Annotated in this window: 51 protein-coding genes and 1 pseudogene; 14 read left to right on the top strand and 38 right to left on the bottom strand. The window is 66.6% G+C overall.

Going from position 1 to position 52983, the window contains the following annotated elements:
• Positions 1–72 precede the first annotated feature (72 nt).
• From BTE28158_RS30035 to BTE28158_RS29980, 12 genes are all read right to left on the bottom strand, one after another.
• On the bottom strand, positions 73–483 hold the full coding sequence (locus BTE28158_RS30035; protein WP_151051680.1) for an ACT domain-containing protein: 411 nt from the start codon (positions 481–483) through the stop codon (positions 73–75).
• A 175-nt stretch (positions 484–658) separates the two neighbouring features.
• Positions 659–1171, bottom strand: a complete 513-nt coding sequence (locus BTE28158_RS30030; RefSeq protein ID WP_059599956.1) for an ureidoglycolate lyase — start codon at positions 1169–1171, stop codon at positions 659–661.
• Positions 1168–2181 (bottom strand): allantoicase, encoded by a 1014-nt coding sequence (gene alc / locus BTE28158_RS30025; protein ID WP_059599955.1) that lies wholly within the window; start codon positions 2179–2181, stop codon positions 1168–1170. The genes BTE28158_RS30030 and alc overlap by 4 nt, the downstream gene beginning before the upstream one ends.
• 61 nt (positions 2182–2242) lie before the next feature.
• Complete coding sequence (gene uraD, locus BTE28158_RS30020; protein WP_059599954.1) at positions 2243–2764, bottom strand: 2-oxo-4-hydroxy-4-carboxy-5-ureidoimidazoline decarboxylase; 522 nt, start codon at positions 2762–2764, stop codon at positions 2243–2245.
• A complete protein-coding gene (puuE, locus tag BTE28158_RS30015) occupies positions 2761–3714 on the bottom strand; it encodes an allantoinase PuuE (protein ID WP_059599953.1) in 954 nt (317 codons plus the stop codon). The genes uraD and puuE overlap by 4 nt, the downstream gene beginning before the upstream one ends.
• 150 nt (positions 3715–3864) lie before the next feature.
• Positions 3865–4701 carry an aspartate/glutamate racemase family protein gene (locus tag BTE28158_RS30010; protein WP_151051678.1) on the bottom strand — a complete coding sequence of 279 codons (837 nt, stop codon included), beginning with the start codon at positions 4699–4701 and terminating at the stop codon, positions 3865–3867.
• Between the two features lie 10 nt (positions 4702–4711).
• A complete protein-coding gene (locus BTE28158_RS30005) occupies positions 4712–6196 on the bottom strand; it encodes an NCS1 family nucleobase:cation symporter-1 (protein ID WP_151051676.1) in 1485 nt (494 codons plus the stop codon).
• Positions 6197–6345: 149 nt separating this feature from the next.
• Positions 6346–7050, bottom strand: a complete 705-nt coding sequence (locus BTE28158_RS30000; protein WP_151051674.1) for a GntR family transcriptional regulator — start codon at positions 7048–7050, stop codon at positions 6346–6348.
• A 307-nt stretch (positions 7051–7357) separates the two neighbouring features.
• The gene (gene ldcA / locus BTE28158_RS29995) at positions 7358–8296 is read right to left on the bottom strand and encodes a muramoyltetrapeptide carboxypeptidase (protein WP_151051672.1); all 939 of its coding nucleotides are present in this window, start codon (positions 8294–8296) and stop codon (positions 7358–7360) included.
• A gap of 105 nt (positions 8297–8401) precedes the next feature.
• Positions 8402–8983, bottom strand: coding sequence for a tRNA adenosine(34) deaminase TadA (tadA, locus tag BTE28158_RS29990; RefSeq protein WP_059599948.1), 582 nt, complete (start codon positions 8981–8983; stop codon positions 8402–8404).
• A complete protein-coding gene (locus tag BTE28158_RS29985; protein ID WP_044843744.1) occupies positions 8980–9381 on the bottom strand; it encodes a DnaJ family domain-containing protein in 402 nt (133 codons plus the stop codon). The genes tadA and BTE28158_RS29985 overlap by 4 nt, the downstream gene beginning before the upstream one ends.
• Positions 9382–9664: 283 nt before the next feature.
• Positions 9665–10882: an MFS transporter gene (locus tag BTE28158_RS29980; protein ID WP_174920250.1), complete on the bottom strand. Its 1218-nt coding sequence runs from the start codon at positions 10880–10882 to the stop codon at positions 9665–9667.
• Positions 10883–11188: 306 nt separating this feature from the next.
• Here BTE28158_RS29980 and BTE28158_RS29975 point away from each other — a divergent pair, with 306 nt between their 5' ends.
• The 6 genes and pseudogenes from BTE28158_RS29975 to BTE28158_RS29950 all read left to right on the top strand — a co-directional run bounded on the left by BTE28158_RS29975 (position 11189) and on the right by BTE28158_RS29950 (position 15514).
• On the top strand, positions 11189–11959 hold the full coding sequence (locus tag BTE28158_RS29975; RefSeq protein ID WP_151052440.1) for a GntR family transcriptional regulator: 771 nt from the start codon (positions 11189–11191) through the stop codon (positions 11957–11959).
• Positions 11956–13695, top strand: coding sequence for a fumarate reductase/succinate dehydrogenase flavoprotein subunit (locus BTE28158_RS29970; protein ID WP_151052438.1), 1740 nt, complete (start codon positions 11956–11958; stop codon positions 13693–13695). The genes BTE28158_RS29975 and BTE28158_RS29970 overlap by 4 nt, the downstream gene beginning before the upstream one ends.
• 17 nt (positions 13696–13712) lie before the next feature.
• Positions 13713–13958 carry a 4Fe-4S dicluster domain-containing protein gene (locus tag BTE28158_RS29965; RefSeq protein WP_006755644.1) on the top strand — a complete coding sequence of 82 codons (246 nt, stop codon included), beginning with the start codon at positions 13713–13715 and terminating at the stop codon, positions 13956–13958.
• A 10-nt stretch (positions 13959–13968) separates the two neighbouring features.
• Positions 13969–14127 (top strand): annotated as a pseudogene (locus BTE28158_RS29960) (ABC transporter ATP-binding protein); the annotation flags it as partial.
• A gap of 35 nt (positions 14128–14162) precedes the next feature.
• On the top strand, positions 14163–15158 hold the full coding sequence (locus tag BTE28158_RS29955; RefSeq protein ID WP_174920247.1) for a HEAT repeat domain-containing protein: 996 nt from the start codon (positions 14163–14165) through the stop codon (positions 15156–15158).
• Positions 15155–15514, top strand: a complete 360-nt coding sequence (locus tag BTE28158_RS29950) for a gamma-butyrobetaine hydroxylase-like domain-containing protein (RefSeq protein ID WP_151052139.1) — start codon at positions 15155–15157, stop codon at positions 15512–15514. The genes BTE28158_RS29955 and BTE28158_RS29950 overlap by 4 nt, the downstream gene beginning before the upstream one ends.
• Positions 15515–15706: 192 nt before the next feature.
• Here BTE28158_RS29950 and guaA read toward each other — a convergent pair whose 3' ends face one another.
• From guaA to BTE28158_RS29925, 5 genes are all read right to left on the bottom strand, one after another.
• Entirely contained in the window at positions 15707–17326 is a 1620-nt protein-coding gene (gene guaA, locus BTE28158_RS29945) for a glutamine-hydrolyzing GMP synthase (RefSeq protein ID WP_059599944.1), read from the bottom strand.
• Positions 17327–17433: 107 nt separating this feature from the next.
• Complete coding sequence (locus BTE28158_RS29940) at positions 17434–18033, bottom strand: hypothetical protein (protein WP_124902319.1); 600 nt, start codon at positions 18031–18033, stop codon at positions 17434–17436.
• A gap of 6 nt (positions 18034–18039) precedes the next feature.
• Positions 18040–19500 (bottom strand): IMP dehydrogenase, encoded by a 1461-nt coding sequence (gene guaB, locus BTE28158_RS29935; protein ID WP_011885118.1) that lies wholly within the window; start codon positions 19498–19500, stop codon positions 18040–18042.
• Between the two features lie 276 nt (positions 19501–19776).
• Entirely contained in the window at positions 19777–20604 is an 828-nt protein-coding gene (locus BTE28158_RS29930) for a DUF2182 domain-containing protein (RefSeq protein ID WP_151052141.1), read from the bottom strand.
• A gap of 30 nt (positions 20605–20634) precedes the next feature.
• Positions 20635–21399, bottom strand: a complete 765-nt coding sequence (locus BTE28158_RS29925; protein WP_124622471.1) for a DUF899 domain-containing protein — start codon at positions 21397–21399, stop codon at positions 20635–20637.
• Positions 21400–21512: 113 nt separating this feature from the next.
• On the opposite strand from BTE28158_RS29925, the gene BTE28158_RS29920 reads away from it, so the two are divergent.
• The 3 genes from BTE28158_RS29920 to BTE28158_RS29910 all read left to right on the top strand — a co-directional run bounded on the left by BTE28158_RS29920 (position 21513) and on the right by BTE28158_RS29910 (position 24612).
• Positions 21513–22733 carry a helix-turn-helix domain-containing protein gene (locus BTE28158_RS29920; RefSeq protein ID WP_174920245.1) on the top strand — a complete coding sequence of 407 codons (1221 nt, stop codon included), beginning with the start codon at positions 21513–21515 and terminating at the stop codon, positions 22731–22733.
• Between the two features lie 30 nt (positions 22734–22763).
• A complete protein-coding gene (locus BTE28158_RS29915) occupies positions 22764–23447 on the top strand; it encodes a Vgb family protein (RefSeq protein WP_151049425.1) in 684 nt (227 codons plus the stop codon).
• Positions 23448–23628: 181 nt separating this feature from the next.
• Positions 23629–24612, top strand: coding sequence for a DMT family transporter (locus tag BTE28158_RS29910; RefSeq protein WP_151049423.1), 984 nt, complete (start codon positions 23629–23631; stop codon positions 24610–24612).
• Positions 24613–24676: 64 nt separating this feature from the next.
• Here BTE28158_RS29910 and BTE28158_RS29905 read toward each other — a convergent pair whose 3' ends face one another.
• Complete coding sequence (locus BTE28158_RS29905) at positions 24677–25000, bottom strand: RnfH family protein (RefSeq protein WP_151049421.1); 324 nt, start codon at positions 24998–25000, stop codon at positions 24677–24679.
• A gap of 4 nt (positions 25001–25004) precedes the next feature.
• Positions 25005–25442, bottom strand: a complete 438-nt coding sequence (locus BTE28158_RS29900) for a type II toxin-antitoxin system RatA family toxin (RefSeq protein WP_059529356.1) — start codon at positions 25440–25442, stop codon at positions 25005–25007.
• A 97-nt stretch (positions 25443–25539) separates the two neighbouring features.
• Between BTE28158_RS29900 and smpB the strand changes: the two genes are divergently transcribed.
• Positions 25540–25986, top strand: coding sequence for an SsrA-binding protein SmpB (smpB, locus tag BTE28158_RS29895; protein WP_059464267.1), 447 nt, complete (start codon positions 25540–25542; stop codon positions 25984–25986).
• 225 nt (positions 25987–26211) lie between these two features.
• Here smpB and BTE28158_RS29890 read toward each other — a convergent pair whose 3' ends face one another.
• The 3 genes from BTE28158_RS29890 to ppsA all read right to left on the bottom strand — a co-directional run bounded on the left by BTE28158_RS29890 (position 26212) and on the right by ppsA (position 30221).
• On the bottom strand, positions 26212–27147 hold the full coding sequence (locus BTE28158_RS29890) for an SPFH domain-containing protein (RefSeq protein WP_151049419.1): 936 nt from the start codon (positions 27145–27147) through the stop codon (positions 26212–26214).
• Between the two features lie 33 nt (positions 27148–27180).
• Positions 27181–27615, bottom strand: coding sequence for an NfeD family protein (locus tag BTE28158_RS29885; RefSeq protein WP_124622465.1), 435 nt, complete (start codon positions 27613–27615; stop codon positions 27181–27183).
• A 206-nt stretch (positions 27616–27821) separates the two neighbouring features.
• Complete coding sequence (ppsA, locus tag BTE28158_RS29880; RefSeq protein ID WP_151049417.1) at positions 27822–30221, bottom strand: phosphoenolpyruvate synthase; 2400 nt, start codon at positions 30219–30221, stop codon at positions 27822–27824.
• Between the two features lie 376 nt (positions 30222–30597).
• On the opposite strand from ppsA, the gene ppsR reads away from it, so the two are divergent.
• Positions 30598–31413 carry a posphoenolpyruvate synthetase regulatory kinase/phosphorylase PpsR gene (ppsR, locus tag BTE28158_RS29875; RefSeq protein WP_059450011.1) on the top strand — a complete coding sequence of 272 codons (816 nt, stop codon included), beginning with the start codon at positions 30598–30600 and terminating at the stop codon, positions 31411–31413.
• A gap of 97 nt (positions 31414–31510) precedes the next feature.
• On the opposite strand, the gene BTE28158_RS29870 is transcribed toward ppsR, so the two are convergent.
• The 16 genes from BTE28158_RS29870 to rpsB all read right to left on the bottom strand — a co-directional run bounded on the left by BTE28158_RS29870 (position 31511) and on the right by rpsB (position 47146).
• The gene (locus BTE28158_RS29870; RefSeq protein ID WP_151049415.1) at positions 31511–32293 is read right to left on the bottom strand and encodes a TrmH family RNA methyltransferase; all 783 of its coding nucleotides are present in this window, start codon (positions 32291–32293) and stop codon (positions 31511–31513) included.
• Entirely contained in the window at positions 32290–32934 is a 645-nt protein-coding gene (gene rnhB, locus BTE28158_RS29865) for a ribonuclease HII (protein WP_059599932.1), read from the bottom strand. The genes BTE28158_RS29870 and rnhB overlap by 4 nt, the downstream gene beginning before the upstream one ends.
• The gene (lpxB, locus tag BTE28158_RS29860; protein ID WP_124622459.1) at positions 32931–34100 is read right to left on the bottom strand and encodes a lipid-A-disaccharide synthase; all 1170 of its coding nucleotides are present in this window, start codon (positions 34098–34100) and stop codon (positions 32931–32933) included. Before lpxB ends, rnhB begins: the two co-directional genes overlap by 4 nt.
• 3 nt (positions 34101–34103) lie before the next feature.
• Entirely contained in the window at positions 34104–34892 is a 789-nt protein-coding gene (gene lpxA, locus BTE28158_RS29855) for an acyl-ACP--UDP-N-acetylglucosamine O-acyltransferase (RefSeq protein ID WP_124622457.1), read from the bottom strand.
• 67 nt (positions 34893–34959) lie between these two features.
• Entirely contained in the window at positions 34960–35427 is a 468-nt protein-coding gene (gene fabZ / locus BTE28158_RS29850) for a 3-hydroxyacyl-ACP dehydratase FabZ (protein ID WP_006495559.1), read from the bottom strand.
• Positions 35428–35557: 130 nt separating this feature from the next.
• A complete protein-coding gene (lpxD, locus tag BTE28158_RS29845) occupies positions 35558–36637 on the bottom strand; it encodes a UDP-3-O-(3-hydroxymyristoyl)glucosamine N-acyltransferase (RefSeq protein WP_151049413.1) in 1080 nt (359 codons plus the stop codon).
• A gap of 16 nt (positions 36638–36653) precedes the next feature.
• Complete coding sequence (locus BTE28158_RS29840; protein WP_174920243.1) at positions 36654–37151, bottom strand: OmpH/Skp family outer membrane protein; 498 nt, start codon at positions 37149–37151, stop codon at positions 36654–36656.
• A gap of 64 nt (positions 37152–37215) precedes the next feature.
• On the bottom strand, positions 37216–39522 hold the full coding sequence (gene bamA / locus BTE28158_RS29835; RefSeq protein ID WP_059599928.1) for an outer membrane protein assembly factor BamA: 2307 nt from the start codon (positions 39520–39522) through the stop codon (positions 37216–37218).
• Between the two features lie 64 nt (positions 39523–39586).
• On the bottom strand, positions 39587–40960 hold the full coding sequence (rseP, locus tag BTE28158_RS29830) for an RIP metalloprotease RseP (RefSeq protein WP_151049411.1): 1374 nt from the start codon (positions 40958–40960) through the stop codon (positions 39587–39589).
• An 11-nt stretch (positions 40961–40971) separates the two neighbouring features.
• Positions 40972–42168 carry a 1-deoxy-D-xylulose-5-phosphate reductoisomerase gene (locus BTE28158_RS29825; RefSeq protein WP_059599926.1) on the bottom strand — a complete coding sequence of 399 codons (1197 nt, stop codon included), beginning with the start codon at positions 42166–42168 and terminating at the stop codon, positions 40972–40974.
• A gap of 15 nt (positions 42169–42183) precedes the next feature.
• Positions 42184–43005, bottom strand: coding sequence for a phosphatidate cytidylyltransferase (locus BTE28158_RS29820; protein ID WP_151049409.1), 822 nt, complete (start codon positions 43003–43005; stop codon positions 42184–42186).
• Positions 42999–43781 (bottom strand): polyprenyl diphosphate synthase, encoded by a 783-nt coding sequence (gene uppS, locus BTE28158_RS29815; protein ID WP_006758563.1) that lies wholly within the window; start codon positions 43779–43781, stop codon positions 42999–43001. The genes BTE28158_RS29820 and uppS overlap by 7 nt, the downstream gene beginning before the upstream one ends.
• A 48-nt stretch (positions 43782–43829) precedes the next feature.
• Positions 43830–44390, bottom strand: a complete 561-nt coding sequence (gene frr, locus BTE28158_RS29810; protein WP_006752152.1) for a ribosome recycling factor — start codon at positions 44388–44390, stop codon at positions 43830–43832.
• Between the two features lie 102 nt (positions 44391–44492).
• The gene (gene pyrH / locus BTE28158_RS29805; protein WP_011885142.1) at positions 44493–45206 is read right to left on the bottom strand and encodes a UMP kinase; all 714 of its coding nucleotides are present in this window, start codon (positions 45204–45206) and stop codon (positions 44493–44495) included.
• Between the two features lie 155 nt (positions 45207–45361).
• Complete coding sequence (gene tsf, locus BTE28158_RS29800; RefSeq protein ID WP_034188848.1) at positions 45362–46243, bottom strand: translation elongation factor Ts; 882 nt, start codon at positions 46241–46243, stop codon at positions 45362–45364.
• Positions 46244–46405: 162 nt separating this feature from the next.
• On the bottom strand, positions 46406–47146 hold the full coding sequence (gene rpsB / locus BTE28158_RS29795; protein WP_006483818.1) for a 30S ribosomal protein S2: 741 nt from the start codon (positions 47144–47146) through the stop codon (positions 46406–46408).
• A 390-nt stretch (positions 47147–47536) separates the two neighbouring features.
• Here rpsB and map point away from each other — a divergent pair, with 390 nt between their 5' ends.
• The 3 genes from map to BTE28158_RS29780 are packed head-to-tail and all read left to right on the top strand — an operon-like array spanning position 47537 to position 52882.
• Positions 47537–48352 (top strand): type I methionyl aminopeptidase, encoded by an 816-nt coding sequence (gene map / locus BTE28158_RS29790; RefSeq protein WP_124622445.1) that lies wholly within the window; start codon positions 47537–47539, stop codon positions 48350–48352.
• 59 nt (positions 48353–48411) lie between these two features.
• Positions 48412–50988: a [protein-PII] uridylyltransferase gene (locus BTE28158_RS29785; RefSeq protein WP_151049407.1), complete on the top strand. Its 2577-nt coding sequence runs from the start codon at positions 48412–48414 to the stop codon at positions 50986–50988.
• Positions 50989–51004: 16 nt separating this feature from the next.
• Positions 51005–52882, top strand: a complete 1878-nt coding sequence (locus tag BTE28158_RS29780; RefSeq protein ID WP_174920241.1) for a pseudouridine synthase — start codon at positions 51005–51007, stop codon at positions 52880–52882.
• Positions 52883–52983: the final 101 nt, after the last annotated feature.

Below are 52983 nucleotides of genomic sequence, written 5' to 3'. Positions count from 1 at the left end.
TGCTGACGTCTCCCGTTCCGTTGACGTCAACATGCTACGCGAACATAGACCAGTTAACAACGGAACGGGACACTAGCTCCGCATCGCGTCGCGCTGCAGCGCGACGAGCGCATCAAGCGCGCGCGGGCCGTCGTCGAACGGAACGAAGATGTGATCGTGATACGCAGCAGCCATCACGTTGCAGCTGATGCCTGCCGCGCCGAGGGCGCTCGCGAACGCGGCCGTCAGGCCGACCGCCGCGAGGTCCGAATGCACCGTCAGCGTGATCCACGCGGCGCGGAACAGCACGGGCCAGCCGCGACGTGCGGCCGTTGCCTCGTCGACGACGACCGTCATGCCTTCCGTTTCTCGGAACGTCGCAATCGCTTCGGATAACGATATGTCGGCATCGTCCGGCAGTGCGACGAAGGCGAACGCACCGCGATGCAGTTCCGGCCGCATCGTGCGCAACAGGATCGCGAGGTCGTTTTCAGGTTGGCTCATCGTGGTACGGCCCGGGAACCGGGCGTCGTGCGGTGGCGATGCGGGCACGATAGCACGCGATCGACGTCTTCGACGTAGCGGCGGCGTCATGCCGTGATGCGTGCGCCGAGACCATAAAAAAACCCGCGCAGGTCGCGCGGGTCTCTTCGATGAAACGGTACTGGCGAAACGCTGCTCAGGCCGTCAGCGCATCCAGTGCGTCCTCGGTGAGCCACAGCGATTCCGGCAGGTCCTGCTCGTTCAGGTTCAATCCGTCGCCGCCGCGATCGACGACGATGAAGTCGCTGACGCCGCCGAGCGCGATCAGCGGGTGATGCCACACGCCCTTCGCATAGTTCACCCCCTGCCACCCGCTCGTCACGAACGCGCGGATCTTCGACGGATCGAGATCGCCCGCCGGCGCGACGACGACGAGATACGGCTGGTCGTTCAGCGGCACGAACGCCTGGCTGCCGAGCGGATGGCGCTCGAGCATCTTCACCTCGAACGGCAGCGTGCGGGGCTGGCCGCGGAACAGGTTGACGAGCGTGCGTCCGTCTTCGTCGGTCACGTCGACCTTCGCGAGATCGTGAAAGCGGATCGTCGTGCCGAGGTTGATCGGAATCTGCTTCGCGCCTTCCGTTTCGATCACATCGCCGAACGGCGCGAACGCGTCCTTGGTCAGCGGTTCGATTACGAGTGTCTTCATTTGTCGAGCGTCCCCCACAGACGCAGGCGCGACACACCGCCGTCCGGAATGATGTTCAGGCGCACGTGGGTCACGGGGCCCAGCGATGCGATCTCGTGCTCGAAGTAATGCTGCTTGTCCATCTGCAGCTTCTGTTCGCCGAGCAGCACCGGCCAGAACATCGACTGCGTGATCAGCGAGCTGTCGGTGCCGCCCGACACGTACGCGGCCTGGATCGAGCAGCGGTCCGGGTAATTGCCCTTGAAGAACGCGGTATCGACTTCGATCTTGCGGATCACGCCCGGCTGCGCGAGCGCGATGATCGCCCAGTCGTTGCCCGGTTCGCGGCGGCGGCGGGTCTCCCAGCCATCGCCCATGTTCACGCCGCGGCCCGGCAGCAGCAGGTTCGACGCGACGCCGAAATGCTGGTTGTTCGCGGCTACCACGTAGCCGCCGTTTTCCATCGCCGCGAGGTCGAACTGCTCGGTCGCGCTCGCGCCGGCCCAGTCGAGCTGCGGCTGGCCATACACGCGCAGGCGCGCGATGCCGCCGTCCGGATAGATGTTCACGCGCAGGTGCGTGAACGCACGCGCGTCGCTCGCTTCGACATAGTGATGGCTGTTGCCCTGCAGCGTCGTCGACGGCACGATCTCTACCCATTCGGTCGCATGCGTCGGGGCGCCATCGGCCACGTATGCCGCCTCGATCGACGCGGCCGGCGGGAAGTTGCCGGTGAAGTGGCTCGTGTCGATGTCGAAGCCCTTGATCACGCCCGGCCGCGCGAGCTTGACGATGCACCAGTCATAGCCCGTCGTGCGCTTGCGGCGCGTCTCCCAGCCGTCCATCCACTTGCCGTGGTCGTCGTACTTGCCGGGGATGAACACCGCCGGCTCGGGGTTCAGCATCCGGTCCTTGGGCGCGAAGAAGTCGTCGCTGGCCTCGAGCGCCTGCGCACCGAGGCGCGGGTCGGCGAGGTTCACGTAGCGCCGCGTGAAGTCGGGGGCGTCGGGATCGAGAAGCGGAACAGCCATGATGTTTCCTTGTTTCAGTGATGCGATCGGCCGCCGCGACGCAGCAGGCCGTCGTGAGGTGTCAGGCGTCGATCAGGTCGTCGAGGCGAAAGCGCGCGATCCGGTAGATCTGGTCGAGGCTCGCGCGCAGTTCCTCGGTGCGCGAATGATTCACGCGCGACTCGAAGTTCGCGATGATGCCGTGCCGGTCGTAGCCGCGCACCGCGAGGATGAACGGAAAGCCAAACTTCTCGCGATACGTGCGGTTCAGCGTCAGCAGCTTGTCGAACTCTTCCTGCGTGCACTGGTCGAGGCCCGCGCCGCTCTGCTCGCGCGTCGACTCGGCCGTCAGCTCGCCGCGCACGGCGGCCTTGCCGGCGAGCTCCGGGTGAGCATTGATCAGCGCGAGCTGGCGCACTTCGCCGCCCGTCTCCACCGCGTTCGACATCGTTTCGTGCAGCGCATCGATGCTCGCGAACGGCCGCTCGCCCGCGGCGACCTCGGCCACCCACGGCGAATGTTCGAAGATCCCCGACAGCGCCGCGACGAATGCGCTCGGCGCCATCGTGTTCAGTTGCTCCAACGTGTAACGCATCGCCTTCATGCTTTCCCTTCGTTTCGATGATTGGGCTGATACGGATGATGTTCACGCCAATGACGCGCGATATCGACACGGCGCGTCACCCATACGCGATCGTGCTTCTCGATGTGATCCAGGAAACGCTGCAGCCCGCGGAAACGCCCCGGCCGGCCGAGCAGACGGCAGTGCATGCCGATCGACAGCATCTTCGGCGCTTCGTCGCCCTCCGCGTACAGCACGTCGAATGCGTCGCGCAGGTAGTCGAAGAAGTGGTCGCCGGTGTTGAAGCCCTGCGGCGTCGCGAAGCGCATGTCGTTCGTGTCGAGCGTGTACGGCACGATCAGTTGCGGCAACTTCCTGCCGCCCGACACGTCGACGTCCATCCAGAACGGCAGGTCGTCGCCGTAGTTGTCGGAGTCGTACAGGAAGCCGCCGTATTCCGCGACGAGACGATGCGTGTTCGGGCTGTCACGGCCGGTGTACCAGCCGAGCGGACGTTCGCCCGTCACGCGCTCGATCGCTTCCATCCCGAGGCGCATGTGCTCGGCTTCGAGTTCCGGCGTCATGCTCTGGTAGTGGATCCAGCGCCAGCCGTGGCACGCGATTTCATGACCCAGCTCGACGAATGCGCGCGCGAGTTCCGGATGACGCTCGATCGCCATGCCCACGCCGAACACCGTCAGCGGCAGCCCGCGCTTCTCGAATTCGCGCAGGATGCGCCACACGCCGGCACGCGAACCGTATTCGTAGATCGATTCCATGCTCATGTGGCGGTCCGGATACGCGGCCGCGCCGACGATTTCGGACAGGAACTGCTCGGAACCCGGATCGCCGTGCAGCACGCAGTTCTCGCCCCCCTCCTCGTAGTTCAGGACGAATTGCACGGCGACGCGGGCACGCCCGGGCCAGTTCGCCTGCACGGGATGGCGGCCGTAGCCGATCAGGTCGCGAGGATAGTTGGGATCGAGTGACATGGGTTCGAAGTGCGGCGAAAGCTTGCTGAAGTAATGGGTTCGCATCGACCCGCGCGGGTGCCGGAGGCCGGCCGCACGGGCCGATGCGATGACGGCCCAGTGTAGCGAAAAGGTTCATACGCGCCCATACAGCGGCGCAGATAGTGCATGTCAGACGGCGTGTATGTGCGGTTGCGGCAAATTCGGGACCGGTTCCGACGCGTCGCCCCCGCTTCGCGCCGTGGCGGCGGCCGGCGCGGGCGCGGGCGCGTCCTCCGGCGGGCTGAACCGCGCGAATTCGCCGTCGTAGCGCTTCGGCAGCGGCCGCGCATAGTCGCCGCGCTTCGCGGTCGCGAGGCGCAGCGCGACGAGCGCCTCGGCCCACTTGACGGCCGCCGTGACGCCTTCCACGACCGGCGCGCCGATCTGCTGCTCGATCTCGTGCGCGAATTCGGCCATCCCGGCGCAGCCGAGGACGATCGCGTCGGCGCCGTCCTCGTCGAGCGCACGCCGGCATTCGTCGACGATGATCCGCCGCGCCGCCGAACCGGGCCGGTCGAGCTCGAGCACCGCGACGTCGGTCGCCCGCACGTTGCGGCAGAACCGCTTCATCCCGTAGCGCTCGGCGAGATGCCACGCCATCCCGCAGGTACGCGCGAGGGTCGTGACGACCGAGAAGCCCGGCGCGAGCACGCTCGCCGCATGCATTGCCGCCTCGGCGATCCCGATGACCGGCCCGCGCGCGAGTTCGCGCGCCGCATACAGGCCCGGGTCGCCGAAACACGCGATCACGTACGCGTCGCAGCCATCGCGCTCGCCCTGCGCGATCTCGGCCAGAAGCCCGGGCGTCGCGAGCGCCTCGTCGTAATAGCCTTCGATCGACGGCGGCCCCATGGGCGGGCTCACCGCGACGATCTCGGTGCCTGCCGCCGCGATTTCACGCGCGCAGCGGCCCATCGCATCGGTCATCCGCTGCGTCGTGTTCGGATTGATCAGCTTGATCTTCATCGTGCGCTCCTCAGGCCTTCGTGCTCACGAGCAGCCGGTAGAACACGAAGCCGAGCCCCGCGCCGATGAACCACGAGAAGTTCGCAGCGGCCTGCCAGCCCGGCACCATCACGCAGATGACGGCGATCACCGCGGCCGGCAGCAGCGCCGCGATCGCGCGGCGGTTCACGCCGCCCGTGTACCAGTAGGTGCCGCGCTCCGACATCGTGTACAGGTCGTCGCGCACGAGCCGGCCGCGCTTGACGAGGTAGAAGTCGGCGATCAGCACGCCGTACAGCGGGCCGATGAACGCGCCGAGCACGTCGAGCGTGTAGTGGATCACGGCCGGATTGTTGAACAGGTTCCACGGCGTGATGAAGATCGACGCGACGGCCGCGAGCATTCCGCCCGCGCGCCAGCTGATCAGCCGCGGCGCGACGTTCGAGAAGTCGAATGCGGGCGACACGAAGTTCGCGACGATGTTGATGCCGATCGTCGCGATCGTGAAGGTCAGCGCGCCGAGGATCACGGCGGTCGGGTGGTCGATGCGGCCGACCGTCTCGACGGGATCGGTGATGAGTTCACCGAACACCGGAAGCGTCGCGGCGGTGGTGATCACCGTGACGAGTGAGAACGCGAGGAAGTTGACCGGCAGCCCCCAGAAGTTGCCGCGCTTCACGTCGCCGAACGAGCGGCAGTAGCGCGAGAAATCGCCGAAATTGAGCATCGGCCCGGAGAAGTACGACACGACGAGCGACACGGCCGTGATCATCACCGGAATCACTTCCGCGCCGTGATACTTCACGCCGCCGAGGTTGATGCCGATGTTGCGCCATCCCGCGCGCCACACCATGTAGCCGGCCAGGATGAACATCACGACGTAGACGGCCGGGCCCGCGAAGTCGATGAACTTCTTGATCGTCTCCATCCCGTTCCAGAACACGAGCGCCTGCAGCACCCACAGCAGCATGAAGCCGGCCCAGCCGACCGCCGACAGCCCGAGGAAGCCGTAGCGATGGACGTCCGCGTACGGCAGCCATTGCGGAAAGAACTTCAGCACGACGATCACGAGCGCGCTGGACGCGAGATAGGTCTGGATGCCATACCACGCGATCGCGATCAGCCCGCGGATCACGGCCGGCACGTTCGCGCCGAGCACGCCGAACGTCGCGCGGCACGCGACCGGATACGGTACGCCGATCTGCTGGCTCGGCCGCGCGATCAGGTTGCACAGCCGGTTCACGATCGTGATGCCGACGATCAACGCGATCAGCACCTGCCAGCTCGTCAACCCGAGCGCGAAGAGGCTGCCCGCGAACACGTAGCCGCCGACGCTATGCACGTCCGACATCCAGAATGCGAAGATGTTGTAAGCGCCCCATGTCTGATTCTTAAGGGGTGCCAAATCTTCGTTGTACAAACGTTGACTGTAACCGTCCGGCAACGTGGGGCCGCCGCCCTCGCCGCCTTCTTCCGCCGGATACGCACTGTCGTGCGCCACACTGAACTGAGCCATGACTTCTCCTTGACGCGGCCGAACAGCCGCTCCACCGTCATCGATATCGCTCCGGATCGTTGCCCGGAGTCGGACTGGCGGCCGGCGGCGCGAACCGCCGGCCTGCATTGCTCTTGTCGTGTGGCGCGCGGCCGGGTTCGCGTCGCCGCTCAGGCGCCGCCGAACACTTCGCGCAAATCGACCTGCCCTTGCGCGGGCCGGTCCAGCATCTTCAGTTCGACATGCTGCAGGTGGTGCGCCATCAGCGTCACCGCCCGCTTCGAATCGCCCGCTTCCAGTGCGGTCAGTATCTCGTCATGGTCGTCGCACGAGCACGGGCTGCGCCCGTGCGATTCATACAGCGCCGACATCAACGTCGAGCGTGCGACGAGCCCGTCGAGGCACTCGCAGAGCGTCGCATTGCCCGTCAGCGCCGCGAGCGCCGTGTGGAATTCGCCCGACAGGCGGATCCACGCCGCGAAGTCGTGCCGCTCGAACGCCTTGCGTTCCTTGTCGATCAGCGCGGCGACGCCCTTGAGCCGTTTCGCTCCCGGCCCCGTCGCGAGCCGCTCGACGACGGCCAGCTCGATGATCCTGCGCATCTCGAACACCTCGTGCACGTCCTGCAGCGTCGGACTCGCGACGAACGCCCCGCGGTTCGGCTCGAGATCGACCAGCTTGTCGGCCGCGAGCTGCGAGAGCGCCTGCCGGATCGTTCCGCGCTTCACGCCGAACACGTCGCAGAGCTGTGCCTCCGTCAGCTTCGCGCCGGGCGCGAGCCGATGCTCGAGGATCGCCGTGCGGATCCGCTCGGCGATCGCTTCGGGACCGGCAGCGCCGGACGGATGGGTATCGGGATCGTTCATGTTCTGCATCGTGTGATGGTCCTCATCCTAGGACGGACATAAAAATTGTCAACAATTCTTTTCCAGCGTTTCGCACAATCGGCGTGCACGGACGCGACCTCAATCGGTGCGGGATGCGCGAAATCCATGCATACCAAGCCTGAATGCCATGACAGAGGCCGTTCTTGTCGTATACCCTTCCCGAGATTTTGTTGACAATACTGGTGCAAGAACCGGCGACGACGCTGTCGAAGTCCGCCGGGATTTTTGACCGTTAGTTGCGCACTTACATAAAGAAAAAGGCGGGAAACCCGCCTTTTCATCGACCACGTCAGCGTCAGCCGAGGTGCGGATAGTCCGACAACGTGAGCCGGAACCCGTGCGCATTCGCGACCAGTTGCGCCTGCGCGCCGAACGGCAGCGTCAGCAGGTCGGGCACGTGGCCGAACTGCAGCCCGGTGACAACCGGAATGCCGACCACCTCGCGCACCTGGTCGATCATCGCCTGCATGTCGTAGCCGTTGTCGTATTCGAACGGCCGCGCGCCGGTGAACTGGCCGAGCACGAGCGCCTGCTGGCGCGCGAGCAGCCCCGACAGATGCAGTTGATAGATCATCCGCTCGATCCGGAACGGCTGTTCGTTGACATCCTCGACGAACAGGATGCCGCCCTCGATGTCGGGCATGTACGGCGTGCCGATGAGCGATGTGAGGATCGCCAGGTTGCCGCCCCACAGCGTGCCCGTCACGTTCACGGACTGCACCTGCGGCGCCTCGGCGATGATCGTCGTGCTCGGCTGCGTCAGCGTCTGCCAGAAGTGCTGCATCGTGAAGTCGCTCGGCGTTTCCGCGCCGAAGTCGGCCGACAGCATCGGACCGCCGAAAGACTTGATACGCGCCTTCGCGTACAGCGCGAGCTGGATCGCGGTGAAGTCGCTGTGGCCGACGAGCGCGATGGGTTGGTCGCGCAGGCGGCGCTCGAGCCCGCGATAGTCGAGCCCGTGCAGGATGCGTGCGGCGCCGTAGCCGCCGCGCACCGCGAGCGCGATGTCCGGCAGCGCGCGTTCCGGATCCGCGAGGCGGTTCAGGTCGCCGGCCCGCTCGCCGTCGGTGCCGCCGAATCGCTGGAAGCGGCGCTGCGTCGCCTCGATGTTCTCGATGCGATGTTGCGAGCCGCTCAGGCGCTCGAGCGCGCGGTTGATCGCATCGGGGTCGTGCGGATAGCCGGACGGCGCCAGCAGGCGGATGGTGTAGGACGCAGCGGGCTGGAGGGACATGGCGAAAGGTATCGAGGTCGTCAAACCTGCTTAGAGGGTCCGAACCGTCTCCGGTTCACGGAACCGTGCTGCCCGCCCTGCTCCGGGCGACGGGCGCGGCAAGGGTTACGGCGCGCCGGATTCGGCGTCGCGTGCGAGCCGTGCTTCACGCAGCGCGCGACGGCGCTCCGCGAAGAACGACTTCAGCGCGGCCCCGCACTCATCGGCGAGCACGCCGCCGGTTACGTCGGTATGGTGGTTGAGTTGCGGATTCGCGAACGCGTCGATCACGCTGCCGCACGCGCCCGTCTTCGGATCGGCGGCGCCGTAGACAACTCGCGCGATGCGTGCGTGCATGATCGCGCCCGCGCACATCAGGCACGGCTCGAGCGTCACATACAGCTCGCAGCCGGGCATCCGGTAATTCTGCAGATGCTGCGCGGCCATGCGCAGCGCGGCCATTTCCGCATGGGCCGATGGATCGTGCCCGCCGATCGGGTGGTTGAAGCCGCGTGCGATCACCTCGTCGCCGCGCACGAGCACCGCGCCGACCGGCACTTCGCCGGCCGCGCGCGCCTCTTCGGCGGCGGCCTGCGCGAGCCGCATGAAATGCAGGTCGCGCGCCGACACGGGTGTGGCCTCGGGAACGGGAGAATCGGGAGCAGCAACCGATCCGGCTGCCGCGTCGTGCAGCGCGTCGGCGCTCACATCGGCCCCGCTTCGGCGGGCGCGTCGTCGAGCCCGCGCTCGCACAGACGTTCCGCGATGCGCCGGCAATAATCGCGCGGCATCACCATCGGGCCGCCGCGCAGCGATTCAAGCGCCATGTCGAGGGCGAGGATCTTCGCCTGCAGCCGGCAGCGCGCGGCACGATCGCTGACCGCCTGCAGTTCGTCCTGCAGATTGCGCAGCGCGCGCAGTTGCTCGACGGCCGGCGGCACGAAGCCCGCATTCTTCAGGATACGGTTGGCCACCCGCACCTCCTCGGGTACGAGCAGGTCGTCATCCAGCGCCTGCGGCGCGCCGGTACCCGGCAAATCGTCGAACTCGCCCCGCGCGGCAGCAGCGGCAATGCGTTGTTCGACCAGTGCGTCAAGCAATCTCATCAGTCAATCGGAACAAATGCGGCAGCCGAATTCTAGCAGGGTGACGTGCGTATGACAGGCCCTTCGAAGGCATGCTCGATATTGTGTTTTTAAGGGCCGAATCGGCGCGCATGGGCGCCGATCGCCACGACTTGCCGCTGTGCTGCGCCGCAGCAGGCTCCGCGCCGATTTACCGTCGATTTCGCGCCGTTTGCGCGGGCGATGTCCGGCCCTGTTTTTTATTTTCGTCCGGGTCGATCGGCGTTCGTCGTCCCGCCGGAATCGCCGTTTCGCGACTGCCGGGTCATGCGGCGACCGCTTGCGACCGCGCCTTCGAAAACGGGCGGAACATCATCGCGACGAGGAACGCGCCGATGCCGATCGCGAACGATCCGAGGTACAGCCAACCGTAGCTGCCCAGCGCATCGACGATCAGGCCGCCCGCGACCGGCCCCGCCGCCATCCCGAGGCTGCCGGCCATCGCGCAGCCGCCGATCACGGTGCCCATCATCCGCAGCGGGAAGTTTTCGCGCGCGAGCACCGCATAGAGCGGCATCACGCCCGCATAGATGAAACCGAACAGCGTCGCGACCGCGTAGAACCCGTCGAGCGTGCGCACGAAGTAGTAGCCGAGCGCGCCGAGCGCCTGCGCGAGCAGTCCCACCACGAGCATGCGCTTCGCGCCGAGGCGATCGCCCAGCAGCCCGAACGCGATGCGCCCGCCCATGCCGGCGAGCCCCTCGACGCTGTAGATCGACACCGCGACGATCAACGGAATCCCGCACGTCACCGCGTAGCTGACCGTATGGAAGATCGGGCCGGAATGCGTCGCGCAGCAGAAGAAATTGGTCAGCAGCAGCACGATAAACTGCGGCGAGCGCAGCGCGCCGCCGACCGACAGCGGCGCGGATCGGGGCGTGCCGGCCGGCGCCGGCTCGGCGTGCGGCCCGTCGAGCGCAGGGGCGCGGCGCACGAGCAGCGACGCCGGAATCATCACGGCGGCCGCGAGCGCGGCGATCAACAACATCGACGTGCGCCAGCCGTGGCCCGACACGAGCCATGCCGCGAGCGGCGACATCGTCATCGGCGCCATGCCCATGCCGGCCGACACCAGCGACACCGCGAGACTGCGATGCGTGTCGAACCAGCCCGTCACGCAGGCCATCATCGGCGCGAACACCGCGGCCGTCGCGCTGCCGACGGCCAGCCCGAAAATCAGCTGGAACGCGAGCAGCGACGGCGCGCGGCTCGCAAGCCCCAGGCTCGCCGACAGCAGAATGGCGCCCGTCACGACCACCGCACGCGTGCCGATCCGGTCCGACAGGCTGCCCCAGCCGATGCTCGCGAAGGCCATCGCGATGAAGCCGAGCGTCATCGCGGCGGAAATGCCGGTCATCGACCAGCCGGTGTCGCGTGCGATGGCCCGCAGGAACACGGGCAGCGAAAACATCGCGCCGATCGCGATGCAGCCCATCAGGCCGCCCGCGGCGACGATCACCCAGCGATAGCGGGAATCAGGCATCTGGCACCTCCTTTCTCTCCGTAGGTCAGGCCTCGACGAGGAACCGGGCTGCGGACGCCGTCGCGAATCCGGTCGACATCGATACGACGAACGACGCAGCGGGGAATCGACATGCGTGTCACATGCGAGCGCTCATGCCCGATCGTCGACACAGTCGAGCGGTCGACAAGGGGCAGATCCGGACGAACCTCGACCGCGCAGCCGCCCCGCTTTTTCGGAATCGGAATGTCGAAATCAGAAATGGTTGGTTTGGGCGCGCGAACGCGGTCACTACACTCGAATCCTCTTGTCATGACAAGTTGACTGATGCCCCGCTCCAATGTCGTGCCGCTGTCGGCGGCCCCGCTCTACGTGCAGATCAAGGACACGCTGCGCACGCGTATCCTCGACGGCACTTATGCGCCACACAGCAGGATGCCGTCCGAGCACGAACTCTGCGCGATGTTCGACGTGAGCCGCATCACGGTGCGCCAGGCGCTCGGCGACCTGCAGAAGGAAGGCCTGCTGTTCAGGCTGCACGGCAAGGGCACGTTCGTGTCGAAGCCGAAGGCGTTCCAGAACGTGACATCGCTGCAGGGCTTCGCCGAGGCGATGTCGTCGATGGGTTACGAAATCGTCAACCAGTTGCGCAGCTTTCGCACCGTGAAGGCCGACCGCCATCTCGCAGCGAAGCTGAACGTGCCGGAAGGCGCGCCGCTCGTCGAGATCCACCGCGTGCGGCTGCTGAACCGCGAGCCCGTGTCGCTCGAGCAGACGTGGGTGCCCGCGGCGCTCGGCAAGCGGCTCGCGGGCGCCGATCTCGCAACCCGCGACATCTTCCTGATTCTCGAGAACGACTGCGGCGTGCCGCTCGGCCACGCCGACGTGTCGATCGACGCGATCCTCGCCGACGATGAAATCGTCGATGCGCTGCGCGTCGAGGAAAGCAGCCCCGTGCTGCGGATAGAGCGCCTGACGCACGACGCATCCGGCGCGCCGATCGACTACGAACACCTGTACTTCCGTGGCGACGCGTTCCAGTACCGGCTGCGCATCGACCGGCAGAAGACGCACCAACCATTAAGGAACCCGCAATGAACACCCATGTACTCGAATACGACATCGTCGTGGTCGGCGGCGGCACGGCCGGTCCGATGGCGGCGATCAAGGCGAAGGAGCGCGACCCGTCGCTGCGCGTGCTGCTGCTGGAGAAGGCCAACGTGAAGCGCAGCGGCGCGATCTCGATGGGGATGGACGGCCTGAACAACGCGGTGATTCCCGGCCACGCGACGCCCGAGCAGTACACACGCGAGATCACGATCGCCAACGACGGGATCGTCGACCAGCAAGCCGTGTACGCATACGCGACGCACAGCTTTGCGACGATCGAGCAGCTCGACCGCTGGGGCGTGAAGTTCGAAAAGGACGGCACCGGCGACTACGCGGTGAAGAAGGTCCACCACATGGGTTCGTACGTGCTGCCGATGCCGGAAGGTCACGACATCAAGAAGGCACTGTACCGGCAGCTGAAGCGTGCGCGCATCGCGATCACGAACCGGATCGTCGCGACGCGCGTGCTGACTGACGCGCACGGCCGCGCGAGCGGCGTGCTCGGCTTCGACTGCCGCACGGCCGATTTCCACGTGATCCGCGCAAAGGCCGTGATCCTGTGCTGCGGCGCGGCCGGCCGCCTCGGGCTGCCGGCATCCGGATACCTGATGGGCACGTACGAAAACCCGACCAACGCGGGAGACGGCTACGCGATGGCGTACCACGCCGGCGCGGCGCTCGCGAACCTCGAATGCTTCCAGATCAATCCGCTGATCAAGGACTACAACGGCCCGGCCTGCGCGTACGTGACGGGCCCGCTCGGCGGCTTCACCGCGAACGGCAAGGGCGAACGCTTCATCGAGTGCGACTACTGGAGCGGCCAGATGATGTGGGAGTTCTACCAGGAACTGCAAGGCGGCAACGGCCCGGTGTTCCTGAAGCTCGACCACCTCGCCGAGGAAACGATCCAGACCATCGAGCAGATCCTGCACACGAACGAGCGGCCGAGCCGCGGTCGCTTCCACGCAGGGCGCGGCACCGACTACCGACGCCAGATGGTCGAGATGCACATCTCCGAAATCGGCTTCTGCAGCGGCCATAGCGCGTCAGGCGTATACGTGAACGCCCGCGCGGAAACGACCGTTCCGGGGCTCTACGCGGCCGGCGACATGGCGGCCGTCCCGCACAACTACATGCTCGGCGCATTCACCTACGGCTGGTTCGCCGGGCAGAACGCGGCCGACTACGTGGCCGGCCGCGATCACGCGCCGGTGGACGACGAACAGGTCGCGGCCGAACGCACCCGCGTGCTCGCGCCCCTCACACGCGAGCGTGGCCTCGCGCCGGCGCAGGTCGAATACAAGCTGCGCCGCATGGTGAACGATTACCTGCAACCGCCGAAGGTGACGCGCAAGATGGAAATCGGACTGCAACGCTTTGACGACATTATTGAGGATATCGAAGAACTCAAGGCGGTCCATCCGCACGAACTGATGCGCGCGGCCGAAGTGCGCGCGATTCGCGACTGCGCCGAAATGGCCGCGCGTGCGTCGCTGTTCCGTACCGAGAGCCGCTGGGGGCTATACCACCATCGCGTCGATTTTCCGCATCGCAACGACGCTGAATGGTTCTGCCACACATGGTTGCGCAAAGATGCCGACGGCACGATGCGCAGCGAGAAACGGCCGGTCGAGCCCTACGTCGTGCCGCTTGCCGACGACGAACGCAGCGCCTACGCGCACCTGCGCATCCGCGAACCGGCCGCCCTCGCGGCCGCCCTCTGACTCCGAGGAGCCTTACCGTGCCCCATACCCCGCACGACATCTTCCTGCGCAGCAGCGCGCCCGTGACGATCGACGAGGACCGCTGCATCGCCGACAAGGGCTGCACCGTCTGCGTCGACGTGTGCCCGCTCGACCTGCTCGCCATCGACGTGACCAAAGGCAAGGCCTACATGCAGTTCGACGAATGCTGGTACTGCATGCCGTGCGAACGCGACTGCCCGACCGGCGCCGTCAAGGTCGACATTCCGTACCTGCTGCGCTGACCCGACGGGCCGCCGTCGCGTCGAGACCGCACGTGTGCTGATTTTCCGGCCGCGCATCCTGCTGACGGATGAATCGTTCGGCGTGCTCGACGCGCAGACGCACCGCATGATGCAGACGCTGCTGCTCGACATCGGATCGAGGATCGGCGCGACCGCGCCGTTCGTCACGCCTCATACGTTTCGTTAATGCTCCTCATTTTGCCCATGACCGCTTCATCCTCTATTTTCCCGCTGCATGGCGCGCACGCCTCCGACCATGCCGCGCTCGTCGCACGTGTTGCGGCACCCGATGCATCCGTGCGCCGCATCGCGCTGCTCGAACTCGCCGATCTCGAGGATCCCGATCTCGTGCCGGTCTTCGTTGCGGCATTGCGCGACGATCCGGCCGCCGTCGTGCGCGGCGAAGCGGCGCGTGTGCTCGCCACCTGGGAGCAGCCCGTCGTCGTCGACACGCTGTGCCACGCGCTGCTCGATCCGGACGACGACGTGCGCGCGACTGCGGCACACAGCCTGTCCGAACTGAAGGATGTCGCGTCCGGCGCCGTGCTGTGCCGCTGGGCCGAACACGCCGAGCCGTTCGTGCGCGGCGCCGCGCTGCGCGCGCTGCGCGAACTGCGCGACCCCGACGCGTTCACGCCGGCGCTGCACGCGCTCGACGCGCCGGCGGCGGCCGTGCGCGCCGAGGCCGTCGCCGTGCTCGGCTGGCTCAAGGACGTGCGTGCGTTGTCGCCGCTCGCACGCATCGCCACGACCGACACGCATGCGGACGTGCGGCGCATCGCGGTCGGCGCGGTCGGATTCGCGGCGTCCAGCGACACGGCCGTCGTCACCGCGTTGCTTGCGGCGCTGCGCGACGCCGAATGGCAGGTACGCGAGGAAGCGGTCGCGACGCTCGGTAAGCTGCGTGTCGCGGTCGCACGCGCGCCGCTGGTCGCCGCGCTCGATGACGATTACTGGCAGGTGCGCTTGCGTGCGGTACGCGCACTCGGGCAATTGCGCGACGCCGCCGCGGCGCCGGCCGTCGCCGCGCTGCTGTCGCATGCGATCAGCAACCTGCGCAAGGAGGCGGCGCTCGCGCTCGGCGAACTGCGCGATCCTGCGACGCTGCCCGCGCTGCATGAGGCATTGGAGGATCGCGATCCCGAAGTACGCAAGGCCGTGCGCATCGCCATCGCGCAGATTGGAGGAGATGCACGATGACGCCGCCGACAGAGATTCGTCTCGATCATGCGACTCGTGCGTTGACGCTGTGTTGGCCGGACGGCAGCACGCAGCCTATCGGCTATGCGCGCTTGCGCGGCGATTGTCCGTGCGCCGCGTGCCGGAAGATCCGGCTTGACGGCAGACAAGTCGACGCGCCGCTCGAGCTGACGCTGGACGGCGTGGAACCGGCCGGGTACGGCATCCGCCTGCTGTTCGGCGATGGTCACGCGCGCGGCATCTATCCGTGGCCATATCTGGCGGAACTTGGCAGAGACGAGACGGATGTGGGCATCGCATCGCGCGATGCGCTGGCACAGCGGCCAGCCATTCACCGCGCACCGCGGGTGCCTTGATCCGCTCGCTGTCCGGCCGTGCGCGCGGCGGTGCACGGGGCGGGCAAGACGGCAAGGAAGACACGCTCCCCCAGCGTCAATCCAGTCACGATCGCCGTTCGCACAAACGACAACGCCCGGCAGGTCATCCCTGCCGGGCGTCCGCATCGTCAGATGCCGTGGTCCGCTACCGAGGCACGCCCCGGCGCCGAATCACTCCCACTCGATCGTCGCCGGCGGCTTGCCCGAGATGTCGTACACCACGCGGTTGATCCCGCGCACCTCGTTGATGATCCGGTTCGACGCGCGGCCGAGCAGCGCGTACGGCAGGTGTGCCCAGTGCGCGGTCATGAAGTCGGTGGTCTGCACCGCGCGCAGCGACGTCACGTAATCGTAAGTGCGGCCGTCGCCCATCACGCCAACCGACTTCACCGGCAGGAACACTGCGAACGCCTGGCTCGTCAGGTCGTACCAGGTCTTGCCGACGTCGGCCTCGCCGCACAGGCCCGCTGCCGCGTCCTGCGCGGTGGCGGTCGTGCCGCGCAGTTCCTCGATGAAGATCGCATCCGCGCGACGCAGCAAGTCCGCGTATTCGCGCTTCACTTCGCCGAGAATCCGCACGCCGAGGCCCGGGCCCGGGAACGGATGGCGGTACACCATCTCCGGCGGCAGGCCGAGCGCGACGCCCAGTTCGCGCACTTCGTCCTTGAACAGGTCGCGCAGCGGCTCGAGCAGCTTCAGGCCGAGCGTTTCCGGCAGGCCGCCGACGTTGTGGTGGCTCTTGATCGTCGTCGCCTTCTTCGTCTTCGTGCCGCCCGACTCGACCACGTCCGGATAGATCGTGCCCTGTGCGAGCCACTTCGCCTTCGACAGCTTCTTCGCTTCCGCCTGGAACACTTCGACGAACTCGCGGCCGATGATCTTGCGCTTCGCTTCCGGATCGGTCACGCCGGCCAGATGGCCGAGGAACTGTTCGGACGCGTCGACGTGCACGACCTTCGCATGCAGGCGGCCCTCGAACATGTCGAGCACCATCTTGCCTTCATTCAGGCGCAGCAGGCCGTGGTCGACGAACACACAGGTGAGCTGATCGCCGATCGCGCGATGGATCAGCGCGGCCGCGACGCTCGAATCCACCCCGCCCGACAGGCCGAGAATCACTTCCTCGTCACCGACCTGCTCGCGAATCTTCGCGACGGCTTCCTCGATGTGGTTCTTCATGATCCAGTCGGGCTTCGCGCCGGCGATCTGCAGCACGAAGCGTTCGATGATCTGGCGGCCCTTCACCGTATGCGTGACTTCCGGGTGGAACTGCACCGCGTAGTAGCCGCGCGCCTCGTCGGCCATGCCGGCGATCGGGCAGCTCGGCGTCGACGCCATCAGCGCGAAGCCCGGCGGCAATTCGGCCACCTTGTCGCCGTGGCTCATCCAGACCTTCAGCATTCCGTGGCCTTCGGCCGTCGTGAAATCCTCGATGCCGTCGAGCAGGCGCGTATGGCCGTGCGCACGCATTTCCGCGTAGCCGAATTCGCGATGGTCGCTCCACTCGACCTTGCCGCCGAGCTGCACGGCCATCGTCTGCATGCCATAGCAGATGCCGAGCACCGGCACACCGAGATCCCACACGGCCTGCGGCGCGCGCAGCTGGTGGTCTTCATACGTGCTGGCGTGGCTGCCCGACAGGATCACCGCCTTCGGCGCGAACTCGCGGACGAAGTCGTCGGACACGTCGTTCGGGTGGATTTCGCAGTAGACGTGCGCTTCGCGCACGCGGCGCGCGATCAGTTGGGTGACTTGCGAACCGAAGTCGAGAATCAGAATTTTGTCGTGCATGGCTGCGGACAGGATGAAGAGAATAAGAAAAGCAGCGCATGAAGCGCTGCGTCAAATGCATGGACAGCGGCGTCGGGCGGCAGGCAGCACGCGCGACGCATCGCCGGTCAGTCCTGCGACGGCGGACGCGCGTCGAATGCGACGCTGCCTGACGCGCGGTCGGATGCGGCCGATGAAGTCGCCGCAGCCGGTGCCGAAGGCGCCACCGGACGGCTGACGACCGGCTCGACCCGCGGCTGCGGTGTGGAGACCGGTGCCGGTTCGACCGGACGCTTCACGTCCCGGGCCTCGAGCGCCTGCGCCTTCTCGCGCCGCCGCACGGCCGAGGCGAGGCGTACGCCGCCGACGCCGAGCACGATCAGCGCGACACCGGCCATCGCCGACAGCACGCGGCCGGCGGCCGCGAGCGCGGGACCGTTGCCGGTGCCGAACGACCACACCACCGCCAGCACGCCGATCAGCCAGTTCACGTGGCCGACCGCACGCGCGACGGGCGCCGTGAGGTCGCCGTTGACCGCCGCATGGAACGCGAGCCACGCGAGGCCGAGCAGCGCGATGCCGAACGCCTGGCCGAGCATCGCCGGCTGGATGTTCGCCAGTTGCAGCGCGTTGAACAGCGCCTGCCAGGGCGTCAGCACGAACAGCACGCCGAACGCCAGCAGCAGCACGGCATCGACGATCAGCACGGCTCGCAGCAGCGGTTTCATCGGCGATCAGTCCACGTGGTAGTTCGGCGCTTCCTTCGTGATCTGCACGTCGTGCACGTGCGACTCGCGCATGCCCGCCGCGGTGATCTGGACGAATTCGGCCTTCTCGTGCAGCTCGTCGATCGTGCGGCAGCCGCAGTAGCCCATGCTCGCGCGCACGCCGCCGACCAGCTGGAACAGGATCGCGTTGACCGAACCCTTGTACGCGACGCGGCCTTCGATGCCTTCCGGCACGAGCTTGTCGATGTTCGCCGAGTTGTCCTGGAAGTAGCGGTCTGCCGCGCCGTCCTTCATCGCGCCGACCGAACCCATGCCGCGATACGACTTGTACTGGCGGCCCTGGTACAGGAACACGTCGCCCGGCGACTCTTCGGTGCCCGCGAACATGCTGCCCATCATCACCGCGTTCGCGCCGGCCGCGAGGGCCTTCGACACGTCGCCCGAGAAACGCACGCCGCCGTCGGCGATGCACGGCACGCCGGTGCCCTTCAGCGCTTCCGCGACGTTCGCGATCGCGCTGATCTGCGGCACGCCGACACCCGCGACGATCCGCGTCGTGCAGATCGAGCCCGGGCCGATGCCGACCTTGACCGCGTCCGCGCCGTATTCGACGAGCGCCTTCGCGGCGGCGGCCGTCGCGATGTTGCCGCCGATCACCTCGACGTGCGGGAAGTTCTGCTTGACCCAGCGCACGCGCTCGAGCACGCCCTTGCTGTGGCCGTGCGCGGTATCGACGACGATCACGTCGACGCCGGCCTGCACCAGCAGCTCGACGCGCTCTTCGTTGTCCGGGCCGACGCCGACCGCCGCGCCTGCGCGCAGCTTGCCGTGTTCGTCCTTGCACGCATCCGGGTGTTCGGTCTGCTTCGTGATGTCCTTGACGGTCATCAGGCCGCGCAGTTCGAACGCGTCGTTGACGACCAGCACGCGCTCGAGGCGGTGGCTGTGCATCAGCGCCTTCGCTTCGGCGAGCGGCGTGCCTTCCTTGACCGTGACGAGACGCTCGCGCGGCGTCATGATCGACTTGACCGGTTCGTCGAGGCGCGATTCGAAACGCAGGTCGCGGTTCGTGACGATGCCGACGAGCTGCGGGCCTTCCACGACCGGGAAGCCCGAGATGCCATGCTGACGCGACAGCGCGATCACGTCGCGCACCTTCATCTGCGGCGGGACCGTGATCGGGTCGCGCACGACGCCCGATTCGAAACGCTTGACCTTCGCGACCTCGCGAGCCTGCTCGGCCGGCGTCAGGTTCTTGTGGACGATACCCACACCACCCTGCTGCGCCATCGCGATCGCGAGGCGACCTTCGGTGACCGTGTCCATCGCGGCGGACACGAGCGGCATGTTCAGGGAGATGTTGCGGGTCAGCTTGGTCTTCAGGCTGGTGTCGCGCGGGAGAACGTCGGAGAAGGCGGGAACGAGGAGCACATCATCGAAAGTGAGTGCTTTTTGGATCAGACGCATGGCAAATCCTATGGGCGCAAAAGCGAATTATACGCGAAGCGCTGCGAATTTTCACAACACGAACAACGGGTTAGGCGTTTTCAAGCGTTCGGGGGCCGAATCGTTCGGATCGCCGTTCGGTTCGTTTTCGATCGCCTTTCGTTTCACCCCCGCATCGCCCCATTCGCGCAGCCGGCCGGAATCGGGCCGATCGCACGTCGTGGCAACACGGTGCCGAGCCTGCCGGCGGGGCCTCGGCCAGCCCCGCTCGGCATATCCAGGCGGCCACGAACGCCACTAGACCAGCCCGGCCGCGGCACACGCAATCATCGCCGCACCGGCGCCGATCGCGACGCCGCCGACGATCCGCGCGACGCGTTCGCCGTCCGGCGCCAGCCGCTCGGCGGCGATCGCCACGGTCACGACGGCCATCACGTGCAGATCCATCATGCCGGCTGCCAGTGCAACGGCCATCAGGTTCCCGCAGCAGGCGCCGCACCGTAGCGCGGTTCGCACGCCGTACCACCAGGCAACCGCGGCCGCGGCTCCCGCCCGCCGCGCACATGCGTCGTCCGGTGCATGCCGGCAACAAGCGAGCCGGCGCGCCTTCCAGCCGGAGAACTGCAGCACGCCCGCGCCGAGCACGACCGCGCCGACCGCGAACGGCATCGCGGCGGCGAGCGCGGGCAGCCGCGCGGCGACCGCCGCCAATGCGGTGCCGCCAGGAAACACCATCGCGCCGAGCGCCATCCACACGGAGAAATACCCGGCGCCCGCGACCACGACCAACCATGCCGCGCGCGCCTCGCCCAACGGGCCGAGGCTCTGTCGGTATCGCCAGAGCACCGGCGCCAGTACCGGCAGCATCATCGTCGTCGTCATCGCGCCCCACATGCCTGCGAACGCAGCGAACGCGCGCCCTGCCCGCCATCCGCACGGCCTGAGCCATGCGGCCGACAGCGTCCAGCCGCCCGCCATCGGCATGCCGCCCATCGCGTCCATCGATGCGTGCTGCGCGAGCATCGCCCAGATCGCGGCGCCGAATACCACGACGAACGCGGCGCCGAATGGCCGCCAGCCGCCGCCCGCAGCGCCGGCCGCAGCCGGTTTCGTCGCGTCGCCCATCGCCCGCTCCCGCCGCTTGCCGGCCCGCACTCAACCGCGCGCGTACTCGTCATGGCGGCGCCACCACACGCCCGTCTCGTTGCGCCCGAGCGGCGCACGGTCGAGCCACTGGTACATCCCCCACAGTCCGTCGAGTCCACGTGCGTATGTCGAATACGTGTGATAGACGACGCCATCCTCGCGTACGAACGCGCTCATCCCCGGCCGGTCGAGTGTGTACGTGGCGACGTCGGTGCCGCAGGTCGCCGCGAACTGGGCGACGGCCGGCGGCGGCGGGTCCATGTCCATCGCGTGACCGGCCCGCACATAGTTGTATTCGACGTCGCCGGTACGTTGCTGCGTTTCGGTAAACGACACGTTGAAGTCGAAATTGAACTCGCCGCCGTCCGATGACGCCCACGGAAAGTGCCAGCCCATCCGCTGCCGATACGCGAGCAGCTTCGCGAGCGGCGCGCGCGACACCGCCGCGAGCGTCACGTCGTGGTTCGCGAGGTGGACCGCAAAACCATCGAAACCATCGGCGAGCGCCGAGCACGACGGGCAGCCGGCCTTGTAGTCGGGGCCGAACATGAAGTGATAGACGAGCAGTTGCGAACGGCCGCCGAACAGGTCGTCGAGCGTCGCCGGGCCGTCCTCGGTGTCGAACCGGTAGGCCTTGTCGACGCGCACCCACGGCAGTGCCTGGCGCCGCTGCGCGAGTTCGTCGCCCTGCCGCGTCAACGCCTTTTCCGCATCGAGCAGCGCGCGGCGCGCAGTCAGCCATTCGGCGCGCGTTCCAGTGAGATGGTTGGTCATTGCGGGTTCCTCCTTTCGATGGATATCCGGGCACGGCGCATCTGCCGTGTGCGTGGTGCTAGATTAGGGCCGGGCATCGGACCGGAGGGAGTGACAACTGTGTCGGGATTCGAATGGATTCGCTGATCACGGCCGCAGCGCAGGCGCTCGCGGCGGGCGACCCGCTCGGCGCGCTGAACCGCGTCGCACTGCGCGACGACGCGCCGGCGCTCGCGTTGCGCGGAATCGCGATGGCGCAGCTCGGCGATTTCGAGCGTGCGCGGGCGCTCGTGCGCGGCGCGGCGCGCGCATTCGGCGCGAAGGAAGCCGTCGCGCGGGCGCGCTGCGTCGTCGCGGAAGCCGAAATCGCGCTGGCGTCTCGCGACCTCGGCTGGCCGTCGCGCGCCCTCGAGGCCGCCTGCGCGACGCTCGACGCACACGGCGACCGCGCGAACGCCGCGCATGCGCGCTATCTCGGCGTGCGCCGGCTGCTGCTGATCGGGCACATCGACGATGCCGAACGGCAGCTCGCGAACCTCGATCCCGCACCACTGCCGGCCGCATCGCGCGCAGCCCACGAACTGATCGCGGCCGGCATCGCGATGCGCCGCATCCGCCCGCACTTCGCGCGCACGGCGCTAGCCCGTGCCCGAGCGGCCGCACGGGACGCCGGCATCGCCGCGCTGACGGCCGAAGTCGAGACGGCCGCACGCATGCTCGATACACCGGCCGCGCGACTCATTGCGCGCGGTGCGTCGCGGCTCGTGCTGCTCGACGAGGTCGAGGCGCTGCTGGAATCGAACGCGCTGGTCGTCGATGCATGCCGCCACGCGGTACGCGACGCACGCACGACCGTGTCGCTCGCGCGCCGCCCGGTGCTGTTCGTGCTCGCCCGCGCGCTGGGTGAAGCGTGGCCCGGCGACGTATCGAGAAACGCGCTCGTGGCCGCGGCGTTTCGCGCGAGACACGCGGACGAATCGCATCGCGCACGCCTGCGCGTCGAGATCGGCCGCTTGCGCGCGATGCTGCGCCCGCTTGCGAACGTCACCGCGACGCCACGCGGCTTCGCGCTCGAGCCGCTCGGCCCGCGCGAGACCGTTGTGCTGGCGCGTCCGGTCGACGATCACCACGCGGCCGTGCTCGCGCTGCTCGCGGACGGCGAGGCGTGGTCGAGCTCCGCGCTGGCGCTCGCGCTCGGCACGAGCCAGCGCACCGTGCAGCGCGCGCTCGACGCGCTCGCCGAAGCGGACAAGGTACAGGCGCTCGGCCGCGGTCGCGCGCGCCGCTGGATGACGCCGCCGCTGCCCGGATTCGCGACGACCTTGTTACTCCCCGCACCGCTGCCGGGCGACTAGGATGGGCACACCAACGACGAGGTGACAGACATGAAACGCTCCACCGCAGACATCTTCCGCGAATACGGCCCGTTTCCCGGCGTCGACGGCGTGCACGGCGTCACGTTCGACGGCCAGCGCGTGTGGTTCGCGTCCGGCGACAAGCTGAACGCGCTCGACCCGGAACGCGGCACGACCGTGCGCGCACTCGCTGTCGCCGCGCACGCAGGCACCGCGTTCGACGGGCGTTATCTGTTCCAGATCGTCGAGGACCGCATCGAGAAGATCGATCCCGATTCGGGCCGCGTGCTCGCGACGATCCCGGCGCCCGGCGGCGGCGCGGATTCGGGGCTCGCGTGGGCCGAAGGCACGCTGTGGGTCGGCCAGTATCGCGAACGCAAGATTCATCAGGTGGATCCGCAATCCGGCGCCGTGCTACGCACGATCGAATCGAACCGCTTCGTCACGGGCGTGACGTGGGTCGACGGCGAGCTGTGGCACGGCACCTGGGAAGCGGACGAGAGCGCGCTGCGGCAGATCGACCCGCGCACCGGGCAGGTGCTCGAACAGGTCGACATGCCGCCCGGTGTCGGCGTGTCCGGGCTGGAATCCGACGGCCGCGACCTCTTCTACTGCGGCGGCGGCAACAGCGGCAAGCTGCGCGCCGTGCGCCGCCCTGCGCGGGCACGCGCAGAGGGCGACAGTGCGGCGGCATCCGAGCCGGTCGAGCGCTGATCGCCGATCATCGAAGGGCCACCCGGCCCGCCGCGATCCCCGGTCAGCACCGGAACGGATCGCGATGGCTCTCCGAGCCGATCCTGAACCGCGCCCGCTCCCGAGTGCAGGAATGAACAAGACGCTGTCGCGCCGCCATCATTAAGATGCTCGCTCGTCAGTCATTCGTTCGGAGCAGTCGATGCAGCGCGGTGTGGTGTATGGCGTCCTCGCGGGCGCGTTGTGGGGGATGGTCTTTCTCGTGCCGCGGCTGATGACCGACTTCTCGCCGCTGCTGCTCAGCGCGGGCCGCTACGCGATGTACGGCCTCGTGTCGCTGGCGGCGGCACTCCCAGCCGCCCGTTCACTGCTCGTGCGGCTAACCCGCGAGGATCTCGTCGCGCTCGCGAAGCTCGCGCTGATCGGCAACGTCGCGTACTACATGCTGCTGTCCGGCGCCGTGCACCTGATCGGCATCGCGCCCAGCTCGCTGATCGTCGGCGCGCTGCCCGTGACCGTCACGCTCGCCGGCCTCGGCGACCGCGGCGCAATGCCGCTGCGGCGCCTCGTCGCCCCGCTCGCGCTGGTGATCGCCGGCATCGTCTGCATCAACGTCGACCTCTTCACATCGGAAGCCGCGCATGCGACGACGCTCGGCCAGAAGCTCGCCGGCATCGCATGCGCAACCGGCGCACTCGCGAGCTGGACCTGGTACGCGGTCGCGAACACGCGCTACCTGCAGCGCCACCATCATTTCGGCGGCAACGAGTGGTCGGTGCTGTGGGGTGTCGTCACGGGCCTGATCGGCGGCCTCTGCTGGCTCGCGATCCTCGCGCTGCCGGCCGGCACGGTCCAGGCGGCAGTCCCGGCCTCGCGCTGGCAACTGTTCTGGCTGCTGAACCTCGTGCTCGCGATCGGCGCGTCGTGGCTCGGCAATGGATTGTGGAATGCGGCATCGAAGCGGCTGCCGCTCACGCTGTCCGGCCAGCTGATCGTGTTCGAAACCGTATTCGCGATGCTCTACGCATTCGTCTACGACCACCGGATGCCGCGCGTGCTCGAGATCGCGGCGCTCGCGCTGCTGCTGGCGGGCGTCTACGGGTCGGTGCGCCGGCACGGCGACACGCACGCGAGCGGCGACACGCCCGGCCGTGCGCCAGCGAACGCGAACGTCACGGCCCACTGAGCGTGTGCCAGCCTGGTCTGACGAATCGGGACAGAGGGAGATGAGGCGATGCTGGCGCGACGCGTCAGCGCGCGTCCTTGTGCATCCACTTGCGGCCCTCGATGGAACCCTCGCGGCGGGTCTTGTCGACGCGCCGCTGGCGCGCGAGCTTCGGATCGACGATCAACGGGCGGTAGATCTCGACACGGTCATGATCGGCGAGCGGCGCGTCGAGCGGCGCGAGCTTGCCGAACACGCCGGTTTTTGCATGCGCGAGGTTGATTTCCGGGTGCAGCGCGAGCACGCCGCTCGCGTCGATCGCCGCGCGCACGGTCGCGCCTTCGGGCAGCGACACCGCAATCAGCGTCTGGCGATCCGGCAGCGCGTAACAGACTTCGATCGACAGCATCGCGTCACCCCTTCCCGTAGCGCTGGTCGGCGCGCTTGACGAACGAATCGACGAACGTGTTCGCGATATGGCTGAACACCGGCCCGATGATCTTCTCGAGCAGGATGCTCGAGAACTCGTAGTGCAGCGCAAATTCGATCTTGCATGCGTCGGAGCGCAGCGGGATGAAGCGCCACGAACCCGTGAACTTCCGGAACGGGCCGTCCGCGAACTCCATGTCGATGCGTGTCGGGCGCTGCTGCGTGTTGCGCGTCGCGAAATGCTGCTTGATGCCCTTGAAGTTGATGTCGATGCGCGCTTCCATCCCGCTGTCGTCCTGACGGCGAATCTCGACGCCGCCGCACCAGGGCAGGAAATTGGGGTAATCGGCCACGTCGGTGACGAGGTCGAACATCTGTTCCGCCGAGTGACGGATCAATACGGTTTTCTGGACATCTGCCATAAATCGCGCGGCATCGCTCAAGTAAGAACGCAAGCCGGGCGATTACCGCCCCGCTTTGCTAAAATCGTGATTTTAAACGAGTTGGCCCGATCCTTTCATGAGCATCATCGACAACAGGAAAGCGCACTTCGATTATCACATCGAGGAACGCTACGAGGCGGGGCTCGTGCTTGAGGGCTGGGAAGTCAAGGCGCTGCGCGCCGGGCGCGGCCAGATCAAGGAAGGCTACGTCGTGGTCAAGAACGCCGAGATCTTCCTGATCGGCACCCACATCAGCCCGCTGCCCGAAGCCTCGACGCACATCAAGCCCGATCCGGTCCGCACGCGCAAGCTGCTGCTGCACCGTGACGAAATCAAGAAACTGATCGGCAAGGTTGAGCAGCGCGGCTATACGCTCGTGCCGCTGAACTTCCACTACAAGGGCGGTCGCGTGAAATGCGACATCGCGCTCGCGAAAGGCAAGAAACTGCACGACAAGCGCGAAACCGAGAAGAAACGCGACTGGGAGCGCGAAAAGGCGCGCATCATGCGCGCCGGTGCCTGACGCGCGACGTCCCGCATCGCAAACGACACGGCCCGCTCGAAGCGGGCCGTGTGCTTTTGTGAGCCGTGATGCGTATGTGCGCCGATCGAGCAGCCGCTCACGGTCACCGATGCAACCCTGCGCCGCCCATCGTCATGCGAGCAGGATCGCGATTCCATAGCGCGACGATTCGCCGCACGTCGGCCGCACGCAGCCGCCGGACGGCTCACCGGGCCGCGCCTGCGCTCAGGCCTTTCCGCCCGCGGCCGGCGCCGCGTTCTTGACGATCGTCAGCGCCGACGCGATCGCGGTGCCGAGATCCGACAGGTTCGCCGGCACGATCAGCGTGTTGCCCTGTTTCGCGAGGTTCGAGAATGCGCCGACGTACTGCTCGGCAACCTTCAGGTTCACGGCGTCCATCCCGCCCTGCGACTGGATCGCGTTCGCGATCTTCTGGATGGCCTGCGCGTTCGCCTCGGCCACCGCGAGAATCGCGGCCGCCTCGCCCTGCGCCTGGTTGATCGCGGCCTGCCGCTCGCCTTCGGACTTCTGGATCGCCGCCTCGCGTGCGCCCGACGCGAGGTTGATCTGCTCCTGCTTGCGGCCTTCCGATGCGGCGATCAGCGCGCGCTTTTCCCGCTCGGCGGTGATCTGCGCCTGCATCGCGTGGAGGATCTCCTTCGGCGGCGTCAGGTCCTTGATCTCGTAACGCAGCACTTTCACGCCCCAGTTCGCGGCAGCCTGATCGAGCGCCGACACGATGTTGTGGTTGATGAAGTCGCGTTCCTCGAAGGTCTTGTCGAGTTCGAGCTTGCCGACCACCGACCGTAGCGTCGTCTGCGCGAGTTGCGTGATCGCGAGCACGAAGTTGCTCGATCCGTAAGAGGCTTTCATCGGATCGGTCACCTGGAAGTACAGCACGCCGTCGACCTGCAGTTGCGTGTTGTCGCGCGTGATGCAAACCTGGCTCGGCACGTCGAGCGGAATCTCCTTCAGCATGTGCCGGTAGGCGATCCGGTCGACAAACGGCAGCACGATATTGAGACCGGGCGACAGCGTCGCGTGATAGCGCCCGAAGCGTTCGAGCACCCACGCATGCTGCTGCGGCACGATCTTCACCGTCTTCGACACGATCACGATGGCGATGACGAGCAGGACGACCCAGATGATCAGCGAATCCATGAAATATTCCCTCCTTGTTGTATCAGCGGACGATCAGCCCGCGGGTTTCGCTACGACCACGAGACAGTTGCCGCGCACGGCGCGCACCTGATACACGTGCACATCGTCGCGCTCGCCGTGCGCGAGTTCGACGTCCCAGTCGGCGCCGCGATATTGAACGCGCGCGCGGCCGTCATGCCACGCGTCGACCGTGACGGTCGAGCCGATATCGAGATTGACGTCGGGATTCGTCGACGTGTCGCGCTTCTGCTTGCGCCCGAGCCCCGAGCGGCGCAGGACGATCATCGCGATGATCGCGACCGCGCCGGCCACGCCGAACTGCACGTGCGGCGCGAAACCGGCCAGTTGCAGCAATCCGCCCGCGAGAAAGCCGAGCGCAATCATCAGCAGGTAGAACGTGCCCGTGAGCAACTCGGCCACGACCAGCACGCCCACCGCGCCCCACCAGAACAGATGCCCCGACATCATTGTGGTCTCCAGAAAAACGGCCCCGTACGTTCACTATATTCTTTGCCGCGGCAAGCGGACGCAACCGACACGCCCAGGTTGCCCCGTTACGTACCGACAAACAAAAACACCCCGGTGCTTACCGGGGTGTTTATAACACGAACCTTGCATTTTGCCTTCAACACAAGCGCGGCGGTACCGCGCTTGCGCCGAACGGGCATTGACCGTTACTTCCGGTTGGCGAGTGCCTGCCACGTATCGATGATCGTGTCCGGGTTCAGCGAGATCGACACGATGCCTTCGTCGGTCAGCCATTGCGCGAAGTCCGGGTGATCGGACGGGCCCTGGCCGCAGATACCGACGTACTTGCCCATCTTGCGGCAGGTATCGATCGCCCGCTTGAGCAGGAACTTGACGGCCGGGTCGCGTTCGTCGAAGTCGACGGCCAGCAGTTCCATGCCCGAGTCGCGGTCGAGGCCGAGCGTGAGCTGCGTGAGGTCGTTCGAACCGATCGAGAAACCGTCGAAGTGCTCGAGGAACTCTTCGGCGAGGATCGCGTTGGTCGGGACTTCACACATCATCACGAGGCGCAGGCCGTTCTCGCCGCGCTTCAGGCCGAACTTCTCGAGCAGGCCGACGACGCGCGCCGCCTGCTTCACGGTCCGCACGAACGGCACCATGATCTCGACGTTGGTCAGGCCCATCTCGTCGCGCACGCGCTTCAGTGCACGGCACTCCATCTCGAAGGCCTGCGCGAAGTCTTCGGCGATGTAGCGCGACGCGCCGCGGAAGCCCAGCATCGGGTTTTCCTCGTCCGGCTCGTAGCGCGAACCGCCGATCAGCTTCTTGTACTCGTTCGACTTGAAGTCGGACAGACGCACGATCACGGGCTTCGGATAGAACGCCGCGGCGATCGTCGCAACGCCTTCCGTCAGCTTGTCGACGTAGAACTGGCGCGGCGACGCGTGACCGCGCGCGACGCTCTCGACGGCCTTCTTCAGATCCTGGTCGATGTTCGGATACTCGAGGATCGCCTTCGGGTGCACGCCGATGTTGTTGTTGATGATGAACTCGAGACGCGCGAGGCCCACGCCGGCGTTCGGCAACTGCGAGAAGTCGAACGCGAGCTGCGGGTTGCCGACGTTCATCATGATCTTGACCGGAATTTCCGGCAGTTCGCCGCGCTGCACTTCCGTGACTTCCGTCTCGAGCAGCCCGTCGTAGATCTTGCCTTCGTCGCCTTCCGCGCACGACACCGTGACGAGCGCGCCGTCCTTCAGCACGTCGGTCGCGTCGCCGCAGCCGACAACTGCCGGCACGCCGAGCTCACGCGCGATGATCGCCGCGTGGCAGGTCCGGCCGCCACGGTTCGTGACGATCGCCGCCGCACGCTTCATCACCGGCTCCCAGTTCGGGTCGGTCATGTCCGCCACCAGCACGTCGCCCGGCTGCACGCGTTCCATTTCCGACGGATCCTGGATCACGCGCACGGGACCCGCGCCGATCTTCTGGCCGATCGCGCGGCCCGTCGCCAGCACCTGCGACTGGCCTTTCAGCTTGAAGCGCTGCTCGGCCTTGCCGGTCGCCTGGCTCTTCACCGTTTCCGGACGCGCCTGCAGGATGAAGATCTTGCCGTCGCGGCCGTCCTTGCCCCACTCGATGTCCATCGGACGCTGGTAGTGCTTTTCGATGATGACCGCGTACTTCGCCAGCTCGATCACGTCTTCGTCGGTGATCGAGTAGCGGTTGCGCTGCTCGTGCGGCACGTCGACCGTCTTCACGCGGCCCGGCTCGCCCGGCTGCGTGAATTCCATCTTGATCAGCTTCGAGCCGATCGAGCGGCGGATGATCGGGTACTTGTCCTGTGCGAGCGTCGTCTTGAATACGTAGAACTCGTCCGGGTTCACGGCACCCTGCACGACGGTTTCGCCCAGGCCGTAGCTCGACGTGATGAACACGGCGTCCTTGAAGCCCGATTCGGTGTCGATCGTGAACATCACGCCGGCCGCGCCGACGTCCGAGCGGACCATGCGCTGCACGCCGGCCGACAGCGCGACTTCGGCGTGCGTGAAGCCCTTGTGCACGCGGTACGAGATCGCGCGGTCGTTGTACAGCGACGCGAACACGTGCTTCATACGATCGAGCACGTCCTCGATGCCGACGACGTTCAGGTACGACTCCTGCTGACCGGCAAAGGAGGCGTCGGGCAAGTCTTCCGCGGTCGCGGACGAACGCACGGCGAACGACAGCTCGCCCGGCGAGCCGTTCTTCAGGATTTCGAACTGTGCGCGGATTTCCTGCTCAAGACGCGCCTGCAGCGGTGCATCGACGATCCACTTGCGGATTTCGGCACCGGCTTCGGCGAGCGCCTTCACGTCGTCGATGTCGAGCGACTCGAGACGCTTGGCGATGCGATCGGTCAGATCGTTGTGCTTGAGGAAATCGCGGAATGCGAGCGCGGTCGTGGCGAAACCGGTGGGTACGCGAACGCCTGCTTCGGAAAGCTGGCTGATCATCTCGCCGAGCGACGCATTCTTGCCGCCCACGATCTCCACATCGGTCATCCGCAACTGCTCGAACGGGATTACATACGCCTGGTCCTTTGCGACGTTTGCTGCGTTAGTCATACAAGCCCCTAAGTGTGAAAAAAATGCTCGATTGCGCAAGTGGGCTCGGACGCGGGCGCTTGCAAAAAGGCGCGGCGCGTCTTGCGCAACCTGTTGGAGAAACAATCGCAGCAGCGGAAAATCTTCCGACCCGATTTGCAAAAATCCCGGCAGAAAGGCGATACATTCAGACAAATCGCCGAACTTGCCGGGAGTTTCAGATCGATCACGGCCAGCCCGAGGTGCCGTTCGCACCCTGCCCCCGCAATTGCTTATCCAACAGGTTGCCGCTATTCTACCGTGCCGGCTGCCGGATGTGGCGCGACCTTCTCACTGCGTCTGGAGGCGAACCTCCAGCTGCCCGCGCAACCGCCCTTCACGTTCGACGCCCAGATTCATGCTGCCTACCGTTTTCATCGTCTCCGACGGCACCGGGATCACTGCCGAAACCTTCGCGCACTCGATCCTCTCCCAGTTCGACCAGAAATTCCGCCTCGTGCGCTTGCCGTTCGTCGACTCGCTCGACAAGGCCTTTGCGACCGTCGAGAAGATCAACGAAGCCGCGGTGCACGACGGCCGCCGCGCGATCGTGTTCACGACGCTCGTCGACAGCGAGTCGAACGACATCGTCAAGCGCTCGAACGCGCTCGTGCTGGACATGTTCCAGCGCTTCGTCGAGCCGCTCGAGCAGGAACTGGAACTGAAGTCGAGCCACGCGATGGGCCGCGGCCACCAGAACGCCGATACCGAGGAATACAAGACGCGGATCGAGGCGATCAACTTCTCGCTCGCGCACGACGACGGCCAGTCGAACCGCAACCTGTCGGAGGCCGACGTGATCCTGGTCGGCGTGTCGCGCAGCGGCAAGACGCCGACGAGCCTGTATCTCGCGATGCAGTACGGCGTGAAGGCAGCCAACTATCCGCTGATTCCGGAAGACTTCGAGCGCGGCAAGCTGCCGTCGGCGCTGTCGCCGCATCGCGACAAGCTGTTCGGGCTGTCGATCGACCCGCAGCGCCTGTCGGAGATTCGCAACGAGCGCCGGCCGGGGAGCAAGTACGCGGCACCCGAGAACTGCCGCTACGAGATCAACGAGGCCGAAGCGATGATGCGCCGCGAAGGGATCAAGTGGCTGTCGTCGACGCACAAGTCGATCGAGGAGATCGCGACGACGATCCTGCAGGAAATCCGCCTCGACCGGCAGTCGTACTGAGCGCCTGCGCGCTTGCGGCCAACTGGCCGCCGCCGGAAACAAAAAGGCCGCGTCGAACGCGGCCTTTTTTTGTGGTGCCAACTGCCCGCATGCGGCATCACGCAGGCCGCTGCTGCCGCACCTGCTCGAACAGGCACACCGCTGCTGCTGCTGCAACATTCAGCGACTCCATCCCGCCCGGCTGCGGAATCGTCACGCGATGCGTGGCCGCGTCGCGCCAGAATGCCGATACGCCGGCACCCTCGTTGCCGAACACCCATGCGACGGGCCCGGCCAGGTCGCAGTCGTAGACTGCCTGCGCGCCGTGCGAATCGGTCAGCGCGACCGGCACGTCGAGGCGTTCGGCGAGCACGGCAGCGTCAACGTCCTCATGGATCGACAGCAGGAAATGCGCGCCCATGCCGGAACGCAACACCTTCGACGACCACGCATAGGCGGTGCCCGGCGCACAGAATACGTGCCGCACGCCGGCGGCCGCCGCGCTACGCAGGATCGAGCCGACGTTGCCGGCGTCCTGCACGCCGTCGAGCACGACCGACGTCTGCGTGACGCGCTCCGGCAGCGGCTGCGCGGGCCGGTCGACGAGCAACAGGAAACCGACACCGCTGACCACGTTCGACAGTTGCCCGAACAAGGCGTCGGGCAGCGTGACGACCCGCTGCGCGTCGACGCGCGCGATGATCGCCTGCGCTTCGTCGTGCGCGAGCGCGCCTTCGGTCGCGACGCACAGCTCGGGTGTCGCGCCCGTATCGAGATACGCGCTGGCGAGGTGGAAACCCTCGAGCAGCGCCTGGCCGCTGCGGCGCTGATGGGGCGTCGAACCCGCGAGCGCCTTCAGGCGCTTGTACAGCGGGTTGTCGCGGGAAGTAATGCTTTTCATCGAATCAGATCGAGTGCCGCGCGCACGGGCGCGAACGAGCGCCGGTGCGCTTCGCACGGGCCGTGCTCGCGCAGCGCGGCAAGGTGTTTCGCGGTGCCGTAGCCCGCATGCACGTTGAAACCGTACACCGGGAAGCGTTCGTGCAGGTCGACGAGCATGCGGTCGCGCGTGACCTTCGCGAGGATCGACGCGGCCGAGATGCTCGGTACGAGCGCATCGCCGCTGACGATCGCCTCGGCACGCACCGTCAGCGTCGGGCAGCGGTTGCCGTCGATCTGCGCGAGCGTCGGCAGGACCGACAGCCCCTCGACGGCACGCTTCATCGCGAGCATCGTCGCGTGCAGGATGTTCAGCGTATCGATTTCGTCGACGCTGGCCGACGCGACGCAATACGCGCGCGAACGCGCGACGATCAGGTCGTACAGCGCATCGCGCTTCTTCGCGGACAGCGCCTTCGAATCGTCGAGCCCGTCGATCGGCTGGGCCGGATCGAGGATCACCGCAGCGGCCACCACCGGCCCCGCGAGCGGGCCGCGGCCCGCTTCGTCGACGCCACAAACGATCTCGTCGGGCCTGCTGAAGTCGAAGCCGCCCTGCACGTCGCTCGACGCGCGGCGGCGTGGTGCACGAGCTGCCGTCATGCGCGCCCCTTGCGTTGTTCCAGCACGCGCACGACCGCTTCGGCCGCCTTCGCGGCCGTGTTCTGCCGCAGCGAGAGATGCATTTCGGTAAACACTTCGGTCAGCGTGCGACGGTTCGCGTCGTCGCGCAGCTGCGTGAGCGTCGCATCGGCGAGCGCCTCGGGCGTCGCGAAATGCTGCAGCAGCTCGGGCACGACGAAGCGCCCCGCCAGGATGTTCGGCAAGCCGACGTACGGCAGATAGCCCTGCCGGCGCATGATCTGCCCGGTCAGCCAGGGCACCTTGTACGAGATCACCATCGGCTTCTTGAGCAGCGCGGCTTCCAGCGTGACGGTGCCACTCTTCACGAGGATCGCGTCGGCGGCGGTCATCGCGACCTGCGAGCGGCCGTCGGTGATCGTCAGCGCCAGCTGCGGATGCGCGTCGACGAGCGGCTGCAGCAGTTCGCGCAGCGCGGGCGTCGCAGCCGGCATCACGAACCGCACACCGGGCTCGCGCTGTTGCATCAGCGCCATCGCCGCGAAGAACGTCGGGCCGATCAGCGCGATCTCCGAGCGCCGGCTGCCCGGCAGCACCGCGATCACGGGGCCGTCCACGGGCAGGCCCAGCGCGATGCGCGCGCCGTGCGTGTCGGGCTCGAGCGGAATCTCGTCGGCCAGCGGGTGGCCGACATACGTCGATGCGACGCCCGCCTTGTCGAGGATCGCCGGCTCGAACGGGAACAGGCACAGCATGTGGTCGACGGACTTCGCGATCTTCTTGATCCGCCCGCCGCGCCACGCCCAGATCGACGGGCACACGAAGTGGATCGACGGGATGCCCGCGTCGCGCGCGGCCTGCTCCACGTTGAAGTTGAAATCGGGTGCGTCGACGCCGATGAATGCATCGGGCCGCTCCGCGAGCAGTTGGCGCTTCAGTTCGCCGCGAATCCGCAGGATTTCGGGAATCTGGCCCAGCGCCTCGACGTAGCCGCGCACCGTCAGCTTGTCCATCTGCCAATGCGAGTCGAAGCCGTGCGCGAGCATCCGCTGCCCGCCGATCCCGTAGTAGTGGGTCGACGCGGGCAGCCGCTCTTGAAGCCCGCCGAGCAGCGACGCCGCGAGCAAATCGCCCGACGGCTCGCCGGCCACCATCGCGAGCCGGAGCTGATTGGTCGGGAGCGACATCGCTTAGCGGATGATGCCGCGTTGGGACGCGTCGATGAACGCGACGAGCGCGGTGACCGCTGCGTCGCCTTCGCCACCCGCGGCCGCCAGCTCGCGCAACTGCACCTTCGCTTCCTCGAGCGACAGGCCGTTCTTGTACAGCAGGCGGTACGCGCTGCGCAGCGCCGAGATCGCGTCGGGCGAGAAACCGCGCCGGCGCAGGCCTTCGACGTTGATGCCGTGCGGCTCGGCCTTGTTGCCGGCCGCGATCACGAACGGCGGCACGTCCTGCACGAGCGCCGAGGCGCCACCCAGCATCGAGTGCGCACCGATGCGCACGAACTGGTGCACGCCCGACATCCCGCCGACGATCGCCCAGTCGCCGATCTCGACGTGACCGGCCATCTGCGCGTTGCTCGACAGGATCACGTTGTTGCCGACGCGGCAGTCATGACCGATGTGCACATAGGCCATGATCCAGTTGTCGTCGCCGAGCGTCGTCACGCCCGCGTCCTGCACGGTTCCGGTGTGGATCGTCGTGAATTCGCGGATCGTGTTGCGGTTGCCGATCACGAGCTTCGTCGGCTCGTCCTTGTACTTCATGTCCTGCGGACGGCCGCCGACCGACGCGTAATGGCCGATGCGGTTGTCCTCGCCGAGCGTCGTGTGACCTTCGATCACGCTGTGCGACCCGATCGTCGTACGCGCGCCGATCGTGACGTGCGGCCCGACGACCGCGTACGGCCCGATCTCGACGGACTCGTCGATCTGCGCGCCCGGTTCGACGATCGCGGTAGGATGAATCCTGGTCATGCGCCGTTGCCTCTCGATGTGATGTGTCGCGTTGCTCGCGTTACGTTACCCATGCGTGCTGCGTCGCTCAGGGCGCCGCGTCGGCCGTCTTGACCGTGCACATCAATTCGGCTTCAGCTGCCACCTTGCCGTCCACTTCCGCCACCGCCTTGAACTTCCAGATCCCGCGGATGTAGCGTTCGAACGTCACGTTCAGAATCAGCTGATCGCCCGGTTCGACGACACGCTTGAAGCGCGCACCGTCGATGCCGACGAAGTAGTACAGCGTGTTTTCCGGATCCTTCGGCTGCTCTTCCGCGAACGTCAGCAGCGCGGCCGCCTGAGCGAGCGCCTCGAGGATCAGCACACCCGGCATCACTGGCCGCTTCGGGAAGTGCCCCTGAAAGAACGGCTCGTTGATCGACACGTTCTTCAGCGCTTTGATTCCCTTGTGCGGCTCGAGTTCGAGCACGCGATCGACGAGCAGAATCGGGTAGCGATGCGGCAGCAGCGTGAGGATCTTGTGGATGTCGAGATTGATTTTTTCAGTGCTCATGATGGTTCGTCTCACGCAGAAGCTGCGCGGTGGTGATGCAAAGGCTGAAGCGGGCCGCCGCGCGGCCCAGTCTGGCAAACCGGGCCGAATGCGCTGGCCGTGCCCGGTTCGTGGTCTCGCATGGTGTCGGTCAGGCGTCCGTGCCGCCCTGGGCGGCCAGCGCGGTCTCGAGCGCCTTGATGCGGTCGCGCAGCTTGTCGAGGTTACGCACGAGCGCGGCGCTCTTGTTCCATTCGCCGTGGTCGACGGCCGGGAACGCGCTCGTGTAGATGCCTGCCTTCGGCAGCGACTTCGACACGCCCGAATTCGCGGTGATGATGACATAGTCGCCAAGCGTCACATGGCCGGCGATCCCGGCCGCGCCGCCGATCATGCAGTGGCGGCCGATCGTCGTGCTGCCCGCGATGCCCGCCTTGCCGGCGATCACCGTGTAGGCGCCGATCCGGCAGTTGTGGGCGATCTGCACCTGGTTGTCGATCTTCACGCATTCCTCGATGACGGTGTCCGCCATCGCGCCGCGGTCGATCGTCGTGTTCGCACCGATCTCGACGTCCGGGCCAACCGACACGCCGCCGACCTGCGGAATCTTGACCCAGCTGCCGGTACGCGCATCGCCGTCGCCGACGAAATCCGGCGCGAAGCCGAACCCGTCGGAACCGATCACGGCACCCGAATGAATGATCGCGCGCGGACCGATCTTGCAGCCGTGGTACACCGAAGCGTTCGGGTAGAGGTGCGAACCGGCGCCGATCGTGGTGCCGCGGCCGACGAACACGTTCGCGTCGAGCTGCACGCCGCCCTCGATCACCGCGCCGGCCTCGACCGTCACGTGCGGACCGATCACCGCACTCGCGGCCACCTGCGCGGCCGGATCGATCGTCGCGCTCGGATGCACGCCGGCCGCGCGCGGCGGCGTAGCGAGATCGATGAACATCTGCGCGACGCGCGCGAAGTACGCGTACGGATTCGGCGTCACGATGAAATTGCGGCCATCAGCGGCCGCGCCCAGCTTTTCGAGATCCTTCGGCGCGATCAGCACCGCGCCGGCGCGGGTCGTCTCGACCTGCGACAGGTACTTCGGATTCGCGAGAAACGCGAGTTGCTGAGGGCCTGCCTGGTCGAGCGGCGCGAGGCCGCCCACCTTGCACTGGGCGTCGCCGGCGATCTCGCCGCCGAACCGCTTTACGAGTGCCTCAAGCGTCAATGCCATTCGTCGTCTGCTCCGTTCAGTTCGTCGAGCCGGACGCGAGCGCCTTGAGCACCTTGTCGGTGATGTCGATGCGCGGGCTGACGTACACGGCTTCCTGCACGATCAGGTCGTAATTCTGCTGCTCGGCGATCTGCTTGATGACCTTGTTCGCACGCTCCAGCACCGCCGCGAGTTCCTCGTTGCGGCGCTGGTTCAGGTCTTCGCGAAACTCGCGCTGCTTGCGCTGGAAGTCGGTATCGAGCTGCGCGAGATCGCGCTGCTTCTGTGCGCGATCGGCCGCCGACAGCGACGCGCCATTCTTGTCCAGCGAGTCGGACATCGACTTCAGACGCGCCGCGAGGTCCTGCAGATCCTTGTCGCGCTTCGCGAACTCGGCTTCGAGCTTCGTCTGCGCCGACTTGGCGGGCGCCGACTCGCGCAGGATCCGATCCGAATTGACCGCCGCGATGCGGGCGACGTCCTGAGCATGTGCCGTCGCCGCGCCCAAGGCCAGCGCAACGGTCAGCGCACACATCACTCGTTTCGAAAACTTACCGGTTAGCAAAATTACCCTCTCGTTGCTGTTGTCATGCGTTCGATCAGAACGCCGTCCCGATCTGGAACTGGAATTTCTGGTACTGGTCGCCTTCATGCTTCTGCAGCGGGAAGCCGAGGCTCAGCTTCAGCGGGCCGATCGGCGAGATCCAGGCGAGACCCACACCGTAGCCGTAACGCAGGCCGTTCGCGCCGGTACTCGTGCCGCCCGGCGCGTTGCCCCAGACGTTACCGCCGTCGAGGAACGTGAACACGCGCAGCGTGCGGTCGTAGCCGGTGCCCGGCAGCGGGAACGTCAGCTCGATGTTGCCGACCAGCATCTTCGAACCGCCGATCGGGTCGTTCGTCTTCGTGTCGCGCGGGCCCAGCGAGCTCGGCTCGTAGCCACGCACGGAGCCGATACCGCCCGCGTAGTAGTTCTTGAAGATCGGGTACGGGTTGCCGATACCGTTACCGTAGCCGCCTTGCAGGTTCAGGCCCAGGATGAAGCCACGCGAGAACGAATAGTAGTACTGCGCCTGCAGGTCGGCCTTGTAGTACTGGATCTTGCCGACCGGCACGCCGTATTCGACGTTCGCCTGCGTGAAGTAGCCGCGGCTCGGGATCAGCGCGCTGTCACGCGCGTCGCGCGACCATGCGACCGTCAGCGGCACCGTGTTCGACACGCGGCCGAACTCGTTCACGTAATCCTGGTAGCTCTGCGGCGTGTTCGAGTCGACGTCGAGACGGTTCTGCTCGAAGCCCGCGCCGAAGTAGACGGTGTCGACTTCCGAGAACGGAATGCCGAACTTCAGGTTGCCGCCCGCGCTGATGATCCGGAAGCTCGAGCTCGTCGAATAGTAGAGCGGCTGGTACGTGCGGTAGTAGACGTCCGTGATCCGCTTGATGCCGTCGACCGTGAAGTACGGGTCGACCTGTGTGACGGTCAGCGTACGGTAGCTCTTCGCGGTATTGACGTTCACCGACAGGCTCGTGCCCGAACCGAACACGTTGTCCTGCGACACGCCGGCCGACAGCACCACCTTGTCCGTCGACGAGAAGCCGGCACCCAGCGTGATCGCGCCGGTCGGCTTTTCATCGACCTTCACGTTCACGTCGACCTGGTCGTTCGTGCCTTCGACGGGCACCGTCGTCACGTCGACGTTGGTGAAGTAGCCGAGACGGTTCACGCGATCCTTCGACAGCGCGAGGCGGTTCGAATCGAACCACGAGCTTTCGAGCTGGCGCATTTCGCGGCGCACGACTTCGTCGCGCGTACGCGTGTTGCCGACCACGTTGATGCGGCGCACGTACACGCGGCGGCTCGGATCGACGACGAGGTTCAGGTTCACCTTGTGGTTCGCCTGGTCGATGTCCGGTTGCGCGTTGACGGTCGCAAATGCGTAACCGTATTCACCGAGCTTGTCGACGATCGACTTCGTCGTTTGCTGCAGCTTTTCGGCCGAGAAACGATCGCCCGGCTTGATCTTGATCAGCTTGTTCAGTTCGGCTTCGCGATCGAGCAGATTGCCCGACAGCTTGATGCCCGACACCGTGTACGGCTCGCCTTCGTGCAGCGTGACCGTCAGGTACATGTCCTTCTTGTCGGGCGAGATCGACACCTGGGTCGACTCGATGTTGAACTCGAGGTAGCCGCGGTTCAGGTAGTACGAGCGCACGGCCTCGAGGTCGCCCGTGAGCTTTTCCTTCGAGTACAGGTCGTTCTTCGTGTACCAGGAGAACCAGTTCGGCGTCGACAGCTGCATTTCGTCGCGCAGCGTGCTGGTGCTGAACGCCTTGTTGCCGATGAAGTTGATCTGGCGGATCTTCGCGCTCGGGCCTTCGGCGACCGCGAACAGGATCGACACGCGGTTCGCGTCGACCGGCGTGATCGTCGTCTTGACCTCGGCCGCGTAGAAGCCGCGCGTCAGGTACTGACGCTTGAGCTCCTGCTCCGCCTTGTCGACGAGCGCCTTGTCGTAGTAGCGGCCGTCGGCCAGACCCACCGCGCGCAGCGCCTTCGTCAGGTTGTCCTTGTCGAATTCCTTCGTGCCGGTGAAGTCGATCGACGCGATGGCCGGACGCTCCTGCACCTGCACGATCACGACGTTGCCCTGGGTGGCGATGCGCACGTCGTTGAAGAAGCCCGTCGCGTACAGCGCGCGGATTGCTTCGGATGCCTTGTCGTCGGTGAAGGTATCGCCCTGCTTGATCGGCAGGTAGGCAAACACCGAACCCGCTTCGACGCGCTGCAACCCCTCGATCTTGATGTCTTGCACCACGAACGGTGCCGCTGCATGCGCCGCGAGGCCGTGCGCGGCGAGCGCGGCCGCTGCAACTGTCTTAGGTACAAAGCGATGAGGTTTGAACAACGTGCATCCCCAATATTTAGCTGCATCAAATCAGGCGGCGGCCGACTGGCCGCCGCCTGACGCTTCAGAAATGGATTAACCGAGCCAGGTCGTTGAACAGCGCGATCGCCGACAACGCGACGATGCAGATCAACCCGGCTCTTTGCAGAATCAGCTGCCAACGCTCCGAGACGGCTTTCCCGGTCGCGGCTTCAACCAGATAATATAACAGATGCCCCCCGTCCAAAACGGGAATCGGCAGCAAGTTCAGCACCCCGAGGCTAATGCTGACAAGGGCGAGGAACGACAGGAAGGCCGACGGACCGAGCCGAGCGCTCTTGCCGGCGTAGTCGGCAATCGTCACCGGGCCGGACAGATTCTTCAGCGACGCATCGCCCGTGATCATCCGTCCGAACATCTTCAGCGAGTAAATCGCAATGTCCCACGTGCGGTGCGCACCGAGCCGCAGACTCTCGATCGGCCCATAGCGCACGTCGACCGACGGCGTGTGCATCGACAGCGCCGCGCCGATGCGGCCGATCTGCTGCCCCGTTTCATCATCGCGCTGCGCCTGCGGCACGATCTGCACGGTTTGCGTCGCGCCGCCGCGCTCGACCCGCAGCTCGACCGGCTGGCCCGCATGGTGCTTCACCGCGTCGATGAAGCGCGATGCGCCGCCGATCGGATTGCCGTCGAGCGCCAGCAGCTTGTCGCCGGCCTTCAGGCCCGCCTGCTCGGCCGCGCTGCCGGGCTGCACCGACGCCACCGACAGCGTGCCGCCGCCGGTCTCGAAGCCCAGGCGCATCATGAAATCGTCGTCGAGCTGGCTTTCGGGAACATTGCGCAGGTCGACCCGGAAGTCGAACGTCGCCGAACCGCCGTCGCGCGCGCCGAGCACGACCTCGCGATGATCGAACGCGGCGGACAGCAGCTTCCAGCGCAGGTCCGACCACGAGCGCACCGACGCGGCCTCGCCGCCGTCGGCGTCGCGAATCGACACGATCGTCTCGCTGCCGTCGAAGCCCGCGCGAGCCGCCACCGTGCCGGCAGCCGGCGGCGCGAGCACCGCGGCCGGCTCGGTCACGCCGGTCGCGAATACAGCGGAAAAGAGGACGATTGCCAACAGGAAGTTCGCGATCGGGCCGGCGGCGACGATCGCGATGCGCTTGAACACCGATTGCCGGTTGAACGCCTGATCGAGTTCCTCGGGCTTGACGCTCGACCCCGGTTCACGCTCGTCGAGCATCTTCACGTAACCGCCCAGCGGCAACGCGGAGAGCGTCCATTCAGTGCCCGTCCTGCGGCTGACCCAGCGCGCGACGGGCTGACCGAAGCCGATCGAGAAACGCAGCACCTTCACGCCGCACCAGCGCGCGACGCGATAATGTCCGTACTCATGCACGACGACCAGCACCCCGATCGCCACGGCAAACGCGATCAGTTCGACCAGCACGTTCATGAGCACCTCATTCAGACAGCGCGCTCCACGCGTGGCGCAGGCGCTTTCGCAATGATCTCGGCGGCGAGGCGGCGTGCCTCGGCATCCGCCGCAAGGACGTCGTCGAGCCCGTTCGGGTTACGGTTCGGCAGCGCGTTGAGCACCGCATCGACCGTCGCCGCGATCGCCATGAAGCCGATCCGGCGTTCGAGAAATGCTTCGACCGCGATTTCGTTCGCCGCGTTCAACGCGGCGCTCGCGATACCGCCCTCCTCAAGCGCCTTCAGCGCGAGCGCGAGGCACGGGAAGCGCGTGTAATCGGGCTTCTCGAACGACAGCTGCGCGATTTGCGCGAGGTCGAGCTGGTCGACACCGGCGTCGACGCGCTCCGGGAACGCGAGCGCGTGCGCGATCGGCGTGCGCATGTCGGGATTGCCGAGCTGAGCGAGCACCGAGCCGTCGCGGTACGACACGAGCGAATGGATCACGCTCTGCGGGTGAATCAGCACGTCGATCCGGTCACCGGCCAAGCCGAAGATCCAGTGCGCCTCGATCACTTCGAGGCCCTTGTTCATCATCGTCGCGGAATCGACGGAAATCTTGCGGCCCATCACCCAGTTCGGGTGCTTGCACGCTTCGTCCGGCGTCACGTCGACGAGCGTGGCCGGCTCGCGCGTACGGAACGGGCCGCCCGATGCGGTCAGGATGATCTTCGAGATCCCGCCGTGTTCGTTCTCGTCGCGCGGCATGCACTGGAAGATCGCGTTGTGTTCGCTGTCGACCGGCAGCAGGATCGCGCCATGGTCGCGCACGGCGTCCATGAAGATCGCGCCCGACATCACGAGCGATTCCTTGTTCGCGAGCAGGATGCGCTTGCCGGCGCGCGCGGCCGCGAGGCTCGGCGCAAGGCCTGCAGCGCCGACGATCGCGGCGACGACCGTATCGCAGCCGTCGCTCTTCGACACGTCGACGAGCGCCTGCGGCCCGTACAGCACCGTGGTCTTGCTGCCCGCCGCGCGCAGTTTCGCCTCGACGTGCGCCGCCGTGTTCGCATCGCCGACCACCGCGATTTCGGGCGCGAAGCGCAGGCACTGCTCGACGAGCTTGTCGCCGTTGCGGTGCGCGGTCAGCGCGTAGACCGAGAAACGCTCGGGATGGCGGGCGACCACGTCGAGCGTGCTGTCTCCGATCGAGCCCGTGGAACCGAGCAGTGTCAGACGTTTTTGCATAACAGAAATAGTGGTTTAACCAAGCAGCAGCATTGCGAGCGGCAGCACCGGCAGCAGCGCGTCGACGCGGTCGAGCACGCCGCCGTGACCGGGCAGCAGGCCGCTCGAATCCTTCACGCCCGCCTGACGCTTGAGCAGCGACTCGAACAGGTCGCCGATCACGCTGTAGACGACCAGCAGCGTCAGCGCGGCCCACGCGCCGGGCATCCCGTAACGCGCGGCGAGTGCGGAAAACAGGGTCGGCTCGAACCAGTGCGCGGCCATCGCGACACCCGCGACGACCATCACGGCGAGCCAGCCGCCGATCGCGCCTTCCCAGCTCTTGCCGGGACTGATCGTAACGGCCAGTTTACGCTTTCCGAAGGCCTTGCCCGCGAAGTATGCGCCGATATCGGCCAGCCAGACGACCAGAAGCAGCGACAGCACGAACGAAACGCCCTGCGCACGCGCCGCGACGACCGCGTGCCAGCAGGCCGCGAACACCGCGAGCCCGGCCGCGAGCAGGAACGGCCGCCACACGCCGCCGGCGAGCTCCGGCTTACGCTGCAGCGAGAACGGGCCGACCAGCAGCCAGAAGACGCCAGCTGCCATAAAAAGGGGACGGGACGCAGCGGCTTCGACGCCGAGCGGCGCGGTCGCCGCGAGCGCCAGTGCCGCGACGATCGCGTAGACGACCGAACCGGTCGCGCCGAGCTTGAGCAGGCGCGCCCACTCCCACGCGGCGAACACGAGCACGACGCCGATCAGCGCGCCGAACGCGGTGAGCGGCGCGAACAGCGTCACGGGCAGCAACACTGCCAGCATCACGACCGCCGTGATCACACGGGTCTTCAGCATGAAAGGGAATCGGCGTTCTGCGATTGTGGTTCGAGCTGCGCGCTGGTGCGCCCGAAACGGCGCTCGCGCTCGGTATACGATGCGATCGCGTCGGCCAGCGCCGCGCCGTCGAAGTCCGGCCAGTATTTGTCGGTGAAATAGAATTCGGCGTACGCGAGCTGCCACAGCAGGAAATTGCTGACACGCTGCTCGCCGCCGGTGCGGATGAAGAGATCGGGCTCCGGCGCATAGGCCATCGCCAGGTGCGGCGCGAACGCGTCTTCGGTCACGTCGACCTCGCGGCCCTCGCGCACGGCCTGCTCGACGAGCTTCTTCGTCGCCTGCAGGATGTCCCAGCGGCCGCCGTAGTTCGCGGCGATCGTCAGGGTGAGACGGGTGTTGCGCGCCGTCTTGGTTTCGGCGCGGCGGATCAGTTCGCGGATGCGCGGCTCGAATCGCTCGAGATCGCCCACCACCCGCAGGCGGATCCCGTTCGCATGCAGCTTGCCGATCTCGCGTTCGAGCGCGGTGATGAACAGCCGCATCAGGAACGACACTTCGTCGTTCGGCCGGCGCCAGTTTTCCGAACTGAACGCGAACAGCGTCAGGTATTCGACGCCGGCGCGCGCGCAGCCTTCGACCACCGCCCGCACGGCATCCACGCCGCGGGTGTGCCCCGCGACGCGCGGCAAGCGGCGTTCGGTCGCCCAACGGCCGTTGCCGTCCATGATGATCGCGATATGACGCGGCACGGCGCCGACGTCAGGCACGCGAACGGTAGAGCTGGTATAGGTCATGGCCGTTGAGACAGTAATGCGGGAAGAGGCGGCGCGCGAGGACGGTCGTCAGACCGTCATGATCTCGGCTTCCTTGCTCTGCACGAGCTTGTCGACTTCGGCAACGTGCTTGTCGGTCAGCTTCTGCACGTCGTCGCTCGCACGGCGCTCGTCGTCTTCCGAGATTTCCTTGTCCTTCACGAGCTTCTTGAGCGCTTCGTTCGCGTCGCGGCGCAGGTTGCGGATTGCGACCTTGGCCGTTTCGCCTTCGCTCTTGACCACCTTGGTCAGCTCGCGGCGGCGCTCTTCCGTCAGCGCGGGCATCGGCACGCGGATCAGGTCGCCGGCCGTCGCCGGGTTCAGGCCGAGATCGGCTTCGCGGATGGCCTTCTCGACCTTCGCGACCATGTTCTTTTCCCACGGCTGCACGCCGATCGTGCGTGCGTCGACGAGCGTCAGGTTCGCAACCTGCGAGATCGGCACCATCGAACCGTAGTAGTCGACCTGCACGTGATCGAGCAGACCGGTGTGCGCACGGCCCGTACGGATCTTCGCCAGATCGTTCTTGAACGCTTCGATCGAGCGCTGCATCTTCTGCTCTACGCCCTTCTTGACATCAGCGACACTCATTTCAACCTCCAAACCTTCCAACCTTCAAAGAACGCGGGCCCCGCCCGGCGCGCCACGCACCGCGGCCGACGACCCACGCCGCTTGCCCGCATCCGCGGGAGTTTACACGTGGACGAGCGTACCTTCGTCCTCGCCCAGCACGATACGCTTGAGCGCGCCCGGCTTGTTGATCGAAAACACGCGAATCGGCAGCTTCTGGTCGCGGCACAGCGCGAAGGCCGTCGCGTCCATCACCTGCAGATTGCGGCTGATCGCCTCGTCGAAGCTGATCGTCGTGTAGCGCGTGGCCGACGGATCCTTCTTCGGATCGGCAGAATATACGCCATCGACCTTGGTCGCCTTCAATACGACCTCGGCGCCCACTTCCGAACCGCGCAGCGCGGCGGCCGTGTCCGTCGTGAAGAACGGGTTGCCCGTACCGGCCGCGAAGATCACGACCTTGCCTTCCTCGAGCTGGCGGATCGCACGGGGCCGGATGTACGGCTCGACGACCTGGTCCATGCGCAGCGCGGACTGCACGCGCGCGACGATGCCGGCGTGGCGCATCGCGTCCTGCAGCGCCAGTGCGTTCATCATCGTGGCCAGCATCCCCATGTAGTCGGCCGTCGCGCGGTCCATGCCGGCCGCACCGCCCGCGACACCACGGAAAATGTTACCGCCGCCGATCACGACCGCGAGCTGCGTGCCGAGACCCACGACTTCGGCGATATCCGCCACCATCCGCTCGATCGTCGCGCGATTGATGCCGAAGGCATCATCGCCCATCAGCGCTTCGCCGGAGAGTTTGAGGAGGACGCGTTTATAGGCATTGGACATAGGGGCTTCCGAGCGACGAGAGGATGACAACCACGAACTGTAGGGGCGAAATACTGATTCGGGCAAGCGCCGACGGTCGGACGGGGTTCCCGGCCGGCCGGCGACGCCGCCGGCCGCGGCGGAGCGGACGCCCGCCGCGGATACTGCCTGACTGCTTACTGCTGCTTTGCTGCTGCGACTTGTGCGGCCACTTCGGCGGCAAAGTCGTCCTGGCGCTTCTCGATGCCTTCGCCGACGACGAACAGCGCGAACTTCTGCACTGCCGCATTCGCTGCCTTCAGCATCTGCTCGATCGTCTGCTTGTCGTTCTTCACGAACGTCTGGTTCAGCAGCGACACTTCCTTCAGGTACTTCTGGACGCTGCCGTCGACCATCTTCGCGACGATTTCAGCCGGCTTGCCCGATTCGGCAGCCTTCTGCTCGGCGACACGGCGCTCCGTCTCGATCAGTTCCGCCGGCACGTCTGCCGACGACAGCGCGACCGGCTTCATCGCAGCGATGTGCATCGCGACGTCCTTGCCGACCTGCTCTTCCGCACCCGTGTACTCGACGATCACGCCGATACGCGCGCCGTGCAGGTACGTTGCGATCTTGTTCGCGGTTTCGAAACGGACGAAACGGCGGATCGACACGTTTTCGCCGATCTTGCCGATCAGGGCCAGACGCACTGCGTCGACCGTCGAGCCGTCGAGCGGCAGTGCCGACAGCGCTGCCACGTCGGCCGGGTTTTGCGTCGCGACGAGTTCTGCAACCGTCTTCGAGAATGCGAGGAAGTCGTCGTTCTTCGCGACGAAGTCGGTTTCGCAGTTCAGTTCGACCAGCGCGCCCGCGTTGCCGCCGACGAACGATGCGACGACGCCTTCGGCCGTCACGCGCGATGCCGCCTTGCTCGCCTTGTTGCCGAGCTTCACGCGCAGCAGTTCTTCAGCCTTGGCCAGATCGCCGTCGGCTTCCGTCAGCGCCTTCTTGCACTCCATCATCGGTGCGTCGGTCTTTGCGCGCAGTTCTGCCACCATGCTTGCGGTAATTGCCGCCATCATTCGCTCCTTGAGTCTGTATTCACAACGCCGCCCGCTTGGACGCGAACGGCCGAAAATCGTTTCCGGACCCGCACCGATTCGGCGCGATCAGGTCCGGCGCACAAGCTTAAAAAAAGGGGGCCTGTTGAGAGCCCCCTTTTTGCGCCGGCTCGGGGCCAGTTACGCGTTTTCCTCGACGTACTCGTCGTCGCCACGCGCTGCCTGGACCACTTCGTTGACCGCGTTCGCACGGCCTTCCAGGATCGCGTCGGCCACGCCTTCAGCGTACAGCGCGACTGCCTTGCTCGAGTCGTCGTTACCCGGGATCACGTAATCCACACCTTCCGGCGAGTGGTTCGTATCGACCACGGCGATGACCGGCACGCCCAGCTTGTTCGCTTCCGTCACGGCAATCTTGTGGTAGCCGACGTCGACGACGAAGATTGCGTCCGGAATGCCGCCCATGTCCTTCACGCCACCGATCGACTTCTGCAGCTTGGCGATTTCGCGTTCGAACAGCAGCGCTTCCTTCTTGCTCATCTTCTCGAGCTCGCCTGCCTCGACTGCCGCTTCCATGTCCTTCAGACGCTTGATCGAAACCTTCAGCGTCTTGAAGTTGGTCATCATGCCGCCGAGCCAGCGTGCGTTGACGTACGGCATGCCCGCGCGCTGCGCTTCCTGGGCGATCGTGTCACGCGACTGACGCTTCGTGCCGACGAACAGGATCGTGCCGCGGTTCGCTGCCAGCTGGCGCACGTACTTCTGTGCGTCCGTGAACATCGGCAGCGTCTTTTCGAGGTTGATGATGTGAATCTTGTTGCGGTGACCGAAAATGAACGGAGCCATCTTCGGGTTCCAGAAACGGGTCTGGTGACCGAAGTGGACACCCGCTTCCAGCATTTGGCGCATCGTGACTGCCATGTAAATTCTCCACGAGGGTTAGGTCTTAAGCCGGCTGCCGTACCGCCGCGCGAACGCGCCCCGAAGGACTCCTCGTTCCACGCGGCCGGCACCCTGGTTGCGCCGGCTTGCGATTCGGCACGTGCGAAAATGCCCGTGCCGCAAGTCTTTCATTTCCATGCCGTCCGGTACTGCCCCATGACGGGACATGTTCGGCATTTGGATGTCGACTTAGCCAGAGAGTATAGCACGCCGATTTGTCGGCTCTCAAGTCGCCCGGCACTTTCGCTTGCCGCGCGGCAGCCGGCCGGACAATCCGCGAAAACCCGCATCGGTACCGCCGGCAGGGGCTGCGAGGCCCGCCATAAGGTGCGATAATCCGTCAATTCACCGCATTCCAGGCATACCTCGATGGCTATTACGCTCAAAAACGAACACGATATCGCCGAGATGCGCGTCGCCTGCCGTCTCGCGAGCGAAGTGCTCGACTTCATCACGCCGCACGTCGTCGCGGGCGTCACGACCGCCGAACTCGACCGGCTTTGTCACGAATTCATGCTCAATGAGCAGGGCACGATCCCCGCGCCGCTGAATTATCAGCCGCCCGGCTATCCGCCGTACCCGAAGGCAACCTGCATCTCGGTCAACGACGTGATCTGCCACGGCATTCCGGGCGAGAAGGTGATCAAGAACGGCGACGCGCTGAACATCGACATCACCGTGATCAAGAACGGCTACTTCGGCGACACCAGCCGGATGTTCATCGTCGGCGAGGGCTCGATCCTCGCGAAGCGCCTCGTACAGACCACCTATGAGTGCATGTGGCTCGGCATCGACCAGGTCAAGCCCGGCGCTCACCTCGGCGACATCGGCCATGCGATCCAGAAGCATGCGGAAGCGCAGGGCTACAGCGTCGTGCGCGAATACTGCGGCCACGGCATCGGCACGGTGTTCCACGAGGATCCGCAGGTCGTACACTATGGCCGTCCGGGCACCGGCATCGAGCTGAAGGCCGGGATGATCTTCACGATCGAGCCCATGATCAACGCCGGCAAGCGCGACATCCGCACGATGCCCGACCAGTGGACGGTCAAGACGCGCGACCGCAGCCTGTCCGCGCAGTGGGAGCACACGGTGCTCGTCACCGAGACGGGCTACGAGGTGCTGACCGTGTCCGCCGGCACGCCGGCGCGCCCGGTGTTCGCGCAACCAGCCGCCGCGGTTTGAGCGCCGCCGCGCCAGCCCGCCCCGCCCGCCCCTGACCTGCTGACCTGAACGGCCTGCCCATGAGCGCTCACGCCGCCCCCTCGCCCGAAGCGCTGTCGCGGCGGGCCGAATTCAAGGCCGCCAAGGCCGACATGCTCGAGCGCTTTCGCAGCGCGACGAACGTCGCGTCGCTGATGCACGCGCTGTCGAAACTCACCGACGATGTGCTCAAGCGCGTGTGGGACGACTGCGGGCTGCCCGCGACGCTCGCACTCGTCGCCGTCGGCGGCTACGGGCGCGGCGAGCTCGCGCCCTACTCCGACGTCGACATCCTCGTGCTGCTGCCCGATACGCACGACCCGGCGCTCGACGCGCGCGTCGAGCGCTTCATCGGGATGGCATGGGACCTCGGCCTCGAGATCGGCAGCAGCGTGCGCACGGTCGCCCAATGCATCGAGGAAGCGTCGCAGGACGTCACCGTGCAGACCTCGCTGCTGGAAGCGCGCCGCATCGTCGGCAGCACCGCGCTGTTCGAGCGCTTCACCGTGCAGTATCACGAGGCGCTCGACGCGCGTGCGTTCTTCACCGCGAAGGTGCTCGAGATGCGCCAGCGCCACGCGAAGTTCCAGGACACGCCGTACAGCCTCGAGCCGAACGTGAAGGAAAGCCCCGGCGGGTTGCGCGACCTGCAGACGATCCTGTGGATCGCGCGCGCGGCCGGCTTCGGCAGCAGCTGGCGCGAGCTCGACACGCGCGGTCTCATCACCGATCGCGAGGCGCGCGAGCTGCGCCGCAACGAAGGATTCCTGAAGACGTTGCGCGCGCGGCTGCACGTGATCGCCGGCCGCCGCCAGGACATGCTCGTGTTCGACCTGCAGACGCAGGCCGCAGAAAGCTTCGGCTACCAGCCGACGCAGGCCAAACGCGCAAGCGAGCAGCTGATGCGCCGTTACTACTGGGCCGCGAAAGCGGTCACGCAGCTGGCGACGATCCTGATCCAGAATATCGAGGCGCAGCTGTTTCCCGCGACGAGCGGCATCACGCGCGTGCTGTCGCCCGATCGCTTCGTCGAGAAGCAGGGCATGCTCGAAATCGTCGACGACGGCGTGTTCGAACGCCATCCCGACGCGATCCTCGAAGCATTCCTGCTGTACGAGGCGACCCGCGGCGTGAAGGGCCTGTCCGCCCGCACGCTGCGCGCGCTGTACAACTCGCGCGAGATCATGAACAACACGTGGCGGCGCGATCCGCAGAACCGCAGCACGTTCATGCAGATCCTGCAGCAGCCCGAAGGCATCACGCATGCGTTCCGGCTGATGAACCAGACGAGCGTGCTCGGCCGCTATCTGCTGAATTTCCGCCGCATCGTCGGCCAGATGCAGCACGACCTGTACCACGTGTACACGGTCGACCAGCACATCCTGATGGTGTTGCGCAACATTCGCCGCTTCGCGGTGGCCGAGCATGCGCACGAGTACCCGTTCTGCAGCCAGCTGATCGGCAATTTCGAGCGCCCGTGGGTGCTGTATGTCGCGGCGCTGTTCCACGACATCGCGAAGGGCCGCGGCGGCGACCACTCGACGCTCGGGATGGCCGACGCGCGGCGTTTCTGCCGCGAGCACGGGATCGCCGGCGACGACGCGGCGCTGATCGTGTGGCTCGTCCAGCATCACCTGACGATGAGCCAGGTCGCGCAGAAGCAGGACACGAGCGACCCCGAGGTCATCAAGCGCTTCGCCGAAGTCGTCGGCAACGAGCGCTACCTCACCGCGCTCTACCTGCTGACGGTCGCCGATATCCGCGGCACGAGCCCGAAGGTGTGGAACACGTGGAAGGGCAAGCTCCTCGAAGACCTCTACCGCATCACGCTGGCGGTGCTCGGCGGCGCGAATCCCGACGCGCATTCGGAACTGAAGTCGCGACAGGAGCAGGCGCTCGCGCTGCTGCGCCTCGAGACCGTGCCCGAGGACGCGCACCGCGCGCTGTGGGATCAGCTCGACATCGGCTTTTTCCTGCGCCACGACGCGGCCGACATCGCATGGCAGACGCGCGTGCTGTACCGGCACGTGAACGCCGAAACCGCGATCGTCCGCGCGCGGCCGTCGCCGATCGGCGATGCGCTGCAAGTGCTCGTGTACGTCAAGGACCGCCCCGACCTGTTCGCGGGCATCTGCGCGTACTTCGACCGCAACGGACTGTCGGTGCTCGATGCGCGCGTCAGCACGACGCGGCACGGCTATGCGCTCGACAACTTCATCGTCACGCAGACCGAACTCGACGTGCGCTATCGTGACATCGCGAATCTCGTCGAACAGCAACTCGCGACGCGCCTTACCGAAACCGCGTCGCTGCCTGAGCCGTCCAAGGGTCGCCTGTCGCGGCTGTCCCGGACGTTTCCGATCACGCCGCGCGTCGACCTCCGGGCCGACGAACGCGGCCAGTACTACATCCTGTCCGTGTCCGCCAACGACCGGCCGGGCCTTCTCTATTCGATCGCGCGCGTCCTGGCCGAGCATCGGGTCGGCGTCCACGCGGCGCGGATCAATACGCTCGGCGAACGCGTCGAAGACATCTTCCTGCTCGACGGTGCCGGCCTGTCCGACAACCGCTTGCAGATCCAGCTCGAAACCGAATTGCTGCGCGCGATCGCAGTCTGAATGAATCCCAGCGTTTATGCGCACCAAATTGACCGTCAAGAATCCGCGGCCGGCGTCGCCGACCCGCGCACCCGTCCGCTCCGGCAGCCTCGTCGCTCGCAAGGCGGTGCGCCCCGCCGCGCCGCCCGCGGCCGACAAGCCGCCGCGTCCGAAGAAGGCCGCCGCACCGGCCGCCGCCGGCGAACGCGCGTTCAAGCCGCGCGGCGCGGAGGGTGCGGATCGCGCTCCGGCGAAGCGCGCACCGCGTGACGGCGGCGCCGAGCGCGGCTATCGCAGCGATGCGAAGCCTGGCGGCCGCGCCGAACGCGGCGACGCCCGTCCGCATCGTGGCGCCGACGGCAAGCCCGATGCGCGGCCGCGCCGTGCGGGTGCCGAAGGCGCTGCACGTGCGCCCTATCGTGACAAGGCAGCCGGTGATGGCGCGAAGGGCAGCTTCGGCGAGCGTCGTGCACCGTCCGATCGTCCTGCCCGTCGCAGCGACGACGATGCGCGTCCGCGCCGCGCAGGTGGCGAAGGCGCTGCACGTGCGCCCTACCGCGACAAGGCAGCCGGCGCAGGCGAAAAGCGCAGCTTCGGCGAACGCCGTACGTCGTCCGACCGCCCGGCGCGTCGCAGCGACGACGATGCACGCCCGCGCCGCGCAGGTGCCGAAGGCGGCGCACGTGCCCCCTATCGCGACAAGGCAACCGGCACAGGCGAAAAGCGCAGCTTCGGCGAACGCCGTACGTCGTCCGACCGCCCGGCGCGTCGCAACGACGACGATGCGCGTCCGCGCCGCGCAGGCGCCGAAGGCGCTGCACGTGCGCCCTACCGCGACAAGGCAGCCGGTGCAGGCGAAAAGCGCAGCTTCGGCGAACGCCGTACGTCGTCCGACCGCCCGGCGCGTCGCAATGACGACGATGCGCGTCCGCGCCGCGCAGGTGCCGAAGGCGGCGCGCGTGCGCCCTATCGCGACAAGGCGGCCGGCGCAGGCGAAAAGCGCGGCTTCGGCGAACGCCGTACGTCGTCCGACCGCCCGACGCGCCCTGCACGCGACGGCGAGCGTAGCAACACCGAGCGCCGCTCGACCGGCGCCGCACTGAAAACCGCACAACCGGTCAAGCGCCGCGCCGCCGACGTCGACCACGGCGACGAAACGGGCCTGATGCGCCTGTCGAAGCGCATGTCCGAACTCGGCCTGTGCTCGCGCCGCGAAGCGGACGAATGGATCGAAAAGGGCTGGGTGCTCGTCGACGGCGAACGCATCGACACGCTCGGCACCAAGGTCCGCCCGGACCAGAAGATCGAGATCGACGAGCGCGCGAGCGCCGCGCAGGCCGCGCAGGTGACGATCCTGCTGCACAAGCCGGTCGGCTATGTGTCGGGTCAGGCGGAAGACGGCTACGAGCCGGCATCGGTGCTGATCACGCGCGCGAACCAGTGGAGCGGCGACCGCTCGCAACTGCGCTTCTCACCGCAGCACCTGCATGCGCTCGCACCGGCCGGGCGGCTCGACATCGATTCGACCGGCCTGCTCGTGCTGACGCAGAACGGCCGGATCGCGAAGCAGCTGATCGGCGAGCAGTCGGACATCGACAAGGAATACCTGGTGCGCGTGCGCTTCGGCGAGCGGCTGATCGACATCGACCAGCACTTCCCCGCGGAATCGCTCGCGAAGCTGCGTCACGGCCTCGAGCTCGACGGCGTCCCGCTGAAGCCCGCGATGGTGAGCTGGCAGAACGGCGAACAGCTGCGTTTCGTGCTGCGCGAAGGCAAGAAGCGCCAGATCCGCCGCATGTGCGAGCTGGTCGGTCTCGAAGTGATCGGCCTGAAACGCGTGCGGATGGGCCGCGTGATGCTCGGCGCGTTGCCGCAAGGGCAATGGCGCTACCTGTCGGCTGACGAGTCGTTCTGACGGCGGGCACGCGTTGCTTTCGACGTGTCAAGTCCTGGAATAGGTTGACAGTATCCAGGCGCTAGAACGCCCGATGCACCGCATCGGGCGTTTTGTATTTC

It is taken from the genome of Burkholderia diffusa (assembly GCF_902499115.1).
Taxonomy (GTDB): domain Bacteria; phylum Pseudomonadota; class Gammaproteobacteria; order Burkholderiales; family Burkholderiaceae; genus Burkholderia; species Burkholderia diffusa.
This window is presented reverse-complemented; position numbering and strand designations above follow the sequence as displayed.

Coding starts and splice junctions, on each gene's coding strand:
- BTE28158_RS29955 (WP_174920247.1), top strand. CDS start 14,163: ATGACCGCTTCATCCTCTATTTTCCCGCTGCATGGCGCGCACGCCTCC.
- guaB (WP_011885118.1), bottom strand. CDS start 19,500: ATGCGTCTGATCCAAAAAGCACTCACTTTCGATGATGTGCTCCTCGTT.
- BTE28158_RS29820 (WP_151049409.1), bottom strand. CDS start 43,005: ATGCTGAAGACCCGTGTGATCACGGCGGTCGTGATGCTGGCAGTGTTG.
- lpxD (WP_151049413.1), bottom strand. CDS start 36,637: ATGGCATTGACGCTTGAGGCACTCGTAAAGCGGTTCGGCGGCGAGATC.
- smpB (WP_059464267.1), top strand. CDS start 25,540: ATGAGCATCATCGACAACAGGAAAGCGCACTTCGATTATCACATCGAG.
- rpsB (WP_006483818.1), bottom strand. CDS start 47,146: ATGGCAGTCACGATGCGCCAAATGCTGGAAGCGGGTGTCCACTTCGGT.
- BTE28158_RS30035 (WP_151051680.1), bottom strand. CDS start 483: ATGAGCCAACCTGAAAACGACCTCGCGATCCTGTTGCGCACGATGCGG.
- BTE28158_RS30000 (WP_151051674.1), bottom strand. CDS start 7,050: ATGCAGAACATGAACGATCCCGATACCCATCCGTCCGGCGCTGCCGGT.
- alc (WP_059599955.1), bottom strand. CDS start 2,181: ATGGCTGTTCCGCTTCTCGATCCCGACGCCCCCGACTTCACGCGGCGC.
- BTE28158_RS29940 (WP_124902319.1), bottom strand. CDS start 18,033: ATGAAACCGCTGCTGCGAGCCGTGCTGATCGTCGATGCCGTGCTGCTG.
- tsf (WP_034188848.1), bottom strand. CDS start 46,243: ATGGCGGCAATTACCGCAAGCATGGTGGCAGAACTGCGCGCAAAGACC.
- rseP (WP_151049411.1), bottom strand. CDS start 40,960: ATGAACGTGCTGGTCGAACTGATCGCGTTTGCCGTGGCGATCGGGGTG.
- guaA (WP_059599944.1), bottom strand. CDS start 17,326: ATGCACGACAAAATTCTGATTCTCGACTTCGGTTCGCAAGTCACCCAA.
- BTE28158_RS29920 (WP_174920245.1), top strand. CDS start 21,513: ATGGATTCGCTGATCACGGCCGCAGCGCAGGCGCTCGCGGCGGGCGAC.
- ppsA (WP_151049417.1), bottom strand. CDS start 30,221: ATGACTAACGCAGCAAACGTCGCAAAGGACCAGGCGTATGTAATCCCG.
- frr (WP_006752152.1), bottom strand. CDS start 44,390: ATGAGTGTCGCTGATGTCAAGAAGGGCGTAGAGCAGAAGATGCAGCGC.
- fabZ (WP_006495559.1), bottom strand. CDS start 35,427: ATGAGCACTGAAAAAATCAATCTCGACATCCACAAGATCCTCACGCTG.
- BTE28158_RS29925 (WP_124622471.1), bottom strand. CDS start 21,399: ATGACCAACCATCTCACTGGAACGCGCGCCGAATGGCTGACTGCGCGC.
- ldcA (WP_151051672.1), bottom strand. CDS start 8,296: ATGTCCCTCCAGCCCGCTGCGTCCTACACCATCCGCCTGCTGGCGCCG.
- BTE28158_RS29905 (WP_151049421.1), bottom strand. CDS start 25,000: ATGCTGTCGATCGAAGTCTGTTACGCGCTGCCGGATCGCCAGACGCTG.
- BTE28158_RS29975 (WP_151052440.1), top strand. CDS start 11,189: ATGCCCCGCTCCAATGTCGTGCCGCTGTCGGCGGCCCCGCTCTACGTG.
- BTE28158_RS29910 (WP_151049423.1), top strand. CDS start 23,629: ATGCAGCGCGGTGTGGTGTATGGCGTCCTCGCGGGCGCGTTGTGGGGG.
- BTE28158_RS30010 (WP_151051678.1), bottom strand. CDS start 4,701: ATGAAGATCAAGCTGATCAATCCGAACACGACGCAGCGGATGACCGAT.
- BTE28158_RS29825 (WP_059599926.1), bottom strand. CDS start 42,168: ATGCAAAAACGTCTGACACTGCTCGGTTCCACGGGCTCGATCGGAGAC.
- ppsR (WP_059450011.1), top strand. CDS start 30,598: ATGCTGCCTACCGTTTTCATCGTCTCCGACGGCACCGGGATCACTGCC.
- BTE28158_RS29970 (WP_151052438.1), top strand. CDS start 11,956: ATGAACACCCATGTACTCGAATACGACATCGTCGTGGTCGGCGGCGGC.
- BTE28158_RS29900 (WP_059529356.1), bottom strand. CDS start 25,442: ATGGCAGATGTCCAGAAAACCGTATTGATCCGTCACTCGGCGGAACAG.
- uraD (WP_059599954.1), bottom strand. CDS start 2,764: ATGAAGGCGATGCGTTACACGTTGGAGCAACTGAACACGATGGCGCCG.
- BTE28158_RS29890 (WP_151049419.1), bottom strand. CDS start 27,147: ATGGATTCGCTGATCATCTGGGTCGTCCTGCTCGTCATCGCCATCGTG.
- pyrH (WP_011885142.1), bottom strand. CDS start 45,206: ATGTCCAATGCCTATAAACGCGTCCTCCTCAAACTCTCCGGCGAAGCG.
- BTE28158_RS29840 (WP_174920243.1), bottom strand. CDS start 37,151: ATGTGTGCGCTGACCGTTGCGCTGGCCTTGGGCGCGGCGACGGCACAT.
- uppS (WP_006758563.1), bottom strand. CDS start 43,781: ATGACCTATACCAGCTCTACCGTTCGCGTGCCTGACGTCGGCGCCGTG.
- BTE28158_RS29915 (WP_151049425.1), top strand. CDS start 22,764: ATGAAACGCTCCACCGCAGACATCTTCCGCGAATACGGCCCGTTTCCC.
- BTE28158_RS29985 (WP_044843744.1), bottom strand. CDS start 9,381: ATGAGATTGCTTGACGCACTGGTCGAACAACGCATTGCCGCTGCTGCC.
- map (WP_124622445.1), top strand. CDS start 47,537: ATGGCTATTACGCTCAAAAACGAACACGATATCGCCGAGATGCGCGTC.
- lpxB (WP_124622459.1), bottom strand. CDS start 34,100: ATGTCGCTCCCGACCAATCAGCTCCGGCTCGCGATGGTGGCCGGCGAG.
- BTE28158_RS29780 (WP_174920241.1), top strand. CDS start 51,005: ATGCGCACCAAATTGACCGTCAAGAATCCGCGGCCGGCGTCGCCGACC.
- rnhB (WP_059599932.1), bottom strand. CDS start 32,934: ATGACGGCAGCTCGTGCACCACGCCGCCGCGCGTCGAGCGACGTGCAG.
- BTE28158_RS29885 (WP_124622465.1), bottom strand. CDS start 27,615: ATGATGTCGGGGCATCTGTTCTGGTGGGGCGCGGTGGGCGTGCTGGTC.
- BTE28158_RS30030 (WP_059599956.1), bottom strand. CDS start 1,171: ATGAAGACACTCGTAATCGAACCGCTGACCAAGGACGCGTTCGCGCCG.
- BTE28158_RS29870 (WP_151049415.1), bottom strand. CDS start 32,293: ATGAAAAGCATTACTTCCCGCGACAACCCGCTGTACAAGCGCCTGAAG.
- BTE28158_RS29785 (WP_151049407.1), top strand. CDS start 48,412: ATGAGCGCTCACGCCGCCCCCTCGCCCGAAGCGCTGTCGCGGCGGGCC.
- BTE28158_RS30005 (WP_151051676.1), bottom strand. CDS start 6,196: ATGGCTCAGTTCAGTGTGGCGCACGACAGTGCGTATCCGGCGGAAGAA.
- BTE28158_RS29930 (WP_151052141.1), bottom strand. CDS start 20,604: ATGGGCGACGCGACGAAACCGGCTGCGGCCGGCGCTGCGGGCGGCGGC.
- puuE (WP_059599953.1), bottom strand. CDS start 3,714: ATGTCACTCGATCCCAACTATCCTCGCGACCTGATCGGCTACGGCCGC.
- BTE28158_RS29950 (WP_151052139.1), top strand. CDS start 15,155: ATGACGCCGCCGACAGAGATTCGTCTCGATCATGCGACTCGTGCGTTG.
- lpxA (WP_124622457.1), bottom strand. CDS start 34,892: ATGACCAGGATTCATCCTACCGCGATCGTCGAACCGGGCGCGCAGATC.
- BTE28158_RS29980 (WP_174920250.1), bottom strand. CDS start 10,882: ATGCCTGATTCCCGCTATCGCTGGGTGATCGTCGCCGCGGGCGGCCTG.